The sequence below is a fragment of the Burkholderia pseudomultivorans genome, assembly GCF_902499075.1.
Taxonomy (GTDB): Bacteria; Pseudomonadota; Gammaproteobacteria; order Burkholderiales; family Burkholderiaceae; genus Burkholderia; species Burkholderia pseudomultivorans.
Window position 1 is genome coordinate 1 of record NZ_CABVPP010000011.1, and the last position, 56633, is coordinate 56633.

Below are 56633 nucleotides of genomic sequence, written 5' to 3' on the forward strand. Positions count from 1 at the left end.
TGGCGTCCCCTAGGGGATTCGAACCCCTGTACTCACCGTGAAAGGGTGATGTCCTAGGCCTCTAGACGAAGGGGACATAATCTTTTCAGATCTGTCTGACTTTCGCTATTCACTTCTCGTCAACAGCGAAGGCCGAAATTCTAACTGCTTTAAATCGTTTTGTGAAGCATTTATTACCACTCGCGCTTCGCAAACCAATCTAATTTGTTCTGTTGGTGGAGGTAAGCGGGATCGAACCGCTGACCTCTTGCATGCCATGCAAGCGCTCTCCCAGCTGAGCTATACCCCCTTGCAGAACAGAAATGAGATTATATGGACCTACTTTGAACTTGTAAATACCTTTTTGCGAACCGGACGAAATTTTTTGCGGAGCCGCCGTTGATTGCCGCGCGGCGGCCCCGCGCTCGTCCGATCCTCAGGCGAGCGCCGCCTCGATACGCGACACCACGACGTCGCGGTCGAACAGCGCGAGCACCGCGTCGATCGACGGCGTATGCGTCGTGCCCGCCACCAGCAGGCGCACCGGCATCGCGAGCTGCGGCATCTTCAGCTTGTGCGCGCCGAGCGTCGCCTTCAGCGCGGCGGAGATCGCTTCCTTCGTCCAGTCGGCCGCCTTCAGCGCGGCGACGAGCTCGGCCAGTGCCGGCCGCACCGCGTCGGTCACGTGCTGCGCGAGCGCCTCGGCGTCCGGCGCCGGCACGCGGTAGAACATCGCGGCGCCTTCCGCGATCTCCTTGACCGTCGTCGCGCGATCCTTCATCAGCGCGATCACGGCCTCGAGCGCCGGGCCGGCCGCGAGCGCCGCGTCGTCGATCGCGAGCGCGGCGAGGAACGGCTTCGCGAGCGCGGCCAGGCGCGCATTGTCCGCTTCCTTGATGTAGTGCGCGTTCAGCCAGTTCAGCTTGTTGTGGTCGTACTGCGCCGGCGACTTGCCGAGATGCTCGAGATCGAACCACTCGACGAACTGCTCGCGCGTGAAGATTTCCGCGTCGCCGTGCGACCAGCCGAGGCGCGCGAGATAGTTGACGACCGCCTCCGGCAGGTAGCCCGCGTCGCGGTACGCCATCACGCTCATCGCGCCGTGCCGCTTGCTCATCTTCTCGCCCTGCTCGTTCAGCACGGTCGGCAGGTGCGCATAGACGGGCGCCTCGCCGCCGAGCGCGCGCAGGATGTTGATCTGGCGCGGCGTATTGTTCACGTGGTCGTCGCCGCGGATCACGTGCGTGATGCCCATGTCCATGTCGTCCACCACCACGCAGAAGTTGTAGATCGGCGTGCCGTCCGGGCGCGCGATCACGAGATCGTCGAGTTCCTCGTTCGAAATCTCGACGCGCCCCTTCACCGCGTCGTCCCACACGACCGTGCCCGTCAGCGGGTTGCGGAAACGCAGCACGGGCTTCACGCCGGCCGGCGGCTCCGGCAGCACCTTGCCGGGCTCCGGACGCCACGTGCCGTCGTAGCGCGGCTTCAGGCCGGCCGCGCGCTGGCGTTCGCGCAGCGCGTCGAGTTCCTCGGCCGACATGTAGCACGGGTACGCGAGGCCCTTCTCCAGCATCTGCGCGAGCACCTCGCGATAACGGTCCATCCGCTGCATCTGGTAGATCGGACCTTCGTCGAAGTCCAGGCCGAGCCATTGCATGCCCTCGAGGATCGCGTCGACCGCTTCCTTCGACGAGCGCTCGACGTCGGTGTCCTCGATACGCAGCACGAAGGTGCCTTTCATCTTGCGCGCGAACGCCCACGGATAGAGCGCGGAGCGGATGTTGCCGAGGTGGATGAAGCCGGTGGGACTCGGCGCGAAGCGGGTACGGACAGGACGGGTCATAAACGGTAACTCGAACGCCTGGGGCGCATGAATGATTCGACGCGGGATCGACGGCGGCAGCGCGGACAGCAACGGGGCCGGCGACGCCCGGAACGGGAAAGAAGCCGGAATTATACTCGCGCCGGACATCGCGCCAAGCGCGCCGCTTGCTTTATGATGTGCGCGCCGCGGCCGCCTGCCGGCGCCGCGCCGGCCGCGCGCAACCTGTCGCGCCGTCGCTCGGAACCTATCGCCGCGTGCGGGCCGTGTGCCCCGCCGCCCAGCCGCCGGAGAACCATTCGATGTCGTCCCCTCGCCTGTCGCGCCGCCACTTCACGATCGCGTGCGCGTCCGCCAGCCTCGCCGCCTGTACGTCCTTCGGCGGCAAGCCCCGCCCCGACAACGCATCCGGCGCCGCGCAGCCGCATGAAAAGCCGGTGAAGATCGGCATCGCGCTCGGCGGCGGCGCCGCGCGCGGCTTCTCGCACATCGGCGTGCTGAAGGCGCTCGAGGCGCGCGGAATCCCGATCGAGATCGTCGCGGGCACCAGCGCGGGCTCGGTGGTCGGCGCGCTCTATGCGTCGGGGATGAACGCGCTGCAGATCAACAAGATCGCGCTGGACATGGACCAGGCGTCGATCAGCGACTGGGCGTTGCCGTTTCGCTCGCGCGGGCTGCTGCAGGGCGTCGCGCTGCAGAACTTCCTGAACAAGACGCTGAACAACCGGCCGATCGAGAAGATGGCCAAGCCGCTCGGCATCGTCGCGACGGATCTGCAAAACGGCCAGCCGATCCTGTTCCAGCAGGGCAATACGGGGCTCGCCGTGCGCGCATCGTGCAGCGTGCCGTCGGTGTTCGAGCCGGTGAAGATCGGCAACCGCGAATACGTCGACGGCGGCCTCGTCAGCCCGGTGCCCGCGTCGTTCGCGCGCAAGATGGGCGCGAGCTTCGTAATCGCGGTCGACATCTCGGCGCGCCCCGACGGCGCGGCGACCAACAACCCGATCGAGATGCTGCTGCAGACCTTCACGATCATGGGCCAGACGATCAAGACCTACGAACTCGACAAGTACGCGGACGTCGTGATCCGCCCGAACCTCAATGCGATGGGCGGCAGCGACTTCAACCAGCGCAACGCGGCGATCCTCGCGGGCGAGGAAGCGGTCGCGCGCATCATGCCGGAACTGCAGCGCAAGCTCGCGGCGGCGCGCGGCGTAGCCGCCGCATAAGCGCGCACGGCGGCGGCGCACCACGCGCGGCGCGCGCCGCGGCGTCGGCCCCAAAACAAAAACCCCTGCCGCCTTTCGGTGACAGGGGTTTTTTCGATCCAGCCCGCAGCGGACTGCGGCGAACGTCAGTTGTTGCCGTTGTCCGCGTCGTCGCCGATCGTCGCGCGCACGCGCTGACGCAGATCGTCGGCCTTCATCGGGAACTGCGTCTCGATGCGGCGCGCGCCGGTGAAACGCTTTTCCCAGTAGCCGTTGTCGAGATCGTCGACGCGGACCGTGCTGCCGGTCGACGGCGAATGCACGAACTTGTTGTCGCCGATGTAGATGCCGACGTGCGAGAACGTGCGGCGCATCGTGTTGAAGAACACGAGGTCGCCCGGCTTCAGGTTACTCATGCTTACCTTTTCGCCGACGCGGCTCATCTCTTCCGCGCGACGCGGCAGCGACATGCCGAGCGTGTCCTGGAACACGTAGCGCACGAAGCCGCTGCAGTCGAGGCCCGAATCCGGCGAGTTGCCGCCCCAGCGGTAGCGCACGCCGATCATGTTGAGCGCGCTGACGACGACGTCGCCGGCCTTGCCCGCCATGCCGGACAGGAACGACTTCGCGCCGCCGCTCGACGGTTGGGTGCTGGCCTGCTGGAGGGAGGAAGTCGACCCGATTTGAGTCGAATTCGTGACATTTTGGTTAAAACTGCTGACTTCGTCGGCGAACGCGCCGGGAGCTGCTGCGAACAGGGCGCCGATGAACAGCCCGGCGAGGGTGCGCGCGCATGCCTGGGTCAGGGATCGATGCTGCATTGGTCGATGGAATTTGCTTAAAAATCAGCTGATTGGCGGAAAATTTCGGTCGATACTAGCCAGCGCGTAATCGTTTGTCAAAACAAATTAAAAAATTCAATCGAGATAGTCAGACCATTGAGCCTTATCACGCTTTCCAGACCGCTTTCAACAGTTTTTGTGTGTAAGGATGTGACGGTCTCGTGAAGATGTCGGCAACGTCGCCCGACTCGACGATCGCGCCCTCCTGCATCACCGCGACGCGGTGCGCCATCGCGCCGATCACCTCGAGGTCGTGGCTGATGAATACATAGCCGAGGTTGTATTTCTGCTGCAGGTTCGCGAGCAGTTTCAGCACCTGCTGCTGGATCGACACGTCGAGCGCGGACGTCGGCTCGTCGAGGATCAGGATGCGCGGCTCCAGCACCAGCGCGCGCGCGATCGCGATCCGCTGACGCTGGCCGCCCGAGAACTCGTGCGGATAGCGATGCAGCACGGTGCGGTCGAGCCCGACTTCGCGCAGCACGGCGAGCGATTTCGCGCGGCGCGCGTCGGGCGTCAGTTCGGGGCGATGCAGTTCGAGCCCCTCGCCGACGATCCGCTCGATCGTATGCCGCGGCGACAGCGAACTGAATGGATCCTGAAAGACCACCTGCATGTTGGCGCGCAGCGCGGTCTGCTCGCGGCCGCGGTAGGTCGACAGCGCGCGCCCCTGGAACTCGATTTCGCCGTGCGCCGTCTTCTGCAGCCCGAGCAGCGCCATCGCAAGCGTCGACTTGCCGGACCCCGACTCGCCGACGATGCCGAGCGTCTCGCCCTGCCGCACCGACACCGATACGTCGGCCACCGCCGTCACCGGCTGCGTGCCGAACCAGCCCGCGAAGCCCGGCCGCTTGCGCGCGAACTGCACGCTCACGTGGCGCGCGTCGAGCAGCACCGGCGCGATCGGCATCACCGGCGCCACTGCGCGCTGCGGCCGGCTGGCCAGCAGCCGCTGCGTATACGAATGCGCCGGTTCCGCGAAGATCCGCTCGACCGGCCCGCTCTCGACGAGCCGGCCATGCTCCATCACCGCGACGCGCTCGGCGAAGTGCCGCACCAGGTTCAGGTCGTGCGTGATCAGCAGGATCGCCATCCCGCGCTTTTCCGCTTCCTCGCGCTGCAGTTCCAGCAGCAGGTCGACGATCTGCGCGCGGATCGTCACGTCGAGCGCGGTGGTCGGCTCGTCGGCGAGCAGCAGGCGCGGCCGGCACGCGAGCGCCATCGCGATCATCGCGCGCTGCCGCTGGCCGCCCGACAACTGGTGCGGGTAGCTGTCGATGCGCTTGTCCGGCTCCGCGATCCCCGTGCGCGCGAGCAGCGCGACCGCGCGGCTGCGCGCCTGCGCGGCCGTCACGCCGTCGTGCAGCATGATCGTCTCGCCGATCTGCGCGCCGACCGTATACAGCGGGTTGAGCGCTGTCATCGGCTCCTGGAAGATCATCGCGATGTCCGAGCCGCGCAGCCCGCGCATCTCGCGCTCGCTCTTCGCGGCGAGGTCCTGCCCGGCGAAGCGGATCGTGCCGCTCACGTCCGCGTCGCGCAGCAGCCGCAGGATCGACAGCGCGGTCACGCTCTTGCCCGAACCCGACTCGCCGACGAGCGCGATGCGCTCGCCGCGGCCGATCGCGAGCGTCACGTCGTCGACCGCGACCGTGTCGCCGAAGCGCACGTGCAGATGTTCGAGCGACAGCAGCGGCTCGTCCGGCTTCGTGACGATGGCGTCGCTCATCGCTGGCCTCCCGCCGCACGCATCGAGTCGCCGATCCGCGTATCGAGCGCATTGCGCAACGCGTCGCCCATGAAGGTCAGCAGCAGCAGCGTCGCGACCAGCACGCCGAACGTCGACAGCGAGATCCACCACGCGTCGAGGTTGCCCTTGCCCTGCGCGAGCAGCTCGCCGAGGCTCGGCGTCGGCGGCGGCACGCCGAGCCCGAGGAAGTCGAGGCTGGTGAGCGCGAGGATCGCGCCGCTCATCCGGAACGGCAGGAACGTGATCACCGGCGTCAGGCTGTTCGGCAGCACGTGGCGCCAGATGATCTGCCAGTTCGACAGCCCCATCGCGCGCGCCGCGCGCACGTAGTCCTGCGTGCGGTTGCGCAGGAATTCCGCGCGCACGTAGTCGGCGAGCCCGATCCAGCCGAACAGCGACAGCAGCACGATCAGCAGCAGGAAGCTCGGCTCGAAGATCGACGCGAAGATGATCAGCAGGTACAGCTCGGGCAGCGAGCTCCAGATTTCGATCAGGCGCTGCCCGACGATGTCGATGCGCCCGCCGAAGAAGCCCTGCACCGCGCCCGCGGCGATGCCGAGCAGCGTGCCGATCGCGGTCAGGATCAGCCCGAACTCGACCGACACGCGAAACCCGTACACGAGCCGCGCGAGCAGGTCGCGCCCCTGCGCGTCGGTGCCGAGCCAGTTCTCGCGCGACGGCGGTGCCGGGTTCGGCACGTTCGAGAAATAGTTCAGCGTGTCGTAGTAATAGCGGTTCGGCGGATAGACGACGAAGTTGCCGGGTGCGTCGAGCCGCTTGCGCACGTACGGATCGAGATAGTCGGCCGGCGTCGGGAAGTCGCCGCCGAAGGTCGTCTCCGGATACGCATGGAACAGCGGGAAATAGTACTGGCCGTCGTAGCGGACCACCAGCGGCTTGTCGTTCGACCACAGCGGCGCGGCAAGGCTCGCGGCGAACGCGACGACGAAGATCACGAAGCTCCAGTAGCCGAGACGCTGCTGCCGGAAGCGCTGCCAGACGCGGCGCGCGGGCGACGGCGACACGCGCGCGCGGGCCGCGTCGAGACGGGACGACACGAGGGCCCGGTTCATCGCGCACCTCGCCCGGCGGCGCCGGGCATGCGGGCGAACGTGCCGCGCAGCGGCAGGCGGACGGACGGTTTCATGTCAGCGCTCCAGGTTCTCGAATTGAATGCGCGGATCGACCCAGACGTAGCAGAGGTCCGAGACCAGCTTGGTCGCCAGCCCGATCAGCGTAAACAGGTACAGCGTGCCGAGCACGACCGGATAGTCGCGCCGCACGACCGACTCGTACGACAGCAGCCCGAGGCCGTCGAGCGAGAACAGCGTCTCGATCAGCAGGCTGCCGGTGAAGAACGCGCCGATGAACGCGGCCGGAAACCCGACGATCAGCGGCAGCATCGCGTTGCGGAACACGTGCCTCCACAGCACGCGGCGCTCGGTGAGCCCTTTCGCGCGCGCGGTCAGCACGTACTGCTTGCGGATCTCGTCGAGGAACGCGTTCTTCGTCAGCATCGTGACGACCGCGAAACTGCCGACGACCGACGCAGTGATCGGCAGCGCGATGTGCCACAGATAGTCGAGCACCTTGCCGGCGAGCGACAGCTGCGCGAAGTTGTCCGACGTGAGTCCGCGCAGCGGGAAGATCTGCCAGAACGAGCCGCCGCCGAACAGCACGAGCAGCAGCACGCCGAGCACGAAGCCGGGAATCGCGTAGCCGACCAGCACGATCAGGCTCGACGCGACGTCGAATGCCGAGCCGTTGCGCACGGCCTTCGCGATGCCGAGCGGCACCGAGATCAGATAGGTGAGGAAGAAGGTCCACAGGCCGATGCTGATCGACACCGGCAGCTTCTGCACGATCAGCGACCACACGCTCTGGTGGCGGAAGTAGCTTTCGCCGAGATCGAAGCGCGCGAAGCGCTTCAGCATCAGCCAGTAGCGTTCGAGCGGCGGCTTGTCGAAGCCGTACAGCGCCTTCAGCTGCGCGAGCTGCTGCGGGTCGACGCCGGTATGCGCGCGCATGCCGAACGGCACCGCGCCCTGCTCCGTCGCGCCCTTGCGCAATTCCTGCACCGCCTGCTCGACGGGGCCGCCCGGCACGAACTGGATCACGACGAAGGTGAGCGTCAGCACGCCGACGAGCGTCGGGATCATCAGCAGCAGGCGTTTGAGGATGTAGCTCCACATGGGCGTCGACTCGCGATCGATAGGCTGGGTTGGACGGGATGACGGGTCGGCGGGACTCAGCGCTCGGGCTTCGCCCACCAGGTCGACACGACCCAGCCCTCGGCCGAATAGTACAGCGGCAGCGTCTGCGGATAGGCGAGCGTGCGCTTGTACGCGATCCGGTGCGTGGTGCTGTACCACTGCGGTACCGCGTAGTAGCCGTGCATCAGCACGCGGTCGAGCGCATGCGTCGCGTCGAGCAGCTCGTCGCGCGTCTGCGCGACGGCGAGCGCGTGCAGCAGCGCGTCGACGGCCGGCGACTTCAGGCCGATGATGTTGTCGGAGCCCGGCTCGTCCGCGAACTTGCTGCCGAAGCGCGCCAGCTGCTCGGCGCCCGGCACCTGCACGCCCGGGTAGCGGACCGTCGTCATGTCGTAGTCGAACGCGTCGAGGCGCTTTTGCAGCAGCGCGTAATCGGCCGTGCGAAAGCGCGCGTCGATGCCGAGCTTCGCGAGATTGCGCTGGTAGGCCGTCACGACCGGCTCCATCGACGCGCCCGAGTCGTCGAGGATCTCGAACGCGAACGGCTGGCCCTGCGCGTTGCGCAGCGCGCCGTCGCGGTAGGTCCAGCCGGCCTGCGCGAGCAGCGCGCGCGCCTTCAGCAGGTTCGCGCGCAGCGAACCGGGCGGGTTCGTGTCGGGCTGCGCGACCATCGGGCCGAACACGGCCGGGTCGAGCTGCGCGCGCAGCGGCTCCAGCAGCTTCAGCTCGCCGGAGCTCGGCATGCCGGTCGCCTGCAGGTCGGTATCGGCGAAATAGCTGTCCAGGCGCGTGTACGCGTTGTAAAACAGCTGGCGGTTCAGCCATTCGAAGTCGAACGCGAGATCGAGCGCCTGCCGCACGCGGACGTCGCGAAACAGCGGACGACGCAGGTTCATGAAGAAACCCTGCATGCCCGCGCCGTTGTGCTGGCGAAACTCGCGCTTGACGAGCTCGCCGCTGTCGAAGCGCTTGCCGACGTCGCGCCGCGTCCAGTTGCGCGCGATGTATTCGACGAGCACGTCGTACTCGCCGGCCTTGAACGCCTCGAGGCGCGCAGTGCCGTCGCCGTACAGCTTGTAGACGATCCGCGCGAAGTTGTTGGTGCCGACCCGCACCGGCAGGTCGGCGCCCCAATACGCAGGGTTGCGCCGATAGGTAATCGTGCGGCCGTTGTCGTAGCGTTCGATCAGGTAAGGGCCGCTGCCGATCGGCTGCTCGAATGCAAGCTGGTCGAACGGAATGCGCGAGCCGTCCGCGCGCAGACCCCACTTGCGCGAGAACACCGGCACGCCGCCGGCGATCAGCGGCAATTCGCGGTTCGCGCTGCGGAATTCGAAACGCACGGTCGCCGGATCGACCACCACCGCCTTGTCGATCTCCGCGAAATACGCGCCGAACTGCGGCGCGGCGAGCTTGCTCTTCAGCGTGTCGAACGAAAACTTCACGTCGTCGGCCGTGACGGGGTCGCCGTTCGAGAAACGCGCGCGCGGATTCAGGTGGAACGTGACCGACCGGCGGTCCGGGGCGACCGCGATGTCGTCGGCGAGCAGCCCGTATGCGGAAGCCGGTTCGTCCGAGCTGCCGGTCGTGAGGCTCTCGAACAGCATGTCGATGCCCGGCGCCGGGTTGCCGCGCATCGTAAACGGGTTGAACTTGTCGAACGACGTCAGCCGGTTCGGGTTCGCAAGCACCAGCGTGCCGTCCTTCGGCGCATCGGGATTGACGTAGTCGAAATGCCTGAAGCCCGGCGGATACTTCGGCTCGCCGTACTGCGCGATCGCATGGGCGGCATGCGCAGCCGGCGCGGCAAGCGCCGCGTGCAGCACCAATATCGCTGCCGCGCGGCCGGCGGCACGTACGGCCCGCGTCGCGCCGAAACGCACGCGGGCGGCGGCCGGGGGCGAACCCATCGTCATAGAGGCCCTGTCGGTCGATTAAGGGTAGTAACGTTGAGCGATTCTACCCATTCAAATCGACTGCGAGCCATCCGGCCGCCATTCGGGTGTGGTTTCGGACCGCGAACCCGCGGCAGCCTGCGACGCCGGCCTCATGCGGCAAGGCCATCAGGCCTGCGACCAAGTCTCGTGCCGCAAGTCGTGGCGGCCGCCCGTCACCCGTTCCACACAAAGGAAAACCGCCTCGAGGGCGGCTTCGTCACGAACGTGCACGTGTCATGTCACCCGTGCACGAGCGGTCGATCAACGCCAGCCGTTGTGACGGCCGTGATCCCAATGACCGCCGCCCGGGCCGCGGCCGTGGCGCCGGTACCACTCGTCGCGCCCCCAGTAGCGATGGCCGTCCCAGTAGCGATCGCCATGCCAGCCGATCACGATTGCCGGTGCCGGCGCGTAGACGGGCGCCGGCTGATAGACGACCGGCGGCGGAGGCGGCGGCGCATACACGGGTGCGGGCGCGACGTAGACCGGAGCCGGCACGCCGAGATTGATCCCGACATTGACACCCGCCATTGCTGCGCCCGACACGAGCAAGGCCGTCATACCGGTCAAGAGCGAGGCAACACGCAAGGTCTTCATGGATTCCTCTTCTGGGGTTGTTTGATGTGTGATTCGACTATAACGGCAAGCGTCGCCGCCGCATATTTCAAGTTTGTAAGAACTGATGCGCAGAATCGCAACACGACGCATCCGCTAACGTCTTGTAACAATCGACGGCCGGCGAAGACGCGCGGGCGCTTTTCCGCATGCCGCAGCGCCCTTCCCGGCGCGGCATTCGCACGGGCCGCGCGCCGAATCATACCGCCCGCGCACGCCGACGCCGCTACGCGCGTGCCGCAACGGACGAAAAAAAAGCGGCACACGCGTGCCGCTTCCCGTTACGCGCGCAATGCGCGGCGATATCGCTCAGCGCGACATCATGTTCATGCTGACGTTGTGCATCACCCACAGTGTGCCGACGATCAGGATCGCCGCGGTCAGCACCGTATAGCTGAACGCCATCACGTTCCAGCGCTGCCCCGACGAGCCGTTCATGTGCAGGAAATACACGAGATGCACGACGATCTGCACGAACGCGAGCACCGCGAGCGCGACCAGCGACGCATGCGGCGACAGCACGCCGCCCATCACGAGGCCGAACGACGCGGCCGTGAGCAGGACCGACAGGATGAAGCCGGCGACATACCCGCCGACGCTGCCGTGCCCTTCTTCGAGTTGAGACGAATGCGAATGGGCCATTTAGATCACGCTCGCAAGATAGACAAAGGAAAACACGCAGATCCAGACGATGTCGAGGAAGTGCCAGAAAAGGCTCAGGCACGTCAGACGCCGCAGGTCGCGATCGGTCAGGTCGCCGCCGCGACACACGATCTGCGCGGCCAGCACGACCATCCACAGCAGGCCGGCCGTCACGTGCAGCCCGTGCGTGCCGACCAGCGTGAAGAACGCCGACAGGAACGCGCTGCGCTGCGGACCGGCGCCTTCGGCGATCAGGTGCGAGAACTCGCGCAGCTCCATCGCGAGAAACGCCGCGCCGAGCACGAAGGTCACCGCGAGCCAGCCGAGCAGCGCGCCGCGCCGCTGCTGATACGCGGACAGCATCGCGAAACCGTAGGTGATGCTCGACAGCAGCAGCGCCGCGGTTTCGACCGCCACGCCCGGGATGTCGAACAACTCCTTCGCGGTCTGGCCGCCCGCATACTGATGGCCGAGCACCGCGAAGGTCGCGAACAGCGCCGCGAAGATCACGCAGTCGGTCATCAGGTACAGCCAGAAACCGAACACCGAGTGCGACGGCGGATGGTCGTCGTGCTCGAGCAGGGTTGCGCTCAGGGTTTTCTGCAACATCAGTTGGCCTCCAGTTCCACGTCGTCGACACGCGCGGCCACGCGCTTCGTCGATTGCTTCTCTTCGATCTTCCACACCGTCGACGCGGGGATGTAATAGCCGTCGTTATCGCGCGAACTGTAGACCACGAGCGTCGCGACGATGCCGACGAGCCCGGCGATCGCCAGCCACCAGATGTGCCACACCATCGCAAAGCCGAGCACCAGGCTGAAGACGCCGATCACGAGGCCCGCGCAGGTATTCGACGGCATGTGGATGTCGCGGAACGTCGCCGGGTTCGGTCGGCCGTCGCCGCGCGCCTTCATGTCCGCATACGCGTCGAGCGTGCGCACCTGCGGAATCACCGCGAAGTTGTAGTCGGCCGGCGGCGACGTGGTCGCCCACTCGAGCGTGCGGCCGCCCCACGGATCGCCGGTCGTGTCGCGATAGGCCGGCAGGTTGCGGTTGCGGATGCTGACGACGAGCTGCAGCAGCTGGCAGCCGATGCCGATCGCGATCAGCACCGCGCCGAACGCGGCGACCAGCAGCCACGGATGCCATGCCGGGTTGTCGTAGTGGTTCAGGCGGCGCGTCATGCCCATGAAGCCGAGCACGTACAGCGGCACGAACGCGACGTAGAAGCCGACCTGCCAGAACCAGAACGCCGCCTTGCCGAGCTTCTCGTTCAGCTTGAAGCCGAACGCCTTCGGGAACCAGTAGTTGAAGCCCGCGAGATAGCCGAACAGCACGCCGCCGATGATCACGTTATGGAAATGCGCGATCAGGAACAGGCTGTTGTGCAGCACGAAGTCCGCGCCCGGAATCGCCATCATCACGCCGGTCATCCCGCCGATCGTGAACGTGACCATGAAGCCGATCGTCCACAGCACGGGCGTCGTGAATTCGATCCGGCCGCGGTACATCGTAAACAGCCAGTTGAACACCTTCACGCCGGTCGGGATCGCGATGATCATGGTCATGATGCCGAAGAACGCGTTCACGTTCGCGCCCGAACCCATCGTGAAGAAGTGATGCAGCCACACGAGGAACGACAGCACCATGATCGCGCAGGTCGCGTACACCATCGTCTTGTAGCCGAACAGCGGCTTCTTCGAGAACGTCGAGATGACTTCCGAGAAGATCCCGAACGCCGGCAGGATCAGGATGTACACCTCCGGATGGCCCCACGCCCAGATCAGGTTCAGGTACAGCATCGCGTTGCCGCCGGCTTCGTTCGTGAAGAAGTGCATGCCGAGATAGCGGTCGAGGCCGAGCAGCGCGAGCGTCGCGGTCAGGATCGGGAACGACGCCATGATCAGCACGTTGGTGCACAGCGCGGTCCACGTGAACACCGGCATCTTCATCAGCGTCATGCCGGGCGCACGCATCTTGATGATCGTCACGAAGAAATTCACGCCGGTCAGCAGCGTGCCGACGCCCGAGATCTGCAATGCCCACAGGTAATAGTCGACCCCTACCCCCGGGCTGAACTGAAGCTCCGACAGCGGCGGATAGGCGAGCCAGCCCGTCTGCGCGAATTCGCCGATCACGAGCGAGATGTTGATCAGGATCGCGCTGACGGCCGTCATCCAGAAGCTCAGCGAGTTGATGAACGGGAACGCGACGTCGCGCGCGCCGATCTGCAGCGGCACGATCAGGTTCATCAGGCCGACCATGAACACCATCGCCATGAAGAAGATCATGATCACGCCGTGCGCGGTGAAGACCTGGTCGTAGTGATGCGGCGGCAGATAGCCGGGGCCGTTGTACGCGAGCGCGAGCTGCATGCGCATCATGATCGCGTCCGCGAAGCCGCGCAGCAGCATGATCAGCGCGACGATGATGTACATCACGCCAAGCTTCTTGTGGTCGACCGTCGTCAGCCACTCGGTCCACAGCCATTTCCAGCGGCCGGTGATCGTCAGTGCGGCGAGAATGCCCAGCACGACCAGCCCCATGAAGGCGCCCGCCCCCATGATGATGGGCTGATCGAACGGGATCGCCGAGAGTGTGAGTTTGCCGAACATGCGTTACCCCTTCGTGCCGCAGGCGGCGTCCTTCAGGTCGAGGACGTGGCCATCGTTGTATTTCGCGATGATGTTGTGGAACAGCCGCGGATCGACCGTCGAGAAGTAGCGCACCGGCGCCTTCTCGCTCGGCTGCGCGACCGCGCCGTAGGCGGTCGCGTCGAGCCGGTCGGGCGACGCCTTCACTTTCTGCACCCATGCATCGAACTGCTCGCGCGGCTCGGCGAGCGTGCGGAACTTCATGTCGGAGAAGCCGCGGCCGCTGAAGTTCGCGGACGTGCCCGCGTAGTTGCCGGGCTCGTCGGCGATCAGGTGCAGACGCGTCTGCATGCCGGCCATCGCATAGACCTGGCCGCCGAGCTGCGGGATGAAGAACGAGTTCATCACCGAATCCGACGTGATGCGGAAATTCACCGGCGTGCCGACCGGAATCGCAAGCTGGTTCACCGACGCGATGCCGAGTTCCGGATAGATGAACAGCCATTTCCAGTCGAGCGCGACGACCTCGACGTCGATCGGCTTCACCGACGACTCGAGCGGCTTGTACGGATCGAGCTCGTGCGTGGTCTTCCACGTGAGCACGCCGAGGAACAGGATGATCAGCGTCGGCACCGTCCAGATCACGACCTCGATCGCGGTCGAGTGCGACCAGTTCGGCGCATAGGTCGCCTTGCGGTTCGACGCGCGATAACGCCACGCAAACCACAGCGTGAGCAGGATCACCGGCACGACGACGATCAGCATCGCCCATGTCGAGGTCGCGATCAGCGCTTTTTCCGCCGCGCCGACGCTTCCTTTCGGATTTAGTACATCTAAATTACAACCTGACAGACTTAAAGCCGCGCCGATTGCCATCAGCGCCGACCAGCCTGTTGAAGCTCTTCTTTTCATCACACTGCCCGAGAGTCATTGAATCCGTTGCGTACGCCCGATGCGCATTCGATCCACGAAAGTGGCCGAATCATACGTCGCGCGAGCGCAATGAAAAATCGATTGATGCGGCAAATCATCATTGCGGAATCTGCGGTGAGTCATAGTGTCGCGGGGGAATTTCGCGCAGCCGGAAGCCGGCTCGGCGCCCAGGGCGCCGGCCCACGATCGATGCGCGCGCAACGACCGCGCCGTCGTCCGGCGCAGCATTGCACACGCATGGTGCATCGCGCTCAGCCGTGAGCCGACGCCATGTACGAAGGTTGCGCGGGCGCGGTGTCGTCGCCCGCCGGGACCTTCGAATGACTTGCCTCGTCGAGCAGGCGCCCGACGGTCGGATCGATTGCGTCGGTGAACGGCTTCGGATAGACGCCGACCATCAGCACCACCAATGCAAGCGACGCGAACATCATGATCTCGCGACGGCTCAGGTCGGCGAGCTGCGCGATGCGCGGGCTCGACACCTTGCCGAACACGACGCGCTTGAGCATCCACAGCGTGTACGACGCGCTGAAGATCAGCGTCAGCGCCGCGAGCGCGCCGATCCAGAAGTTCAGGCGGATCGCGCCCATGATCACCATGAACTCGCCGACGAAGCCCGACGTGCCCGGCAGGCCGACGTTCGCCATCGAGAACAGCAGCACGAAGATCGCGAAGCGCGGCATCACGTTCGCGACGCCGCCATACGCGGCGATCTCGCGCTGCTTCGTGCGATCGACGAGCACGCTCACGCAGAGCAGCATCGCGCCCGCGACGAAGCCGTACGACACGAGTTGCACGATCGCGCCTTCGACGCCGATCCGATTGAACAGGAACAGCCCCAGCGTGACGATCCCCATGTGCGCGACCGTCGAATACGCGAGCAGCTTGCCGAGATCGGTCTGTGCGAGCGCGACCAGGCTCGCGTAGACGATCGCGAACAGCGACAGCGAGATCACGGCCGGCGCGAAGAAATGGCTCGCGTCGGGCGTGATCGGCAGCGCGAAGCGCAGGAAGCCGTAGCCGCCGAGCTTCAGCATCCCGAGCATCAGCGCGGCGCCCGTCGGGCCGTCCGTGTAGACGTCGCGCAGCCACGTATGCACGGGCCACATCGGCACCTTGACCGCGAATGCCGCGAAAAAGCCGAGGAACACCAGCAACTGCGGCGCGAAGCCGAGCTGCAGCGTGCGCCATACCGTCATGTCGAACGTATGCGACTTCGCGTACAGATACAGGATCGCCATCAGCAGCAGCAGCGAACCCGCGAACGAGATGAAGAAGAACTTCACGGCTGCATGGATGCGATGTTCGCGCCCCCACGTGCCGATCAGCAGGTACAGCGGGATCAGCGTCGCCTCGAAGAAGATGAAGAACAGCAGGCCGTCCTGCGCGACGAACACACCGACCATCAATCCCGACAGGATCAGGAACGACGCGTAGTACTGCGCGACGCGCACCGTGATCGCTTCCCACGACGCGATCACGACTACGAGCGTCGTGAAGGCCGTCAGCACGACGAGCCACAGCGACGCACCGTCGACACCGACACGCCACCCGGAGCCGAACGCCGCCAGCCAGTCGCGGCTTTCGACGAACTGCATCGAGGCCGAATGCGGAGCGAAGCCCGCGACGAGCGGGACGACCGTGGCCAGCCCCGCGATCGCGCCCGCCAGCGCGATCAGCCGCGTCCGTCGCGGATGCTGGTCGGAACCGGCACGCAGCAGGCACGCGCCGAACAGGATCGGAACCCAGATAGCCAGGCTCAGAAAGGGAAAATCATGCATGTCAACAGGGCCTAGAGTGGGTCGCGCACGGCATCGGGAACGCGCACGACGAAAGAAACGAAACCGAAACGACAGGTAGATTTCGCGAATCGCCGTTGTTGGCGAAATGTAAAGCGGCATCGAACGAAAACTTGACGCCGCTCAAACGCAATCGGGTTAACCAGCATAAATCGGTTGATTATTTTCTGCATCGCAGCAAAGCGTCGTTTTTTCGCGGCATCGCAGACTATTGATTTGAATGTGTAATTTTTTGTATTCTGCGGGGACGTGCTTCGGGGAAATCGGTGCGATGCGTCATTTTTGACGCGATCGCGGGGACGCAAGGGGTCGGAATGTTGCGAGCGCAACCATCATCACCAGCGGTTCCGGGGCGCCGGCTTCCTTACGACGACAATTACATTTTTATTTCGATTCGTGCCGATTTTTGCGCTGATCTGAAATGGTGTTTTGCACGCGATAGCGGATGTCGCGGGGCAATCGCGATCATCGGTCCATCGGCATGCCGCCTGACGCGCACAAAAGAAAAACCCCGCCTGCGCGGGGCTCACGATGCAAAACGGGAACACGGCCCGCCCGGGCCAGTCGCCGCCGCTACCGCTCATGACTCAAGCGGTCCCACACACGCATCGTCACTGCGCGATAGTGGTTGTGCTGCGCGGGGAAGTGAACGAAGCGGCTGTCGCGCGTGGCGTAAACCGGCGAAGCGGCCAACGTCATCGCATCGACGATGTAGCGCGCGTCGATCATCCCGGACTCCAGCAGTTCGACATAGATCGCCTGCTGGTCGCCGCCGCTCGCATAGACGGACGAACGGTCGTCGAAGCTCTCGATGCGCGCGCAGATCCGCTCGACCAGTGCCCGCATCGGCGCCACGTTGCGCACGCCGATCATGCACGAGTTGACCGCCCACGCCGTGTGATCGGTGCCGATCACGAAGTCGCGCGCCGCGATCACGCTGTCGACCGGCTGGCGCTGGTCGATCGCCAGAATATCCGCGTCGACCCAGAACACGAAATCGTGATGCGGCAGATGTTCGCGAATCAGATGCAGTTTCGCCCAGTTCGCATCGACGCCGTCGGGCAGGAACGCGGGCGGCGTGCGATACGCATGATATGCATAGCCGTGCCGCGTGCAGTAGCGGACGAAGTTCTCTTCATGAAGGTCGCCATAGCCGGCGATGGGCGAGGTATGCAGGCTCACGAACGCAATCCGTGCGCCGGGATTCACATGCCGCTCCAGCTCGCGCGGACGCTGCTGCGCGGCGCGCCACTCGCCCATCGCGTCCGGATGCTCGCCGCGCTGGAATCGCTCGGCATCGTCGACGAGCGCCTGCACGTAGCGGAAATCGTAATCGACGGCCGGCACCCACGCACCGTCGACCTGTCGCCACTCGGGTGCATGGTGCGCAACGAGCGGCTGGGCGCCGGCGATCGAATCGATCGCGAGCCCGTCGAACCATACCGTCTGCGCCGACGCGAAATGGCCGTTCTCGAGCCGCACGTCGAACGGCAGTGGCGGAAAGCATTGCGCGAGCAGCGTCGCCTCGCAGTCGTGCCGCTGCTCCGGCATGTGCATCGCCCATGCGCCCAGCGTCGCGATCAGCGCGCGCAAGCGTTCGCGCACTTCGGGCGTATTGCGAAAGATCATCCCGCTCGCCGCGGGCAGCGACGAGCGGGACGCCTGCGTCGTGACGATCGCATCGTAGCCGTGCGCGACATCGGGCAGCGGATGCGGACTGTACACGACCGAAAACGGGTCGAGCACGAGCAGCACGGCACCCTGCTCCATCGCGACCAGCTGCCGGGCGATCGCGTGGTACTTGTGCAGCACCTGTTGACGCTCGCCGTAGACATGCGTGCCGTCGACGATCGCATGCGCGTAGCCGTGGCGTCGCGCGTAGCGCTCGTGGTTCGCGACGAGGCCGTCGACGGGGCGATGGGAAAGGAGAGTCAGTACGGAATGCATCGGGGCGGCATGCGCGACGTTGAGTCGTGTCAAACGATACACGATATTGGGTGGGGTGCCGGCAAGCGGCCGAGCGGAATTGACGGGCGCTCCCTGTCGACAAACTCGACGCCGCGCTGAGGGCGAACACCACGACCCAAAAAGAAAAAGCCCCACAAGTCCGAAAACTTGCGGGGCTTTGTCACCGCTTTTGGCGGAGACGGAGGGATTCGAACCCTCGATCCAGGTTTTGGCCCAGATGCTCCCTTAGCAGGGGAGTGCCTTCGACCTCTCGGCCACGTCTCCCAAACTTTCGCTCGCACCAGGGAGGCAGTGCGACGAGAACGAAATAATATAGGGTTTCGAACCGCTCGTCAATTTCCGTGATGCATTTTCTTCGATGCATCACGAAAAATTCACGATGCCTGGTCGAGTTCGAATGCCTTGTGCAACGCGCGAACGGCCAGCTCCATGTACTTCTCGTCGATCAGCACCGAAATCTTGATTTCGGACGTCGAGATCATCTGGATGTTGATGCCCTCTTCCGACAGCGTGCGGAACATCTTGCTCGCGACACCGACGTGCGAACGCATGCCGACGCCGACCACCGACACCTTCGACACCTTCGGGTCGCCCTGCACCGTCTCGGCGTTCACATGGCCCTTCACCTGGTTCGTGAGGATGTCCATCGCCTTCTGATAGTCGCCGCGGCCGACCGTGAACGTGAAGTCCGTCTTGCCCTGCACGCTCTGGTTCTGGATGATCATGTCGACGTCGATGTTCGAGTCGGCGACCGGCCCGAGAATCTGATACGCGATGCCCGGCTTGTCGGGCACGCCCATCACCGCAATGCGGGCTTCGTCGCGCTGGAACGCGATGCCGGAAATGACTGCCTTTTCCATGGTCTCGTCTTCTTCAAAAGTAATCAGGGTGCCCGAGCGCATTTCTTCGTCGAGCGCAATCAGCGGATCGGTCAGGCTCGACAGCACGCGCGTCTTCACCTGGTATTTGCCGGCGAATTCGACCGAGCGGATCTGCAGGACCTTCGAGCCGAGGCTCGCCATTTCCAGCATCTCCTCGAACGTCACGCGGTCGAGGCGGCGCGCCTCTTCGACCACGCGCGGATCGGTCGTGTAGACGCCGTCGACGTCCGTGTAGATCAGGCACTCTTCGGCACCCAGCGCAGCCGCGACCGCCACCGCCGACGTGTCCGAGCCGCCGCGGCCCAGCGTCGTGATGTGACCGTCCGGATCGACGCCCTGGAAGCCCGTGATGATCACGACCTTGCCGGCGTTCAGATCGGCCTTCACGCGCTCGTCGTCGATCGAGTGGATGCGCGCTTTCGTGAACGCGCTGTCGGTCTTGATCGGCACTTGCCAGCCGGCGTAGCTCACCGCTTCGACGCCGATTTCCTGCAGCGCGATCGACAGCAGGCCGACGCTGACCTGCTCGCCCGTCGACGCGATCATGTCGAGCTCGCGCGGGCTCGGCTGGCTCGAAATCTCTTTCGCAAGACCGAGCAGACGGTTGGTTTCGCCGGACATCGCGGACGGCACGACCACCATCTGGTGCCCGGCCTGATGCCATTTTGCGACGCGTTTCGCGACGTTCTTGATGCGCTCGACCGAGCCCATCGAAGTGCCGCCGTATTTGTGTACGATGAGTGCCATTGTCGTTCTGAACTGGAGGAGAGACCGCACGGGCGCGCTGGGCAGACCGCGTTGCCGTTCGGTCACGCGGCTTGTGGCTGTGGACGGACGACGAGAGGAACGGCTGGGACGCAACACGCAAGCGTGACGGATTTTGCCCGGAAGGCCGATCAGGCCGCGCAAACCGGGTACGTCACGCGGAAAACCTGCACAAATCGCTCAAAAATCGAGCCGAGCAAACGACCGAGCGTACCCGATAGACGCCCGCTTGACAAGCCGCTCGCCGCGCCGGCATGCGTTCCGGCGCTGTTCCGACGCGCCATCGCTGCGCCAAGCGCCTGCGTCGATCGAGTCAGGTCATGCGATCAGCAGGTCGGGCCGCCACTCGATCCGGCGCCAGCCGTCGTCGGCCGACAACTGGCCGTCGAACAACCCGCCGTCGCGGTTTACGCCGAGCCGCGGCACATAGATCAGGCGCTCGCCCGCGAACAACAGCGGCACGTCGCGCTGCCACGCCGGCACGCCACGCTCCTGGAACAGATTCTTCAGCGTCCGACCCGGGCCGCCCGGCGACGTGCGCATCCGCTCGCCGCCCGCGCGGGCACGCGCCACCAGCGTCGCGCCGCGCAGCAGCGTCTCGGGCAGTGCATCCTCGCTGCCCGGAATGCCCGGATCGGCCGGCGCAAACACGAACGTGCCGCGCCACGCGGGCAGATGCCAGACCTCCTGCCCGGCCCAGACGAGCGACGCGTCCGCGTGCGGCGTGCCGGTGCCGTCGTCGGCCGGGTCCGCGCTGTCGCCCGCCTCCCAGTAGACCATGTCGCGGTAGAGCCGCAGGCACTGCCCCGCATGATCGACGCGCAGCGCATGCGCGTCGTGCGCGTCGCGCAACTGCCGCATCATGCTGGCGAGCCGCGCGGCCGAGGCGCCCGGCAGGCCGAGCGTGCGCATCCAGTAGCGCAGCAGATTCGCGCCGCGCTCGTCGTCGAACGCCATCAGCGCATCGCGCGACAGCGCGCGGCCGTCGTCGCGCGCAACGCCGGCGAAATCCAGTTCGGCGAGATCGTCGAGCAGCCGCTGCGCGGCGGCCGCATGCTGGGCCGCGCGGCCCAGCGCGTCGCGAAAGCCCGGGAAGTGCACGGCCAGCGCGGGCAGCACGTCGATGCGCAACGCATTGCGCGCGTAACGCGTATCGCCGTTCGATTCGTCATCGATCCACGCGAGTTCGCGCCCGGCCGCGTAGCGCTCCAGTTGTGCGCGCAACAGTCTCAGCAGCGGCCGCACGCGCTCGACGCACGCGCCGTCGGGACGATAGCGCGGCGCCATCGCGGCCAGCCCGGCGATTCCCGCACCGCGCAGCAGCTGCAGCAGCACCGTTTCCGCCTGGTCGTCCGCATGCTGGGCGATCCACAGCGCGGCCGCACCGTGGCACTCGCACATCGCGTCGAGTGCCGCATAGCGGCGCTCGCGCGCGCTCGCCTCGATGCCGAGGCCGCTGTCGCGCGGCACCTCGACATGCATCGCGTCGAACGCGACGCCGAGCCGTGCGGCGGTCGCTTCGGCATGCGCGACCCACGCATCGGCGTTCGCGCTCAGTCCGTGATGCACGTGCAGCGCGACGCAGCGCGACGCGCCCGCGACGCGCACGGCCGCGTCGAGCAACACCGTCGAGTCGAGGCCGCCGCTGTAGGCAATCGCGATGCGCGCATCGGACGGGACGCCGGAAAGCGCAGCGCCGACCGCATCGAGGACGACGCGGTCGGCGGAGAATTCGGTCGGGGGAATCACGGAGCGGGCGTGCGCACGACGGCGCACGGTGCGAGGGTGGAGCCGGTCATGCGCCCGGCGTGGTTTCCTTGAACTTGCCGTAGGCCATCAGGCGTTCGAAGCGGCGCTCGCGCAGCGCATCGATGCTCATGCCCTGGAACTGGCGCAGCGAATCGGCCAGCGCACGACGCAACAGCGCGGCCATGCCCTTCGGATCGCGATGCGCGCCGCCGAGCGGCTCGTTGATGATCTTGTCGATCAGGCCCAGCGCCTTCAGCCGATGCGCGGTCAGGCCCAGCGCTTCCGCAGCCTCGGGCGCCTTCGCCGCGCTCTTCCACAGAATCGATGCGCAGCCTTCCGGCGAGATCACCGAATAGGTCGAGAACTGCAGCATCATCACGGTATCGGCCACCGCGATCGCGAGCGCACCGCCCGAACCGCCCTCGCCGATCACGGTCGTGATGATCGGCGTCTTCAGTTCGGCCATCACGTACAGGTTGCGGCCGATCGCTTCCGACTGGCCGCGCTCTTCCGCGCCGATGCCCGGATACGCGCCCGGCGTGTCGACGAACGTGAAGATCGGCAGCCCGAACTTCTCCGCCAGACGCATCAGGCGCTCGGCCTTGCGATAGCCTTCCGGACGCGGCATCCCGAAGTTGCGCGCGGCGCGCTCCTTCGTGTCGCGACCCTTCTGGTGGCCGATCACCATGCACGGATGGCCGCCGAAGCGCGCGAGGCCGCCGACGATCGACAGGTCGTCCGCGAACGCGCGGTCGCCGTGCAGTTCGTGAAAATCGGTAAACAGTTCCAGTTCCGCAACGTAATCGAGCGTGTACGGACGCTGCGGGTGCCGCGCAATCTGCGAAACCTGCCACGGCGTCAGGTTCGCGTACAGGTCTTTCGTCAGTTGCTGGCTTTTCTTCGACAACCGATCGATTTCTTCCGAAATATCGACAGCCGAGTCGTCCTGCACGAATCGCAGTTCTTCGATCTTGGCCTCGAGTTCGGCGATCGGCTGTTCGAAATCCAGAAACGTGGTCTTCATGTGTTCGAATCCTTGGGTCTTGCGGCAGCGCGTATTCTACCCGCGCGCACGACGCGCAAGACCGGCTCTCAACTATTGATGTTTAAAACCCGATAGCCGCCACTCCGGCGCCGTTCAGGCGTCGGCGTCGGGCGCATCGAGACTGCGCCACATGTACCAGGTCGCGACGGTGCGCCACGGCTCCCAGTTGGCCGCGACTTCCCGCGCCTCGCTGCGCGTGACGGGTTCTCCGCTGAAGTAATTGACGCTGATCGCACGGATCAGGCCCGGATCGTCGAGCGGCAGCACGTCCGGCCGCGACAGGTTGAAGATCAGGAACATCTCGGCCGTCCAGCGACTGATGCCGCGGATCTGCGTGAGTTCCGCGATCACGTCCTCGTCGTCCATCGACGTCCATTTGTCGACGTGCAGCGCACCCGACACGAAGTGCTGCGCGAGATCAAGGATGTATTCCGTCTTGCGCTTCGACAGTCCGCACGCGATCAGCTTGTCCGCGCCGAGCCGGATCACCGGCTGCGGCGCGAGCTTCGGACATGCGGCCTCGATGCGCGCCCACAGCGACTGCGCGGACGGCACCGAGATCTGCTGGCCGACGACCGAGCGCGCGAGCGTGACAAACGGATCGCCGCGCTTGACGAGATGCGCGGGCCCGAACTTCGGGATCAGCTTCTTCAGGATGCGGTCGCGCTTGACGAGATCGGCGCATGCCTTGTCCCAGTATGCGGGACGCACACCGACATCCGCGCCATCGACCGCCGCCTCGGACGCGCGCGTCTTGCGGGCCGCGTCGGCGGCCGGCATCGCGTGCTCCGGCTGCGCCGCATCGGCGCCCTTCGCGCGCGCGGGCTTCGCCGCCGGCTGCGCATGACCGTTGAGCGCGCCGTTCGGCACCGCGCGCGTCGCGTCCGCCTTCGCCGCCGGCGCGCGCTTCGCTGCCGGACGCGCGGCGACCGGAGTCGCGCGCCTGACCGGCGCTTTTCTGGCCGTTGCCATCTTGCCTCCTACCCGACGGATCGGTCAGTGGAACGCGCCACGCTCATACGCGACGCCATTCGGTCGATCCGCCCGGTTTGTCTTCAAGCGCGACGCCGGCCTCGAGCAGTTCCGCCCGGATCCGGTCCGCTTCGGCATAGTCCTTCGCTTGTTTCGCCGCGACGCGCGCGGCGATCCTCGCTTCGATCTCGTCGGCCGCCAGCGCGCCTGCCTGCGCGGCGCCGGACGCCTGCTGCAGGAACGCGCGCGGCTCGCGGCCGAGCAGGCCCAGCAGGCCCGCCAGTTGCTTCAACTGCCGCGCGAGCGACGCATCGCGCGTGCGGTTGACTTCCCCCGCCAGCTCGAACAGCGTCGCGACCGCGACGGGCGTGTTGAAGTCGTCGTTCATCGCGGCCGCGAAACGCTGCGCGTGCGGCTCGTTCCAGTCGAGCGCGAGCGTGTCGGGCTCGACGTCCTTCAGCGCCGTGTAGAGGCGCGTGAGCGACGCGCGTGCATCGTCGAGGTGCACGTCGCTGTAATTGAGCGGCGAGCGATAGTGGGTGCGCACGATGAAGAAGCGCATCACCTCGGCGTCGTACCGTTCCAGCACCTCGCGGATCGTGAAGAAGTTGCCGAGCGATTTCGACATCTTCTCGTTGTCGACCTGCACGAAGCCGTTGTGCATCCAGTAATTGACGAAGGTCTGCCCGGTCGCTCCCTCGCTCTGCGCGATCTCGTTCTCGTGGTGCGGGAACTGCAGGTCCTGCCCGCCGCCATGGATGTCGAAATGCTCGCCGAGCAGCGTACAGCCCATCGCCGAGCACTCGATGTGCCAGCCCGGGCGACCCATTCCGTACTTCGACGCCCACGACGTGCCTTCCGGATCCTCCGGCTTTGCGCGCTTCCACAGCACGAAATCGAGCGGATCTTCCTTCGCGTCGTTCGACGCGACGCGTTCGCCCGCACGAAGATCGTCGAGCGACTTGCCCGACAGCTTCCCGTAGTTCCGGAACTTGCGCACCGAGTAATTGACGTCGCCGTCGCTCGCCTGGTACGCGTAGCCGTTCGCCTCGAGCTTCTCGATCATTCCGAGCATCTGAGGAATGAACAGCGTCGCGCGCGGCTCGATGTCGGGCCGCTGGATGCCGAGCGCGTCTTCGTCCGCGTGCATCGCGTCGATGAAGCGGTCGGTGAGCGACTTGATCGTCTCGCCGTTCTCGACCGCGCGGCGGATGATCTTGTCGTCGATGTCGGTGATGTTGCGCACGTACGTGACCCGGTAACCGATCGCACGCAACCAGCGCTGGACGAGGTCGAACACGACCAGCATGCGCGCATGGCCCACGTGACAATAGTCGTAGACGGTAATCCCGCATACGTACATCCGCACTTCGCCGGACTGGCGCGGCACGAAAACTTGCTTGTCACGCGCGAGCGTGTTGTAGATGCGCAGTGATTCCATAGAGATGAACCGTGAGCCGAAGGAAACCGCCCTGGCGAAGCTCGCCCAGCATGCGAAACGGACGGACCACCTGCTGCGGCGCGACGCCGCGCGTCCTCGATATCACATGGGGCGGTCAGGCTGCAAGCACAGCGGTGACGGCCACGAGAGGCAAAGAAAGACTGTCTGCCGCTCGCCGGAACGCGCAGACGTTTTGTTAGAATGGCTCGGAGTATAACATTCCGATTTACGCCTATGAAATCTCATCGCGGCCGCGCGCCGAGCGCTGCGACCCTCGTTGCGACCGCCGTCATGGGCGTCGCGCTGGCCCTGTTCGCGGCCCCCGCCGCGCATGCGCAGAAGGCCCCCGCCACCGCCGACGGCACGCCCGAAATCGATGCGTCGATCGCCGGCAAGCAGTGGAAACAGGCGCTCGCGCAGCTCGACGCGCGCATCGCGTCGAACCCGCACGACGTGCAGGCGCAGTTCAAGCGCGGCACCGTGCTCGCGCGCCTGAACCGCGACGACGACGCGATCCAGCAGTTCGTCGCGATCACGCAGGCGTACCCCGAACTGCCCGAACCGTACAACAACCTCGCGGCGCTGTACGCGAAGCACGGCCGCTACGACGAAGCGCGCGCCGCGCTCGTCACCGCGACGCAATCGAACCCGAGCTACTCGCTCGCCTACGAAAACCTCGGCGACCTGTACCTGCGCCTTGCGGCCGAATCGTACAAGCGCGCGCAGTCGCTCGGCCGCACCAGCGGCGCGACCGCGCAGCGCCTCGCCGACATCCAGAAGATCGTGTCGCCGCCGAAGTCCGCGTCGAACGCGCACGCTGCGGCACCGGCCACGCGCGAGTACACCGATCGCGCCGCGGCCAACGTCAGCACCACCACCTTGCCGATGTCGCCGACGTTCCAGTTCAGCGGCCCGTCGGGCGCGCTGGCCGCGCCGTATGTCGCGCCGTCGCAGTAAGCGGCGCGACGTTTCACTTCCCTTTTCATCCCCAACCTGAGGATCGCAATGAAACGTCTGTTGCTGGCGCTTGGCGGCGCCGCCCTTCTCGCGACCGCGCCCGCGTTCGCGCAAACGGCCACCGCGCACCCGGTCGTGCAGCTCAAGACCTCGCAGGGCGACATCCGTGTCGAGCTCTACCCGGAGAAGGCGCCGAAGACGGTCGCCAACTTCCTCGAGTACGTGAAGGCCGGCCAGTACAACGGCACGATCTTCCATCGCGTGATCAAGGGCTTCATGATCCAGGGCGGCGGCTACAAGGCGAACTTCGACGAGAAGCCGACCCGCGCGCCGATTCCGCTGGAGAGCAAGAACGGCCTGAAGAACCTGACCGGGACGATCGCGATGGCGCGCACGAGCGATCCGAATTCGGCCACCGCGCAGTTCTTCATCAATACGGTCGACAACGCGGGCCTCGACTACCCGAACCCGGACGGCAACGGCTATGCGGTGTTCGGCAAGGTCGTGTCGGGCCTCGACGTCGTGAAGAAGATCGAGGCGGTGCCGACCACGTCGCGCGGCCCGATGCAGGACGTGCCGGCGCAACCGGTCACGATCGAATCGGCGAGCATCGTCTCGAAGTAAGACCCTGCCGGCCTGTCCGGCGCCTCACGCGGCCGCGTCGCACGACCGGCCGCGTGCCATTTAAACCGCCTCACCGAAGGAATTCATCATGGTTGAACTGCATACGAACCACGGCGTGATCAAGCTCGAACTCGACGCCGCGAAGGCACCGAAGACGGTCGAGAACTTCCTGAACTACGTGAAGAAGGGCCACTACGACGGCACCGTGTTCCACCGCGTGATCAACGGCTTTATGATCCAGGGCGGCGGCTTCGAGCCGGGCCTGAAGCAGAAGCCGACCGACGCGCCGATCGACAACGAGGCCAACAACGGCCTGAAGAACGACGCCTACACGATCGCGATGGCGCGCACCAACGACCCGCACTCGGCCACCGCCCAGTTCTTCATCAACGTGAACGACAACGACTTCCTGAACCACTCGTCGCCGACGCCGCAGGGCTGGGGCTACGCGGTGTTCGGCAAGGTCGTCGAAGGCCAGGACGTGGTCGACAAGATCAAGGGCGTGAAGACCGGCAACGCAGGCTTCCACCAGGACGTGCCGACCGACGACGTCGTGATCGAGAAGGCCGTCGTCGTCTGACGCGCGGCCAGGGAGGCACTTCGATGTTGCAGGAGAGTCCGCCGCGAAGCGTCTCCGCGGGCGTGCCGGGCGAGCGCGAATACGCGCAAGCCGCACGCCCGTTCCTGTTCCTGTCCGATCTGCATCTGAGCGACGCGATTCCGAACACGGTCGCCGCGTTCGAGCATTTCGTGAAATACACCGCCGACAGCGCCGACTCGGTGTTCATCCTCGGCGACCTGTTCGAATACTGGATCGGCGACGACGTCCTCGACGACGATCCGTTCGCCGCGCGCATGGCTGCGCTGATGCATACGTTCTCGGAGCGCGGAATCGCGCTGTACGTGATGCACGGCAATCGCGATTTCCTGCTCGGCCGACGCTTCATGAAGGCGGCCGGCGCGATGCTGCTGCCCGATCCTTCGCTGATCATGGCATTCGGCCAGCGCATCGTGCTCGCGCACGGCGATGCGCAGTGCACGGCCGACCGCGGCTATCAGCTGTTCCGCCGTTTCGCGCGCAATCGCGTCGCGCAATGGCTGTTCCTCGCGTGGCCGCTTCGCTGGCGCCGCGCGCTCGCGCAGCGGATGCGCACGAACAGCGAAGCGGGCCGGATGCGCCCCGTGTCGGCGATCTACGACGTCACGCGCGACGGCGTCGCCGCACTGTTCCGGAAAAGCCGCGCGAAAGTAATGATTCACGGTCACACGCACCGCCCCGCGCGCCACGTCGAAGCGGACGGCGTGCGCTGGGTGCTGCCCGACTGGGATCTCGACCACGGCATGCCGCGCGGCGGCTACCTGCGCGTCGACGCGGAAGGCATCCACGCGATGCCGCTCGACTGATACCTGCGGGCGCTCGCCGGCAGGCACCGCTCACCATCAAGCCTGGCGCTCGACCGCCTTCCCCTCCAGCACCGCCGACAGGCGGCGCAGGTCGAGGCGCGCGGCATCCGCGCCCTGCAGCGTTTCCAGATGCGTGCCAAGCTGCTCCAGCGCCGCGACGATCTCGTCGACGCGGCGGCTTTCCTTCGCCGCATGATCGATCAGCCCGTGGATCGCGAGCGACATCGGATCGTCGGCGTTCGGCGTGATCCCGTATGCGCTGAACGCCGCGCGCTCGGACTGCGGCTTCGGCTGTGCAGGCATCACGACGCGCGCCGGATTGCCGACCGCCGTACCGCCGGCCGGCACCGGCTTCACGACCACCGCATTTGATCCGACCTTCGCGCCCGCGCCGACCGTGAAACCGCCGAGCACCTTCGCGCCCGCGCCGACGATCACGCCGGCCTCGAGCGTCGGATGGCGCTTCGCGCCGCGCGTGAGCGACGTGCCGCCGAGCGTCACGCCCTGATAGATCGTGCAGTCGTCACCGACGATCGCCGTCTCGCCGATCACGACACCCATCCCGTGATCGATGAACACGCGCCGGCCGATCGTCGCGCCGGGGTGAATTTCGATGCCGGTCAGGAACCGCCCGGCCTGCGACACGAAGCGCGCGAGCCAGTAGCGCTTCGCGCGCCAGCACGCATGCGCGAACCGGTGCAGCACGAGCGCATGCAGCCCCGGGTAACAGGTCAGCACTTCCCAGGCACTGCGAGCGGCGGGATCTCGCTCGCGAATCGTCGCAACGTCTTCGCGCAGTCTCGTGAACATGGTCGGATAGGGAAAAAGGCCGGCGGACGCCGCCGGCGATCGCCGGCCGTTATCGCACCGGGTAATTAACATATGACGTCCGGCGATTGTAGGGCCTGTCGCGCGCGGCCGCTCGAGGCCGCGCGTTCACCCCGCCGCCGGCGCGGGTATTCGGCGGGAACGTACGGCCGGCGGGCGTTCCGGGACCGCCTGATCGACCGCGAACGATGCAGTCCGGCGACGACCAGCGCGCCGAGCCGGCGGAATATCCGTGAAAAACCGGCAAGCCCGAAACCGGCGCGACCGGACATGCGTCCCGCCGGTTCGGCCGGGACGGCCCGCGCATCCGCACAACGGTCGTCCCGCGCCCGCTTGCCGCCCCGCCCGCGCGTTACGCGTCGCCGTCCGGCGTATGCGTCTTCAGCAGAATGTGCTTCGCGATGCCGCGCAGGATGTTGACCTCCTCGCGCTCGAGCCCCGTGCGCGCGAACAGGCGCCGCAGACGCGGCATCAGCTTCTTCGGATTGCGCGGGTCGAGAAAATCGAGCGCGATCAGCGCGTTCTCGAGATGCACGTACATCCGCTCGATCTCGTCGCTCTGCGCAAGCGTGCCGGCCTCGCCCGACGGCGGCTGCGCGTCGCTCGCCTGCTGCTCGAGAAACGCGACGCGCAGCTCGTACGCGAGCACCTGCACGGCCTGAGCAAGGTTCAGCGAACTGTAGGCCGGGTTCGCCGGAATGTGGGCGAGCGCGCTGCACTGCTCGACATGCTCGTTCGCGAGACCCGTGCGCTCGTTGCCGAACACGAGCGCGATGTCGCCCGTGCCGACCTGTGCACTGGCCTGCCCGGCGGCCGCGCGCGGCGCGAGACGCGGCGGGCCGTATTCGCGCGTGCGGGCGGTCAGCGCGATCGACCAGTGGACGCCGGACAATGCTTCGCCGAGCGTCGCCACGACGTGCGCGGACGCGAGGACGTCGTCTGCGCCGCTTGCCATCGCGATCGCCTCGGGGTCGCTCTGCACGTGCGGCACGCGCGGCGCGACCAGCACCAGCCGCGAAAAGCCCATCGTCTTCAGCGCGCGCGCGGCCGCGCCGACGTTGCCGGGATGGCTCGGCTCGACGAGCACGAAGCGGGTTGACGTAAAGCCGCCCGAAGGCGACCGGGACGGCGCCGCGTCCGATGCGGACGGCGCGGCGATGTTCTGCGGGGTTTCCACTACCATGCGACTCGATTCATCAGAATGGCCGTATGGTATCGCCATCGACGCGGCAAACCCACCCGGCCGGACGGCCAGTGGGGGTTTCCCCGCATTCCGGTTTCCTGAAACCACCGAAAATCGGGTAAAATCATGCGTTTACGCGTCACACTCGGATGTGGCGCGGGTCGTACCCCGCTCTTTGTCAATTCGCGTCTCATCTCGCCCGGCAAGCTTGCGCCGTCCAGGGCGGGTTGTTCCACTTCGTGGCGGCCCATGCCGCCGGCTACAGGATCCAGGCTCATGCATCCCATGCTCAACATCGCTGTCAAGGCTGCGCGCCGCGCCGGACAGATCATCAATCGCGCGTCCCTCGATCTCGACCTGATCGAGATCCGCAGGAAGCAGCAGAACGACTTCGTCACCGAAGTGGACAAGGCCGCCGAAGACGCGATCATCGAGACGCTGAAGACCGCCTACCCCGACCACGCGATCCTCGCGGAAGAATCGGGCGAGTCGGAGAACGAATCCGAATTCCGCTGGATCATCGATCCGCTCGATGGCACGACCAACTTCATTCACGGCTTCCCGTACTACTGCGTGTCGATCGCGCTCGAGCACAAGGGCGTGATCACGCAGGCCGTCGTCTACGATCCGAACAAGAACGACCTGTTCACGGCCACCCGCGGCCGCGGCGCGTACCTGAACGACCGCCGCATCCGCGTCGGCCGCCGCGATCGCCTGTCCGACGCGCTGGTCGGCACCGGCTTCCCGTTCCGCGAAAAGGACGGCCTCGACGCCTATGCGCGCCTGTTCACCGAAATGACGCAGGCGTGCACGGGCCTGCGCCGCCCGGGCGCCGCGGCGCTCGACCTCGCAAACGTCGCGGCCGGTCGCCTCGATGCGTTCTTCGAGCAGGGCATCAACGTGTGGGACATGGCCGCGGGCAGCCTGCTGATCACCGAGGCGGGCGGCCTCGTCGGCAACTACACGGGCGACGCCGACTTCCTGCATCGTCATGAGATCGTCGCCGCGAACCCGAAGATCTATGCGCAGATGATCCCGATCCTGAACCGCTACAGCCGCATGCATCCGGCTGCGGAATAAGTTCCGGCCCGCAGTCGCGGGGAATGCGACGGCCCGTGCTCCGCTTCGTGCGGCACGGGCCGTCGGCGTTTTGGAACGACGAACGACGAAATCCCCGTATCGAGAGATAGATACGCGCCGACCGATGCCCGGTTATCACGCATCGCGAGCGCCGAAACCCGGCCGAAAAGCCAACTTCGCGCTTGTCGATCGAAGCCGCTGGTAAACTCGGGCATCCCAAGCAACATACCCGATGCCTGACCTATGACCACGTTGTCGCCCGAGGCCTTTGCAGCCCACACGCCCATGATGCAGCAGTACCTGCGCCATACCCGATAACGCTCAAATAAAAAAGCTACGCCAAAACCTACGCGAACAAATTTCGGAGCCGGCCGTTCGCGTCCCGTTGCAGGCGATGGATATATCCGTGCTCAGTGGCTGGTGGTCGTCAGTCCCCTCTTGTTGATTTAAGAGTAGGTGACTTCAAAGTCGGCATCTGATGTGAAAATTTCGGGGCCAGTTCAGGTTATGATGCCGGCACATCCTCGGAACGTGAATAAAACGAAATGAACGTCAGCGTAATCGAAATTATTGCAGCGGCTACCATACCTGTAGCTTTTGTGCTGGTCATAATCGACCGGATCGTCAACAAGCGCGGCATAGGTGCCAGAGCCATACAATTGACCGCGGTCGGGATGCTGGTTCCACTCATACTGATTTTAGCTCTGGAGAAAATTCTTGACGGTGCCACGGTCGGTACGCTGATCGGCGGAATCGTCGGCTATCTTCTCTCCGGCATATCCGAGTTTGACAAAGGAAGGGACGCAAACTCTTCAACGAAAAAGGGTAAAAATGGAGAATTACCAGCCCAAAGCAAAGGCACCGCGTAGTCTTCGGACACGAGTCTAGTAAATGTCAATCCTCCCGAAAATGGTCGAGCGTCCGTGACGGAAGGCGTTGAGCGATGACAGCACGAAGAAGGCCACATGCATCTACTTGCCTCACACTATCAATCTGAGTTCCTGGCTACCCCGCAACTCATACGACTCGACTATGCCAAGGGAAAGGATGGCTTTGAGCCAACGCTGCTGGTGAAGGGCAGCACGCTCTTGCTGAAGTTCATGGTATTGGGTTCGCGGCTACGGTTTCATCTGGCGCGCGTAAAAGGTCGTCTCCTATATGCATTAACGGCGTACGACGATCCATCTAAGCCTGCATCGCTATGGTCGGTCGTGGAAAACGAGGCAGAGGTCACAGCGCTGCGGGGGCTGGCATCTGGCGAACCGTCCCCCATATTCCTGTTTAACGAGCTTGCCCTGAATGTTGCATGGTCCACCGTAAAAGCTAGCTTCCCTTCAGAGGTGAACGACTGGATCAGCAACGCGAAACTTGGGAAAGGAGACTGCCCTGCCATTGCTAAAGAGGCTGGCGACCTGCTGGAACGGGCGTTCGACGGCACTACGACCCCCGACGAGTTGCTGTCTGCAGAAATTGTCCGTATCGACGAGTGGCATGCAGTTTTCAATCACTTCATTACGAGCCACGGCAGTAACAGCCCGGTCGACTTGTTTAGCCGAGACGAGGGCGGACAGCAGGAACAACTTGCGGTCTGGTTAACCGACAGCCTCCACCCGCGTGGAGTACACCACAGTCCCCAAATCCCAAAGGGGAACGGAACACGCGAACTCACCGATATTCTCCTCAGCCACGAGGCCGGTGCACTGCTGATCGAGTCGAAGGCTCTCACTGTCTTCAATCGCGATAAGTTGCCTGATCGAACGAAGCTAGCAAAGGATGTATCGCAGCACGTCGAAAAAGCAGTTCGCCAGCTGCGCGGTAGCATTCGGCGGCTCAAAGATGGCGCACCGGTTACCACTCGGGGTGGATCCGCTATAGACGTTGAGCGATCACAGCCGGCACACGCCGTCGTTCTCATTCCAGAGTTCGACTTGATAGAAAATCAAGAGAACTACGGTCTGGCGTTTATTGCAGACTTCATGGAGGCGACGGGAGGTTTTATCCATCTGCTGGATCTCGCCGAGTTGCTGCGTGTTGTCCAAGCCGCCGAAATGATCTCCAGAGTCAGCGAGAACGTAACGCCGCTGATGGCTTTGGACTATTGCTTGGTGAAGCGAGCCGAGCAAACGCGCGTTGCGGGGACATTGTGCATCCAAGTTCTACTGCGAATGCAGGAATGAGCGCACGCGTGAGCCGTGCGGTCTAACTTCTCGGTCGGTACGGATGCCTTGCAGCATCCGCGCCTTGGGCCGCTCCTGCAAGTCGCCGCCATCTCTCCGTTGAGCGTCTAGTTTCTCTAATTGCCACCGACTGCTCTCGGCCGGTAGCTGCCTGTCGCCGTCGCCGCTCACAACTGGCCATATGGCGGACTTCGACCGATCCCGCGCGGGCCGCTGGTAAACTCGGGCAGCCAAAGCAACTTTTCCCGGTCACATGAGCACGCAACCGCCAGCACACCTGCAACCGTCACTCCAATGATGGAGCAGTACCTGAGCGTTATCTGACAAGACGGGGGGGGCACAAAGCTACGCCGGGACCTCCACTCACAGTCTCTGGCCTACCCCGACTGAGCGCCTGCTGACGTTCGATTCCGCAACCAAGCGGCGCGTTACACCTCTTTCGACTAGCCGCTCATCGTTAATGCTTGTCTACGATGGGGACGGACGACCAGAAACCGGTCGATTGAGCGATGGGTTAGATCCCATAGGGGAAAGCACAACAAGCCGTCCATCGATTCCACTGACGTTCGCATCGAGTCTTTCCATCTCGCCCGGCACATCCGGAAGGAACAACAGGATGCCGTTTTTGATACCGCTAATGAGCAAATAGTGTTCAACTTGAGCGACCGCATTGGCATAGTTTTTTGGCATCATATGTCGCTTGATTTCTATGACGACGCGTTCGTCTTCGTGAGTAACTATAAGGTCAGCCCGAAACGGCCTTTCGGCGTCCAATCGCACCTCGGTTTGTACGTTGACCTCCGGTGCTGCGGAAGCAAGAAAGCCGTGCAGAGCTCCAATTGCCTGAGATTCGGTCGCCCTACCCGGGAACGTTGGGGATGACAAATGAGTCGCGCAAAACTGGTTCAGAAGTTCTATAGAACGTACTAATAGGCCCGCATTCGCTGTTTGGGCCAAGTTTGTTTCCAGTTCTGCCTTTTTCGCTTCAGCTTCTGCCTGTGCGCTCGCAAAAGCGAGGCGTTCTGCAATCTGATCGAGAAGCAAGCATGCGAAAGCGGAAACGGAAACGATAGCGAGGAAGGCCTCACTCTCATCGAAATCTAGCTTGTAATCGTGTGCCGACGGGTTCCTCCATTCGGTACGGTACGTGGTCAACTGGCTCAGAACTCGATTACGAAAAACGTTGTTCTGCTCAAGATAGTTCTCGATATCGTACGGACGCTTTTTCGAAGGATCTTGTCGGGCAAACACCCTGTACGCTTCCTTAATACTGCCTTCAAAGGCCTGATTCGTTCGGTATATGGCGTCAGTGAAGGCCGTCTCATCATCGGTCTCTTGGCCACGAGACAAGTGCCGAAAAGCAGTCTCTATGTGCAAAAGAACGGCACGTAGTCCCGGGACATACTCTCCTTCGTCCAATACGTCGATCTTCTTTCTTAAGGTGTCAACGAGGTCCACGATTTGTTAGTTCCTAACACAGTCGGTTGCCATGAGTATGTACACGTGTCACAAAACGCTTCCGCTGCCTCGTGCATCGGGCCAAGAGAATTCATCTCGTATCTCAACCACTTTCGCTCCCTTCGCCAGATTGCAGTCGCCACACGAGAGCTGGAGGTTTGTCGGGTCGTTGCCCCCCCCAATCGCGAGCGCGACCATGTGATCGATATGGGACGACTCCTCGCTGCCAAAAACCGCCAAAGCCGGTCGGCCGCAGTGTTGGCACAGGCCCCTGTCGCGGTGTTGGATGCGATTCACCAGCCATGAGGGAAAATAAGCGCGCGGAAGCCGCCCATCGGATTCAAGAACCGGGTAGTCCGACTTTTTCAGCGGCCGGATTCGCTCGGCCAGCTTTGTATTGAAGTCGAACATCAGCGTTCTGCGCTGCCAGGCGATGGCGTACGCTGAGACAACAATATTGTGCAACCCATCGGAAAAGGCGCTTCGGTGCTCGTCCCGGGCGCACCGCAGTACCTCGGGATCGGACGACGAAAACGCGGCCGGAGCGATCATGCCCATCTCACCGAACATCCATCGGACATAGTCGGCGAATTCGCTCGCCAGATCCGGTGCGAATTCGGCGTCGTCATATGCGTACAGATAGAAATAGACGTCAGCCAGATCAGCGAGCACCTTGTGCAACGCCGTCCGTGGTTCAATGGTGGCTGTCTGCAAGGCATAGTCCGTCAGCGGTACGTCCGCGAAATGCAAGCCTTCATTCACATCAATCGGCCGGTCATACACAAATCTTTCGAAACACGTCAGCAACTCATGCGCGGCTGACGTCCTGATCTGGGTCTGCTCGAACTTCCGTTTCATTGATTGTTTGCCCCCCGTATCGCGCAAGCGGAATATTAGCCCACTGCCAGTATTGTACGATTACGCAGGCGCTGGTTTGCTTGGCGTCGCAGTCACCGGATCTCGAAGCGCATAGCCATCTGTGATCCGACGTTCGAACGTCGAGTTCTCCGGCAAGACGAACGGCTCTGCTGCGCATATACTTTCCCGAGTGGGCGCTCTCGGACCGAAGTAGACTAGAAACTGTCTCGCGGCTCGCGTCTGTACCGCTGACATCATTATCGACGGATCTCACATGACCGACGACACAGCAAACGCTACCGAAGTTCTCCTTTGCTCGAATTGCTTTTTCGATGAGGGATTGAGGATCGACTCGTGGAAGCATGGCATCGAGCAAGACGGCGAGTGCCCAAACTGCAAGAGCCCCGACGGAAGAAAGTTGACGAAGGATCACGTATTGTGGATTGCACATCGCTTCTTTGTTGATGGCTCTACTATCCGTTTTGACTACGGCGCGGCACCGCGTGTCCAGTACAACGAGCACCACTACGGCACAAGCGACATCTCACCGTCGCCGTGGCTAAAAAACGATGTAAAACTGATCGAGGAAGCAGGAAAGATTGGATTCTTTCACTATGGCCCTCGATATTGGATGTTTGGAGAAATCGAGCCATTAAAGGCGCTACAAGATCCAGCGAAGCGCGCCCCAATCATCAAGCGCGTCTTGACAGAATATCCTACGCGAACGCTCGCGAAGGACGAGTCGTTTTATCGAGTCCGCGTGAACCCTCAGCACCCTGCCGAGCCGGATGAATATGACAGTCCCCCGTTACATATCGCGGGAAGGGGGCGACTCGATTCCGCTGGTTTCGCAGTCATGTACGGCTCACAGGATATAGATATCTGCATCCACGAATGTCGCGCCACCGTAGAGGACGACATGTACGTCGCCACGCTACAGGCCACCCGAGACTTACGGCTTTTAGATCTCACATCGGTCCTAAAAGAGAGAGTCACCGAATTCGAGAGCCTAGACATGGCTATCCACATGCTCTTTCTTGCGAAATCCCATTCATACGACATTTCTCGTGATATCGCGATTGCTGCGAGAAATGCAAGTTTCGACGGCGTCATATACCCCTCCTACTTTAGCTTGCTTCGCACCGGAGGACGCCCCTTTGAGACAGTCTATGGCCTGTCGCTCCGCCGCTTCCATCCACAAGCAGAGGAGTACGCCAAGGCGTATACGATTCCCAATTTCGCTCTCTTTGGCCGACCGATCGAACAAAGCCGCGTCGGCGTGAAATGCATCGATAGAATAGTCTTAACTCAGATTGGCTACTTGGGCCACTTCGGGCCCGTCGCCTATTGAATTCAAAATTACCATTAAAACAAGCCCCACAAAAATCAAGAGACTTAATTATCTAAATAGGCATCATGAGCCCATACGAACAAGCGATGTCGGAAATCCGACCACTTCTCGCAATATTACTTGCCAAGAAAAAAAGCGACCTAAGCAAACTCTGCAAAGAGACCGTCATCACGGAGAATGCGTTTTGCGCCTTAATTTCGGCATGCACGGCCGCCCAATTACCGTGGCAACATCAGATGTCATATCGCGACATTATGCCAAACAACCTTCAATACACCGATCAAGACAGCGAATCACTTGGACGCTCTATTGTTGGACCACTCAAAAAATCGGCAATGAAGGCGTGGAGGAAATGGCATCAAATTCTAAAGGATCGACGCTACCTCGTCGGTCATATTTTCTATACACGAGACCATTCTAACTGGCACTTGTTTTATTTCGACAATCGAGATCTTACGCCTTACGAAAATCATTTCAAACATGGCGGACCTCATATCCATTTGATAAACCACCTTTGGCCAGATCACACGTGCGAATCTCTATGGACCTTCTTCCAAGATGACAATCCGAAGATGACCGGCGCTGAGCATATCCGATTTCATAGAGAGCATCTGGAGCCGCCAAACTGGTAGCCCCCAACATCTGCCTTATAGACATCTACCCCGTAGTTCACGGGATGGAATGATAAGCACAAGGCTTATCCAGCAAGGCTTCCGCCCCTTGCTGTAGCAAATTTGTAGAGTTCAAAAAACCCGCTCGTAGCGGGCTTTCGCGCATACGGAGCCTGTCAAAGCTACTTCGGCTCGACCGTCATTTCCTCCGCTGCGTACAGTTGAAGCATCGCGCGCGCTGCTTCGATGTTAGACGTCGTCAACCATTCCTCCCAGTCGTCGGGCCGCAAGATGACTACCGATCGTTTCTCGTCGGCCGGCCGGTGCATGCGCGACATGACCGGATGCCCGTCAGCATTGACCGTGATCATCGACATCACATGGTGGTCGTTTCCATCCGGATTCTTGAGCGTCCGCCAGATACCCGCGACACACATCGTCGGCCGGTCGGCGACTCCGATCCGCTGCCACACGCATGGTCCGAGCAACCAGTCGCCATTCGCGTCTTGCCGCGCGTCCGGGTATGACGGCTCGACTATCGATGTCGCCGGGATCAGGCATCGGCTACCCGCTCGCCATGCCGGCCCATACAGCGGCGATTCTCCGAGGTTATCGTCGCGCACGTTCATCGTACGACGCATGGGCGGCGGCTTGCGCCCCTGCGCCTTCGCTTTCTCAATGTTGGCCTTCTGTAGCGCGCGCGGCCAGAAACCGAAGCCGGCGATCAACGGTTTGAACTGCCCGTCAATGCTGCCGACAATCGGCGCGTCATAGTCCTGGTAGATCTCCGGCTTCCACGGCGTCCAGCGGTACAGGTCGCGGAAATTGTTGATCTTAAGTTCGTTCAGGCCCGGATCCTCGCCCGGCGCGTAGTAGTTCGTACACACTCGGTGGCCCCTCCAAAAACTGAATCACTGGTTCGAAGGGAGCGGATCGAAATCGTCCGGCGGCTCCCCTTCCGGAGGAAACGAAACCTGCTCGATCGGCATGACCGGACCGCTCAGCCACTCGTCCAGCGCGGTGCACACGATGTCATACGCCTCGTCAAACGCCGAACCGTCCGGTTGGCCAGGGGCATCAGGAAACCGGCTTCGGCCAATTTCCACCATCCCCGAGTCCAGATACCCATACTTGCCGAGCTGGCCGTCTTTGCAAAGCGCGTCGTAACTGCTTGCGTCGTAGTCCACCAGCATGATCGACATGTCGTCAACGATCCGGAATTTGCAGTACGCGATACACCAGTCGATAAACGCTCGTTGCACCACCGTCATCGGTCTTGGCATGGCACCTCCCGGGCCGAAAAAAGGCGCTGCCGATCGGTATCGACAGCATCCCTATTTTCGAGACTTGACGAGGTCATCATACAGCGCGATAAACTGTATATCCATACAGTGTTTCACGCGCATCATGATCTTGCCCCCATTTGACCCGCCGAAGTTCGACGAGATGTCGACATGGTGGCGCACCTGCACTTACGCCGAGGTTCACCGTCTGATCCTCGAAGTGCTACACCTACGCATCACGTTGCGGGAAATGAGCGAACTTACCGGGCACGCCACTCGAATGATCGCGTACCTGGAACGAGCCGACGAACTGAAATACGCCGCACCGCTGCGCCGGCTGACGATCAAGCTCGACAAAGAGATCATGCGATCGGGTCGGCTCGGGAACCCACGCGCGCAACTTGCGCCGTTCTCCGACGAATGGCGCGCGCGCGAAGCGATGAAAAATCGGCTCCGTGACACCCCCGGTGAGCCCGATCCCGGCTCCGATAAAGCGACGAAGCTGCCCGAGTTTCAACGACTGACATGGGCCCACCTGCGCGAGGCTTGGAGCGCCACAAGCTACAAGAAAAATCGCCCGTTATCGCTCGAGCAGCGTTTCGTGCTGGAAGTCGTCCATGTACGCCGGACGATGCGGCTTATGGATAAGATGGTCTGCGCCGCCGAGCTGGAACTGAAGAAGAACGGCTATCCCGACTCGTTCGCACTCGACCAGCTCCGTCGCATGATTGAATGCGTTCGCGAGGGTTGACATCGCGCTCACCGTGCAATGCCGGCGCGAAAGTCCGCGCCGGCATCGTGGGTCAGAACAGTCCTGCGGGCTGCGCTGAGTCATCCCAACTGAAAATAATCAGCTCGTTTCGAGCGACGCCCTTCCCGCCTCCAACCGTGTACTGGATCGGCACAGTCTCGATGTGAAATCCGTCGAACACGCGTCGAATATCCGGATGGTCGTTGAGACTCACGATCGCGCGCCCCTTGATCGACCGCAGCCGCTGCGCCATCTTCTCGTACTCGGCGAACGGGAACGACACGCCATAGCCCTCCGTCTCGTAGTACGGCGGGTCCAGGTAGAACAGCGTATGCGGCCGGTCGTAGCGATCGATGCAAGCAGCCCAATCCAGACGCTCCACGAACGTGTTCGCCAGACGCAGGTGCGCCGCAGACAGTTCTTCCTCGATGCGCAGCAGGTTCAGGCCCGGCAGCGTTGTCGTCGCTGTCCCGAACGTCTGCCCCTCCAGCTTTCCGCCAAAGCAACTTTTCTGCAGGTAGTAGAACCGGGCCGCACGCTGGATATCGGTCAGCGTTTCCGGGATCGTCTGTTTCAGCCATTCGAATACCTGCCGGCTGGTCAGTGCCCATTTGAACTGCCGCACGAATTCCTCGAGGTGATGCTGCACGACGCGGTATAGGTTGATCAGCTCACCGTTCACGTCGTTGATCACCTCGACCTTTGCAGGCGGCCGCAGGAAATACAACGCCGCCCCGCCCGCGAACACTTCGACATAGCAGTCGTGCGCCGGGAAACGCGGGATAAGGTGATCTGCCAGACGGCGCTTGCCGCCGATCCAAGGAATGATGGGATTTGCCATTGTGAAAGCCGTTTTTAAACTTGGTGTAGAATCCGGCCCGCCTACGTAGGTAAACAGGGCTTTGGCTGATTCACTGGCTCGCTCAGTGGAAAGGCGACCGGGAGAATGCGCGAACACTCCCCCGGTCGCCCTGTTTCTTTCGAGACCGCCCCGGCCTCGATCGCCGCGCTACTGCGGCAAATTGGATTGCGCGTCGCCGATCAACGCGTCGTAACTACGCTCGCACTGCTGGCCGGCGATGCCCCGTTCGTCAGCGATCTTCGCCAGCTCTCCCGCGCGCTCGTCAGCCCGGCCGAACAGGTCGGCAAGCAGATCGAGGGAGTCGCCGGTTGCCGCGCCTCCGGCCGCAGCGCCGGCACGTCGAGCGTCGGCAACGAGCGCGGCGACTTGCTTGCGCAGCCCGTCAGCAACACCGTCGGCAACAGCAGCATCAGCGCGTGCCTGATCACGTTCTTTCGCAGCATCGGTTGCGATCTCCTGTTGTGCCACCAATCGGCGGCCATATTCATCACGTTCAGCGCGGAGATGGTCGATCTGCCGCGCCTGATCGGCGACCGTCGCGGACTGATCCGCATCACGGTGCCCCTTCGAATAGCCGGCAGCAGCGCCGACGAAGACGGCCGCGATGAGCGCGAGCCAGAGTCGAGGATCGAACCACGTCATGCGCCGCTCCGCATCGTCGACGCGAGGCGCTTCGCCCGATCGCCGACCTGTCGCGCCCACAGGCTGTCGAGCATCTCGACTGCCGCTGCGTTCCAGTCGCCTCTTTGCGTCGCCGCGAGAAACTTGCGGAACCCGAGCAACCGGCCCTGCATGTTGAACGCCATATTCATCATCACGCGCTGACGCACCGGATCGAGCGACCGCCACCACGGCAGGTTGCGATCGAGCCACGCCTCAGTTTCCTCGACGTCGTTTTCGTACATCAAATCGATCTCGTTATCGCGGAACCCCTTGTCGGTCAGATTGCGGCCAATTCCGCCCGACACCTTGCCGACCGTGTCGGTATAGATCCGATACCGCCGGCCCTCATCGCGCGCCAGTTCGGCCTTCAGCTTGACCCCGTCGTACTTACCCATTCTTGCTTCCTCCGAAAAGTTGCTTTGCCTTCCTGCGCAGCAGGATCTCCAGGTACTGCGATCCGACGATGCCGAACGCGCTCCCGATCCCGAGCAACGCGATCGGCGGCAGGTCGGGGATCTGCAGCAGCGCGATGCCCGCGACCATCGACGTCGCCGACCCCAACACGGCCCGGCCAGCGACGAGCCGGAACGTCAACTGCTCGCTACCCACCAACACCTTCGCGATCCCGATCAATCCGCCCATAACGATCAGCTCCAGAATCGTTTTTTCATGCTCTTGCATCGGTTCCCCTTGTCCCGATAAAAAGAAAGACCGCTCCGGTTTCCCGTGAGCGGCCTGCAACTACAGTGCGCGACGCGTAACCTGCGCTACTTCGGCGCCGGCACCACCAGATCGATCTTCTTGCCCTTCTTCTTCCCGTGCCCGACTTTCGCTTTCCCCTTATTCCCTCCGTTCAGTGTGACCACCGTGATCCACCCGCGTGACGCGAACGAGTGCTCCACCGACTCGATCAGGAACTCGCCATCCACGCCGGTCTTGAAGCCCTTGAGCGCGATCGTCTTTTCAGCCGACAGATCTGCCCGGCCGCGCATCGTCAGCCGGCTCGTCGACGTGTGCCGATTGAGTGTCGCCAAGCGCGACTTCGCACCGGCTTTCGCCGCCTCCGGACTCGCGAACGCATGCCGTTCCGTATGCACCGCGGACGCACCTGGCGGAGCGTCTGGATTCGGGATCGTCAGATCGATCTTCTTCCCCGTCTTGCGGTCGTGCACCTTCGTACGAACGGCCGCGAAGCTCGCGCGATCCGGGAAATTGATGTCGTAGTCGAGCAAATCGCCGGGGGTGAGTGTCACGATCGGCAGCGGCTTGCCGCTCGCGCTCTTGCCGCCCCCACGCGGCAACACGATAAGCTTGCCAGCCTTGACCGTCGCCGTCGCACCGTACTGGCGAGCCACCCGCGTGATGAAATGCAGATCGCTCTCGCCGAACTGGTCGATACGCGGCACGACGACGTCGACGTCGCACGCGGCCGACCATTTGTTGCGACGCGCGACGTCGCCGACGATGTCGGCCAGCTTCGCATTCGACCAGCTGCCGTAGCGCTGCGTCTTCGACGTCGCACGCATATTCGCGGGCTTCCCACGAATCACGACGCTCGCCGGCGGCCCGCGCACACCGATCTCGTCGACCGCATACTCGCCGAGCATCGACAGTCCCTGCTCGTCCCATCCGATCGACACCTTCAACGTTGCGCCCTTCGGCGGAAACTCGATGCGGCCGTCGCGATCGTCGAGCGTGATCGTGCATTCATCTGCGTCTAGACCGGGTTTGTCGACCGCGCGGATCTCCAGCACGCGGTCCTGTATCACCTTGGTCACGTCCGAGCCGTTAGCGATCACCTGAAATATCGCTTCCATCACACCTCGCTATGTCCAGAGCTGGACCGATTCAACACGCGGCGCATCGAGATCCGGCAGCAGGATCTCGACGCCGGCCGGGAACGGCTGCGGCAGAGCCGCAAGTCCCGGATTCGCGTCGTACACGGCCTCGACCGTGCCCTGTAACGTCCCGTAGTACCGGAAGCAGAGCGTATCGAGCACGTCGCCGTCAGACGTTCTTAAAGTCTTCGCCATAGCGGCCGAACTCCACCGAGAAAGTTTGCTTGCGCGGCATGCCGTCGACGAGCAGTGCGTCCTGCTCCTCCTCGATCGACTGCAAGAGCCACCGTCCGAGCACATCGCCGTCGCCCGTCGTGAGCTGCACGGGCTTCATGCGCCCGCCGATTTCCCGCAGCCGGTTGATCTGCTTCGTACCGGCCCCGAGCGCCGGAAATACGACACCCGACAGGGTGATCGTCTCGCCCCCTTCACTGACCGCCTGCAGCGCCTCCTGACGGTTCAGACGCTCCTGCGGCGCCACGCGATACCGCGTCGCCCGTCGCAGCTTGTCGTACGCAGCCGTCGACAGATTGAAGTGGAATGCGTCGCCGGCATCGGTCGTCATCGACATGAGGTGCGGCGTGCTCGACGTCGCACCATCGAATATCCCGGACACCATTGAACCGATCCCTGTCGACGTGATCACGTTCATCACCGCCGAATCCTTCAGACCGACCGACGCGTTGAACTGATTCCATGCCCCGCCGAGCGCCGACTTCACGCTGTCGGCGGCAGCCCGCACAAGGGGGAAATTCGATCCGTCGATAGCTGTCAGGATCGCGCCGACCGACGCTTGTGCCGCGTTGAAGCTGCGCAGCACCGTGCCGACCTGCGGAAACAGATCGCCGGCCAGCGGGATCGCACCGCTCGCGCCAGTCAACAGCTCGGCCGCGCTGCTCAGATTGCCCGTCGCGAGCCGCTGCAGCATGTCGACCGTCGACATGCTCGCCGCACGATTCCGGTCGAAGATGCGGACCATCTGGCGCACGCGCTCGGTCGCAATCCCTGCCTGCGTCGCCGCGCCCGTGATCTGTCGAACCACATCCATTGCACCTCCCTTACATGTGTGGCGAATCGAACATGGCCGTTCGCGCGTTCGCCTTGCGTTGATGCTCGTCCATCATCCGGCTTAGCGCCGGACTGACCTGCGCGAGGAACTTGTTCGCCATGTCGGCGTCGCTCGCCTCGATCTTCACGTGGAAGACCGGTGCGAAGGTGTTTTGCTGCTCGATACGCGGCCCCGGTCGAGCGCCGACGCCGGCTGCCTCCGGCACGAGCGCCTTCGCTTTGGCAATTGCCGCAGCGTCTGCTGGCGTCTCGTCTCGCTTCCTGTCCAGCACCTTGCGCGAGATGGCGCTGAACAGCTTGTCGCCCGCGAACGTGCCGACCGCACCGCCGATCACGCCCAACACCGCCGAGCCAATCGGGCCGCCGAGCGCACCGATCATCGCGCCGACCTTCGCGCCCATCACGCCACCGGCGAGGCTGCCTGCGATGCCCGCGAACCGGTTCGCCTTCTGCGTGCTGCTATCGGTGCTCGACGCGACGGCGTATGCTTCACGCGCGGCGAGGCCGAGCTTCAGCACGGTGCCGGCGACGGCGAGCTTGCCGGCGTACGGTGCCACGCGGCCGAACAGCGCCCGGCCGGCATTGAAGATGCGCCCGATGCGCCCTGCCCGAGCCGCACCACGTGCTGCGCGACCAGCCCCACCACCGCCGACGAGATCGCCCAGCCCGCCACCGCCGAGACCACCGCCGGGCAGGTTGACGACGAACACGCGCTGCACGCCACCGGCAGCACCCGCAGCCCCGCCGAGCGCATCGAGCGCCCGGCCCACGACACCGGCGGCCCTGCCACCACGTTCAGCGGCCGCACGACCGCCTCGCGCGAGCACCGTGCCGCGCGCTATGTCGACCGCGCCCCGGCCGATACTCCAAAGTGCCTTTGCACCACGGAACGCGAGCGCTGCGCCTGCGATACCGACGACGGCTGCCGTCGCCTTCGGTGCGGCGTCTGCGACGGACTGGATACCACTTCCGAGTCCCTTCGCGCCCTCGCCAATGCGATCCGTGACCGGACGAAGCGCGTCGCCGATACTCCGCATCGCGTCATCCCACCGCTGCCCGACCTCGCTCCAGATCTGCTTGGACGTCTCGCGACGCGCCTCCAGATCCTTTTGGATCTCGCCACTCGCCTGCTGCGCGTTGCGCTTCAGGTTCGCGTACAGGTCCGCGTTCTGCATGTACGCTGTCAGCGCCGCCTTGACCTGCATGTCGTTGAACAGGTCGCCGGTCTTCATCGTCTCGGCAAACGCGGCCATCTGCGCCTGACGCTTGGCCGGATCCATCTCCGAATTGAACTGCTTCGCTGCCGTCGCGAGCTGCTTCGCCTTGGCCGGATCGACGCGCTCGATGTATGCGCGTGCGAGGACGAACGATGCTTCGAGCGTTGACCAGCCCTTGCCGATCGCTTCGCGCATCTTCGCCTGATAGTCGACGCCGGCCTTCGCATAGTTCCGCTCGGTCTCGCCCGAACCGATCTTCGAAAACCAGTTCTTCAGGTTGTTCGCCGCTTCGTCGGAGCTGCCCGCAGTCTTCATCTGCACCTGGAGCATCGCCCCGAGCTGCGTCACCGAGTCCTGCCCCGTGATGCCGATCTTCTTCATCTCCGCGAGCAGCACCGGGAACCATCGCGCCATGTCGACCGATTCGAACGAGCCTTCTTTGCCGAGGTACGCGATCGCCTCCAACGCCTTCGCCATCTGGCGCGGGTCCACGATCTCCGCGTTCTGCTGCAGCGCCTGAATCATCTTCGCGGTTTCGACCGTCGTCGCCCCTTGGCCGATCGAAAACTTCGCAACCAGCGGCGCGAAGTTCAGCGCCCGGTCCAGATCCATGCCGCCCGCAACCATCTGGTTCACCGCATCGGCCAGCTCGTTGCGACCGATGCCGTTCGCAGCGGCATCACGCCGGATACGCACACCCATCGCAGCCTCTTCCTGCGTACGCGCAATACCGGCCTTGATCGCGATGTCGCGAATGATCGCCTGATAGTTCGCCGCAATCGTCGCCGGCACCGCGACCGCCGCAGTCAGCTTCACCGCGTCGCCGATCACGCCCCGCCCGGCCTCCTTGCCGGCCGCCAGCCGCCCGTATCCGGACGCTTTCAGCTCCAGCCCCCGCGTCGTGCGGCCGAGCCGCACATACGCGCGATCGAGCCGGTCGACCTCGATCCCGGCATCCCGCAGCGACTTCAGATTGCTATCAAGCTTGCGGCGGATGCCGTCCGCCGCGCTGTCGCCCGCCAGGTGCAGCCGGCGGAACTCATCCTGCAGGCGCATCGTCTCGCCGATCTGGCGCTGCCAGAGCCGCGAGTCGTTCGCCCGCTTCTTCATCGCGTCGATCTTCGACGACGTGTCGGTAATCGCCTTGCCGAACGTCGCCGACACGGCTCCGCCGATCACGATGCCAAGTGCTAGGTCTTTCGCCATATCGGCCCCTTCAGTCCGTCAGCCACCAGAGCATGTCGTCGACCGTCATCTCGTCAATCGAGGTCGGCGACATGCCGTACTCACACGCGAGGCGCTTCGCCAGCGCCTTGAGCGTCTTTCGGTCCAGCTTTGCGTACGGATCGAAAGGAGTGGTAGGCGTCCTGTACGCGCTCGTAATCGGCCATGTCCATTGCGTCGAGATCGCTCGGCGCAATGTCGGCTAGCGTCGCGAACAGGATCAGTTCCTGCTCTTCTGCATCGTTCGGTGCGAGCTTCTGCGCGGCACGCATGTCGCGCACCTTCGGCCGGCGCATCGTGAAGGTGTCGCACTCCACACCATTGAGCTTGATCGGAAAGTCGAGCTTGACCGTGACCTTGTCCATTGCGGTTCCTGAAACGAAAAATGGCGAGCCATCGGCTCGCCATTGATTGAATAAAGTAACTTTGCTGCGTGTCCGTCGGATGACGGTTACGCCATGCCGAGCTTCTTGCGAACGTCGGCGAGCTGATCCACGCCGTTGATCACGCGCTTGCACGCAAAGATGTCGATCTCGTGCACGATAGCGCCGTCGATCTCCAGCTTGTAGTAATCGCACGACACGTTGAACTTCGCGTCTACCTTGTCGCCCGGCTTCCATTCACCCGGATCGACTTCGTAGAGCATCCCGCGCAGATACACGACGACGCTCTTCGAGTTGCCGCTGCGATCCTTGAACACCGCGCGAAACACGCCGTTGAACGCCCCCTGATCGACCAGCCCGAAGAACTTCAACACGTCGTACTCCATCGTCGCCATCGCGAACGACGCTTCGAGCGCTTCCATGCCTTGATCAACCTTGACGGTCGCATCCATACCGCCCGCGCGGAAGTCGTCCGTCTTGAGCTTCAGTTTCGGCGGCGTCATGCTCGTTGCACGCCCCGCGTAGCTACGGCCGTCGACGAACGTGTTGCAGTTGTACAGAGTTTCCGGAATCATCGTCCCTCCCTTAGATCTGGTTATCCAGCACTTCGGTCAGCCACTGATTCGTGACCTCGAAGCGGAAAATCGGGTTTTCGGCCGGCGGTACATCCGTGAATCGGATGTTCCAGTACACCTTGCCGTCTTCGAGCTGGCTCGCCGTGTTCAGCTCCGGATCCGGGTACACCTCGAAATTGATCAGTGCGCCCTGACGCTTCAGGTCGCGCATGAAGGCTCGCAGCCCTTCGGTCACGTCGCTGACGTAGGTCGCCGTGATGCCCCGGTCGACCGCCCATTTGTGGCCGGCCTGCACGGCGTCCATCACGATGTCGAGCGTGCGCACACGCGTGACAAACTTCCACTTCGGATCGGACGACAGCGTACGGTTCCCCCACAGCCGATAACCGCCGTCGCGAATGATCGTCGTGATGTTCGCGTTGTTGAGCAGGTTCGCGCGGCACGTCTCGTCGCCGTCGAGATATTCGATCGGTCGGCCCGTTCCCGTGATCTCCACGATCTCCTTGTTCGAGGGCGATGCCCAGAAACCGATCTTCGCGTCGGTCTGACAGAACAGACCCGCCGCATATGCCGACGCCGGCAGCGCGATCTCGCCATTCGTCGCGTTGTCCCATGCCTTCGCTCCGGGATCGACCATGTACAGGCGCTTGCTGCCGAAGTTCTTCGCGTACGCGATCGCCGCCTCGTCGCCCGTGTTCGGCCCGTCGATAACGGCAACGGCCCGCAGTTTGCCGGCGAGCGAATCGGCCGCCGTTGCGACCGGTTGCTTCGACGTATGGCCGGGCGCGATCAGCAAGCGCGGCTGCGCATTGAAACGCGACTTCGCGTCGAGCAGCGCCTGCATGCCGGTACGCGCACCGCCGGCCGTCTCACCGCCGATGATCGCCGAGGTGAGCTGCGCCGCATCGGCCGACGTCGGCACACCCACCGCGATGACCACCGCACTGCTCTGCGCGTAGATTGCGCGGGCCGCGCGTGCGATCGCGCTCTTCTCACCGAATGCCTGCACGGCCTCGCGATAGCTTGTCAGCTGCACGGGCACATTCGGTTGAGCCAGATCGAGGCCGGGCGTGTAGGTATCAGCCATGCCGATGACCGACGACGACGGCACCGCGATCGTTCGCGGGCCGCTGTCGACGATCGTCGTCGTGATGCCGTGGAAAAAGGAAGTCGCTGCCATGCGGATCTCCAGAAATTAAAAAAGCCGCTCGATGAGCGGCTTGCGATACAGGCCTGCGCACGAATGCGCCGGGAAAGTTACTTTGCGTCGACGTCGGCAGGTGCCTCGGTATCTCTCGCGGTTTCGTCACCGGCGAGCAGCGCGGATTCGACATCCGAAGCCGTCTTGGCCGCCTCATTGCGGCGAGCTTCTTCCTCGCGCCGAGCGGCTTCCTCCGCTTCGCGAGCGGCTTTCTCCGCCCGTTCGGCCTCCACCTTGGCGAGCACCGCCTGCGGGTCGGGTTCGTCCGGCCATACGATGTCATCCGGGAATGTCGGCGAATCCACGACACGCACCAGTGCGACCTGATACGCTGCCCACGCGTCGAACATCGCCGCTTCGATGTCCGACAGCTTTCCAGTGACGCGCGCATCCGACTTCCCGAGATTCCGCTGACGGGCGCCCTCCATGCGCGCGTAGAAATCCTCCATCGCCGCTGCGCGCACCCGCTCCGCGACGGCGGCCTCATCGAGCACCCATGCGCCGTCGCTCCAGACATATTCGTCGGACGGACGCGGAAATTCGGTCAATCCCGCTTCGTCGGGGCTGACGCCCGCGACCGTGATCTCTCCCGGCTCGCCCGTATCGGTGCGATACAAACGGACACCGCGATAGTCCGGCTGCATCATCCACTTGCCGTCCTGCCAGAACGGCCAGGAACGTGCCGGCACTTCCGGCAGAGGTGTGAGCGTGCAGAAGGCCGGCACGAGATAGCGATTCGCGTCCATCGGATCGCGCTCCGCAAGAAAGCTCGCGACGTAGCGGCCGGTCAGGTTGTCGTACTGATTGCAAAGCATGTTCTACCTCGATTTAGTAAGCGCGGATCATGGCGAGCAGCGCAACGTTGCGTGGACGGCTCTCGTTGCCACCGTCCGCACCGATACTGACCGTGTGCGAGTGCGCGCCGGCCCCGCCAATCCCGACGTTGTGACCGTGGTTGCCGGCCGCCGCGATCGAAATCCCTGTGCCGGAGACGGACGATCCGAAGTTGTCGCCCCGATCCCCGTTATACGGACCACTGCCCTGACCGAAGCTCGTACCGACGACTCCGACGCGACCAATGCGCGTGGTGTGCGCGTGTCCCGGATCATTGACCCCGTGAGCGTGAATACCTTGAGCGTCCGTCCATGCACCGTGCGTGTGGTCACCGACAGCAGCGGCAGACGCGCTGTGCGCGTGCGAGCGGTTCTGACTGTCCTGCCAGCTACCAATCTGGCGCTGTCCATCAACGCCGCGAGCATCGTCCCAACAGCGCACGAACTCGCCGCGCAAATCGGGCAGCCGGAACGTCTTATTGCCGTCGCCGGTCGAAAAGCAACCGTGACGCCCCCTGCTCCAGTCCGCATCCGCCACGATTGCACCGCTCGCCTGCGCATACGCCCACAGCAACGGATAGTCCGCCCGCTTCAGCTCAGTGCCGTTCAGCTTCAAGAAGCCCGCACGTGCCGCAGTTCGGGCTTCCCACACGATCTGCCCGATCTGGACATTCGCGACAGCCGCAGCAAACCACGCCGACGTAATCAGCTTGTCTGAACGGTCGCCCGCAGGCGGCGCAGTCGCCGTGACCGTGCCACCGACCCGAAGCAACGACGAGCCGTCGTCAGCGACCCCGCCGATCAATACCCGACCGGCCGAATTGATCGTTACTTTTTCCGTTGCCCCGATCAGAAACGAATGCCGCCCAGCGAGATACTGGAGATTTGCCGTACCATCAGCCGTCGCATCACCGCCCTTAGCGATGATTCGGGCATCGAAATCACGCGGCGCCCCCGAACTATGAAAATCGATATAGGGCGTTCCGGCCTCGGTGGTGCTCCCCATTTCGATGTTTGCCTGCTTCGAAGTCAGCGTGACTCGCGAAGCGAAAGACACGCCACCACCGACCTGTAACAGATTCGATCCGTCGTCCGCAATACCGCCGATCAGCAACCGCCCGGCCTGATTCAACATCATCTTCGTTTTACCGAGGATGTTGAATCCGATCCCGAGTCGACCTCCGGTCGGAACCGAATTGCTCTCGTCCGTTGTCGAATTCAGGAAAAGAATTTTCCCTGCAGCGACCTGCGAGTATCCATCAATGCAGTTGTCAAACACACCGCCACCGGCGTTCGGCGCTGCGCCGATACCAATGTATTGGGCCGTGTTTGCGTGCCGTCGAGCCACCACACCGTAGCCCGTTGCATCTGCGGTTGACTGGAACCGCCCTATGCCACCATCCGATACGCCCACGCCAAGAATAAAGTTACCTTCCTGCGTGATATGTGCTCGCGTGACATCCTGAATCGTGAATCGGATATTCAGGATTCCATTACCGCTTGGCGGGGTATTCGCCTCGTCGGTCCTTGCACCGAGAATCAGCGATTTCGGTGCGCCGGGATCGCTGTAGCTGACTACGACGTTATCGAAACCGCTGTTACCCAACCCCGGAGCTGAACCGATGCCGATAAACTGCTTAGTGTTGCGGCGCCGCGCCGCGACGGCATAGCCGGACGCAGGATTGTTGACATGCACCATGGTTGAGCCGTCATCGGACGCGCCACCGAGCAACCATCGTCCTTCTGGCGTGATGCGACCGCGCTCGGTTTTGCCAGCGATAAACGACAGCCAACCAGCGGCACCCAGCGTCAGATTATTGGATAGCAAGACGACGTACGGCACCCCCTGCGCACCGATCTGGAGGTGTCCATCGGTCGGCGAAAACATCCCAGTATCCGGATCGCGCTCGAAACCAAAGCCGACGTTGTTCGTGTTGTTCGGCGTGATCGCGCCGGCTTTCCCAAGCAGACAGCCCTTCATCGTGTCGCCGGACTTCGAGAGCTTGTCGCTACCAAGGTCTCCGATTTTCTTGTCGGACGCGTCTGCGCGTGTCGCGAGATCCGAGACCTTCTTGTCCGTCGCGTCCGCGCGGGTGCCGAGCCCGACGACAGCCTTGTCGGCCGCGTCGACACGATCCTTCAGGTAGCGTGTCCGGTTGCCAAGTTGCTTGAGTGCGATGTTGTCGACCCCGTCCGGCCCACCCTGCACGGGATCCGACGTCTCAAACTGCCGAATTCCCGGCTCCCACTTACTCTCTTCCTTCAAATTGGCCATGTTCCGATTACCCCTCGCGTATATCGACCGTTTCGCGTCGCGACGCCGTTGTGCCGGATCGCGACCTCAGAAAAATCGAGCCACGCCAGCAAGCTGCGCGCTGGCGCATAGCGCGCTATTGCGCGCTTCAGGCTTTCGCCCTGATCTCGCGTCACTGGCTGCTTCAGCGTCACGATGTATTCGGCCCAAGCTGACGACCCGCCATACAGATATCGACCGTTGCGCTTCACTGCCCCGTCTCGACGCTTGACCTGCCGCCCCTCCTGAATATCGATCTCGCCGAAACCGAGTCGCCGCACGATCTCGCGGATCGCCCACGGCGTGCCCTTCTTCTGGTAAATCGCCAGCGACGACTTGATCAGCGCCCGGCGTGCGCCTTCGGACTCCGCCAGTTCCCACCCGTCGACCGCGAGCGACCACGCGAGCCACGGCAGGAACGCAGCCGGACAGCGATCCGCATCCCAAAGCGTACGGATCACGTCCGGATCGACGCTCGGGCGCATCACCTGCGCGAGTGCGGCTTCCAGACCCGTCTGGTTCGCTGGCAGCAGTGCTTCAATCGTCATCGGCCACCCTCGGATTGAGCACGATCGACGTGCAGCGTGCGAACTGGTCGATCGCGCACACGACGTCGCCGACCGGCGACTTCAGGTCGACGCGCACGACACCCGATGCTTTCGGATGAAGTGCCCCGGTCACGGCAGAACGCGGCATGCCAACGCGCAGCGCTTCGCCTGCCGCGACTGCGATATCCAGATCCTGCCGCCGCGCGGCGATCACAACGTCGGGATCAGGGCCGCGCCCGACGTACACGTCGGCGACGATCGTGTAATTGACGGGTCGAGCCGCAACGACCAGCAGCGTGTCGCTCAACGGCCGACGGTCTTCCGGCGACAGTGCACGACGCACCGTATCGAGCAACGCCGCGCTCGCCACGCCCCCGTTCGAATACGACTTCACGACGACACGCACCACACCGGCTTCCGGCCGATCGACGCGCACATCGGCAACATCGGGCGACGCGTCCATCGCGAGCGACCGGTACGCGCCGAACGGGCCGGCGGTCGACGCGCGCTCGATGCCCATCTGGGTACGCAATCGCAATCGCTCGTCTCGCTCGCGCGTCGCTGGAACCGGTGGATGCGCCTCCGGGTCGCCGGGATCGATGACTTCGCGCTGCAAATTCCAAAGCACCGCAAGGTGTTCGAGGTCCGCACCAGTCGCGTACGCGAGCAACACTGCCCGACCGGCATCGTTCACGCGGGCCTGAAACCGCATTTCTTCGTACGCCGCCAATTCGAGCAGTTTCACGACCGGATCGGATTCGAGCGCAGCCGTCCAATCCGGATAGATGCGCTTGAAGTGCGCGAGCTTGCGCTGATAGGCTTCCTCGAAGTCCAGCGTTTCGACGAGATCAGGCGGATCAAGCGCCGACAAATCGATCACTGTCATGTCGTCACCTCAAATACGACGTCATCGCCGTCGTACTGCCCGGCAATGCGAAAAGTTACTTTGCCGTCTACAACCGACAGCACGTTCACACGGTCCAGTGCAATGCGCGGTTCCCATCGGGCGATCGCGCGTGCCGATTCGGCCTGTGCGGCCGAAATCCAGCCGCGCGTGATCGGCAGGTCGACCATCACCGGAAGGTCCGAGCCATACTCGGGCCGCTCGCGACGCGTGCCCTTGCGCGTGCTCAGGATGTCCGCGACGCTCTGCACCAGGTGCTCGACACCACCGATCAGCCGGCCCGTGCGACGACACATACCGACCAGCGCGACCATCACTGCACCTTGGTCGGCAGGCGCTTAAAGCACCCGCGCGATTCGAGATACGCGATGTGCTCGGGGTGCGTGACTTGCGTCTTGCCCGCCAGCACCGCGACGTGCGATCCGTCAGGAAACACGATCACGCGACTACGAAACTCGGTATCGATGAATGTGACGGGTGCCGCCGCCCCGCCCTGCTGCGTGTCTTTCGCCATAACTACCCCCACAAACGAAAAACCCCGCAACGCGCGGGGTCCAAAGTCACTTTGATATGCTCATACCGGCGGACTAACCAGCTCGTCATCGCCTTGTTCGCGGTGCCTGTGCTTACTGACCGATTTGCCGGCTGCGACGACGTCGTCGGTGAACTCAGCCCTGCCCGCGACCTTCACTGCAACGCCGCCGCCCTTGCCCGCCTTGCCCTGCATGCCACCGTTGAACGTCAGCAGTTTCTCGGTCGTCTGGTTGCCTGTGAAAGTCGAGTCCGGCACATCGGCGAGCAGCTTCGTCGTGCGCAGCGTTGCGCCGTCTGCCTTCAGTTCGAACTCCGTCGCGCCGATACGAAACACGATCCGCCCACCTGCCGGCACCGACAGCACGTATTCATGGCTCGCATGGTTGTACTGCTCGAACGCACCGTCCGGATAATCCGTCGCCGTCTCGTCGGGACTCGACCGCCCCGAACCACCGTGCTGGTCCGTGTAGTAGCCGGGCGCGACGAACGCGCCTGCGAGATCGCCGGACGGTGCCCACAGCGCGACCTCTTCGTCGACGGACGGCGGTCGCCACTGCCGAACCTTGCCAGCGGCACCCGCCTGCCATTTGAGCCAGTCACTCACCCAATCGCCTATCCGGACCTTCACGCGCGGCGGGTCATACGTGACCGCCTCGACGATAGCCGACTGCGTTAGGCATGCCATTCGGCGATCCATCTCGCCAAGCTCGAAGTCGCTCACACGTTCCTCCAAGGCAGATTCGTCGGACTCCAGTAACGGTCCACGTGCGCCGGCCCGGTCTCTGGATCCACGCCCCACAGCACCGACCGCCCCTTGGTCGGTGGCTCGAACGCCTCGCCCAGGTCGAATTCGTGTTCCCATTCGACGAGCCAGACGAGGTACGTGTCGAGGTCCGGGCGGAACGGATCCTCGCCGGCCGAGCCGACCTGCTTGCCGGGTGTCACGGGTAGATTCCACGTCGCACCGTGCACCGCCTGCAGCACGCGCGCAGACAGTTCACGGACCAGCAGTTCCGCACCGGGCACAATCGGATCCACGATCACGCGCGCCTGCAACCGTCCGACGAGCGGCACCCGGCCGGTGCCGTCGTCGTGCCCGGGCTCCAGCTCAGACAGCTCAATCGCAACAAACGGAGTTTCGATCGACTTGCCGATCTTCGGATACGCATGAATGCGCCCGAGATCCGGTAGCCGGGCACGCAGGCCGGCCTCGATGCCGTCGTGCAGTTGCTTCAGGTTATCGAGCACGATTCATAGCCTTCTGCAGTTCATGGTTGACCTCCTGCCGCAACACTGTCATCAGCCGCGCCTCGCACGCCTGCGCCGCCCGACGAAACGCCGGATCGCCCGCCTGCGACCATTCGACCTTCACGACCTCGTACGGCGTCCGCTGTTTTCCGATACGGCGGTAGATCGCGCCGTCCGGCTGCATCTTGGTCTTGCGCCACGCACCTTCGAATAGCGATTTGCCGGCACGCATCCCCTTCTTCGTGCGCCGCACCGCACCGAGCCGATGCGCTTCGAGCGGGTTCAGCCCGAGCCATACCTTGCCCGTATCGAGCGAGCGCATGAAGAAGTACATCCGCTGCCGCAGCAGCTTCTGCTGAATGCCCGTCGCGCCGCTGACCTCTTTCGCCGTCTGACTCCGGATCCACGCGCCGGTCTTGCGCAGCGTCCGACGCCATGCCGCCTGCATTGCGGCAGGCGGCAGGCCCGCGAGCGCTTCGAGCGCCCGCTTCACGTCAATCTCGATCTTCAGTAGATCCATCGTCACCTCAGAATGAGGACCGTCCAGCCGGTGCCGGTCGGGTGAATCTCGAAGACACGGAACCGCTCGCCCCCGGCCTCGACGATGCTGCCCTCGCGCACGCGAGCCGCATCGTCGTCAGTGATGTCGAGGATCGGCGCAACGAGCTGCGTGCGCTGCGTTCCGAGATCCGGGCCGAGCCACGGCGCCTTGAACATGCCCTGCAGCGGTTTGCCGTCGATCTTCACGTGGTCCGACAGGTCTCGCTTCACGGCCGTGTCGACGTCGGCCATCAGATCCCGGAACGCCATGTCATGCCTTCAGCTTGATCAGCGCCTTCGGGCGCGTGCACAGGTGGATCGGGTTGGACTGCGCCTCGATCTCGACACCCTTGCCGAAGTCCATCAGTTCCTGTTTCGCGTAGTACGGAATCCCGGTGGTGTTCACCGCCTCGACGTAGTCGGCCGGTGCGAAGCGCGAGATGAACAATTCGGACACGCCCTCCGGCACCGCATGCGCTTCGTCGTCCGCGACATACCCAACGTCGCCGACACGACCGCGATAACGCTCGAACGTGCAACCGCCGAAGTCGAACGCGTCGCGCGCGTCTCCGCGCAACTGCGCGGCCATCACGGACGCGAGATACGTTTCCTTCACCGACTTTGCGACGATCAGCTTGTTCCAGAACTCGCGCCCGCAGAACACACGCACACCCGTGTACGTCATCGCGCCGAGTGCGTCTTCGATCGCGTCCTGCACCTCGACGCATTTCTGACGCATCTCGGTGGTAGCGGTCGACAGCTCGAACCGAATAACCGTCTGCTCGATACCGAAATATTTCAGCAGGTCGATCAGGACCGTCTTGCCGTCCGCGTCGAGCACCGCGCCCTTGATTGCGCCGATGCGGTGGAATTCGTGCGTCGCATCGAGCTGGCGGCGCATCTTCGCGAGCCGGCGATTCACGACGGTCTGCAGCGCCTCCAGCTCCGTTTCGGAGCCGAACGCACGCAGGTTTGCGAT

At 63.7% G+C, this 56633-nt stretch carries 57 protein-coding genes, 3 tRNA genes and 1 pseudogene (1 of these 61 running past the window's edge); 12 read left to right on the plus strand and 49 right to left on the minus strand.

The features are described from left to right. From BST28156_RS10360 to gltX, 3 genes are all read right to left on the minus strand, one after another. A tRNA-Glu gene (locus tag BST28156_RS10360) sits at positions 1–76 on the minus strand. 137 nt (positions 77–213) lie between these two features. Then, positions 214–289 (minus strand) — tRNA-Ala (locus tag BST28156_RS10365). Between the two features lie 126 nt (positions 290–415). Further along, the gene (gene gltX, locus BST28156_RS10370; protein ID WP_060245234.1) at positions 416–1825 is read right to left on the minus strand and encodes a glutamate--tRNA ligase; all 1410 of its coding nucleotides are present in this window, start codon (positions 1823–1825) and stop codon (positions 416–418) included. Between the two features lie 281 nt (positions 1826–2106). Here gltX and BST28156_RS10375 point away from each other — a divergent pair, with 281 nt between their 5' ends. Continuing rightward, a complete protein-coding gene (locus BST28156_RS10375; RefSeq protein ID WP_060245317.1) occupies positions 2107–3033 on the plus strand; it encodes a patatin-like phospholipase family protein in 927 nt (308 codons plus the stop codon). A 125-nt stretch (positions 3034–3158) separates the two neighbouring features. On the opposite strand, the gene BST28156_RS10380 is transcribed toward BST28156_RS10375, so the two are convergent. The 14 genes from BST28156_RS10380 to BST28156_RS10445 all read right to left on the minus strand — a co-directional run bounded on the left by BST28156_RS10380 (position 3159) and on the right by BST28156_RS10445 (position 19933). After that, positions 3159–3833, minus strand: coding sequence for a C40 family peptidase (locus tag BST28156_RS10380; RefSeq protein ID WP_060245235.1), 675 nt, complete (start codon positions 3831–3833; stop codon positions 3159–3161). Positions 3834–3960: 127 nt separating this feature from the next. After that, positions 3961–5583, minus strand: coding sequence for an ABC transporter ATP-binding protein (locus tag BST28156_RS10385; RefSeq protein ID WP_174902139.1), 1623 nt, complete (start codon positions 5581–5583; stop codon positions 3961–3963). Then, positions 5580–6677, minus strand: a complete 1098-nt coding sequence (locus BST28156_RS10390; RefSeq protein ID WP_060245237.1) for an ABC transporter permease — start codon at positions 6675–6677, stop codon at positions 5580–5582. Before BST28156_RS10390 ends, BST28156_RS10385 begins: the two co-directional genes overlap by 4 nt. 75 nt (positions 6678–6752) lie before the next feature. After that, the gene (locus tag BST28156_RS10395) at positions 6753–7796 is read right to left on the minus strand and encodes a microcin C ABC transporter permease YejB (RefSeq protein ID WP_174902140.1); all 1044 of its coding nucleotides are present in this window, start codon (positions 7794–7796) and stop codon (positions 6753–6755) included. A 56-nt stretch (positions 7797–7852) separates the two neighbouring features. Continuing rightward, positions 7853–9733 (minus strand): extracellular solute-binding protein, encoded by a 1881-nt coding sequence (locus tag BST28156_RS10400; protein WP_174902141.1) that lies wholly within the window; start codon positions 9731–9733, stop codon positions 7853–7855. A gap of 282 nt (positions 9734–10015) precedes the next feature. Next, positions 10016–10351 (minus strand): hypothetical protein, encoded by a 336-nt coding sequence (locus tag BST28156_RS10405; RefSeq protein WP_060245240.1) that lies wholly within the window; start codon positions 10349–10351, stop codon positions 10016–10018. 327 nt (positions 10352–10678) lie between these two features. Continuing rightward, positions 10679–11011, minus strand: a complete 333-nt coding sequence (cyoD, locus tag BST28156_RS10410) for a cytochrome o ubiquinol oxidase subunit IV (RefSeq protein WP_009692722.1) — start codon at positions 11009–11011, stop codon at positions 10679–10681. Next, a complete protein-coding gene (cyoC, locus tag BST28156_RS10415) occupies positions 11012–11620 on the minus strand; it encodes a cytochrome o ubiquinol oxidase subunit III (protein ID WP_060245241.1) in 609 nt (202 codons plus the stop codon). Then, positions 11620–13626 carry a cytochrome o ubiquinol oxidase subunit I gene (gene cyoB, locus BST28156_RS10420; protein ID WP_174902142.1) on the minus strand — a complete coding sequence of 669 codons (2007 nt, stop codon included), beginning with the start codon at positions 13624–13626 and terminating at the stop codon, positions 11620–11622. The genes cyoC and cyoB overlap by 1 nt, the downstream gene beginning before the upstream one ends. Before the next feature lie 3 nt (positions 13627–13629). Next, positions 13630–14517, minus strand: coding sequence for a ubiquinol oxidase subunit II (cyoA, locus tag BST28156_RS10425; protein ID WP_174902143.1), 888 nt, complete (start codon positions 14515–14517; stop codon positions 13630–13632). A gap of 272 nt (positions 14518–14789) precedes the next feature. Continuing rightward, positions 14790–16319, minus strand: coding sequence for a complex I subunit 4 family protein (locus BST28156_RS10430; protein ID WP_174902144.1), 1530 nt, complete (start codon positions 16317–16319; stop codon positions 14790–14792). A gap of 591 nt (positions 16320–16910) precedes the next feature. Continuing rightward, on the minus strand, positions 16911–18284 hold the full coding sequence (locus BST28156_RS10435; RefSeq protein ID WP_174902145.1) for a glycosyltransferase family protein: 1374 nt from the start codon (positions 18282–18284) through the stop codon (positions 16911–16913). Between the two features lie 191 nt (positions 18285–18475). Beyond that, positions 18476–18569: transfer RNA gene (locus tag BST28156_RS10440), tRNA-Ser, on the minus strand. A gap of 110 nt (positions 18570–18679) precedes the next feature. Continuing rightward, complete coding sequence (locus BST28156_RS10445) at positions 18680–19933, minus strand: aspartate kinase (protein WP_009692732.1); 1254 nt, start codon at positions 19931–19933, stop codon at positions 18680–18682. On the opposite strand from BST28156_RS10445, the pseudogene BST28156_RS35170 reads away from it, so the two are divergent. Next, positions 19916–20153, plus strand: a pseudogene (locus BST28156_RS35170) (hypothetical protein); the annotation flags it as partial. The gene BST28156_RS10445 and the pseudogene BST28156_RS35170 overlap by 18 nt on opposite strands. A gap of 116 nt (positions 20154–20269) precedes the next feature. On the opposite strand, the gene tilS reads toward BST28156_RS35170, so the two are convergent. The 4 genes from tilS to cysS form a co-directional block, all read right to left on the minus strand. After that, complete coding sequence (tilS, locus tag BST28156_RS10450) at positions 20270–21700, minus strand: tRNA lysidine(34) synthetase TilS (RefSeq protein ID WP_174902146.1); 1431 nt, start codon at positions 21698–21700, stop codon at positions 20270–20272. Between the two features lie 46 nt (positions 21701–21746). Next, a complete protein-coding gene (locus BST28156_RS10455) occupies positions 21747–22724 on the minus strand; it encodes an acetyl-CoA carboxylase carboxyltransferase subunit alpha (RefSeq protein WP_174902147.1) in 978 nt (325 codons plus the stop codon). Between the two features lie 114 nt (positions 22725–22838). Then, on the minus strand, positions 22839–23717 hold the full coding sequence (locus BST28156_RS10460) for a DNA-3-methyladenine glycosylase family protein (protein WP_060245252.1): 879 nt from the start codon (positions 23715–23717) through the stop codon (positions 22839–22841). Between the two features lie 43 nt (positions 23718–23760). Continuing rightward, positions 23761–25158, minus strand: a complete 1398-nt coding sequence (cysS, locus tag BST28156_RS10465; RefSeq protein ID WP_060245253.1) for a cysteine--tRNA ligase — start codon at positions 25156–25158, stop codon at positions 23761–23763. 234 nt (positions 25159–25392) lie between these two features. Between cysS and BST28156_RS10470 the strand changes: the two genes are divergently transcribed. The 4 genes from BST28156_RS10470 to BST28156_RS10485 all read left to right on the plus strand — a co-directional run bounded on the left by BST28156_RS10470 (position 25393) and on the right by BST28156_RS10485 (position 28143). After that, a complete protein-coding gene (locus tag BST28156_RS10470; RefSeq protein WP_060245254.1) occupies positions 25393–26115 on the plus strand; it encodes a tetratricopeptide repeat protein in 723 nt (240 codons plus the stop codon). Between the two features lie 48 nt (positions 26116–26163). Then, positions 26164–26739, plus strand: coding sequence for a peptidylprolyl isomerase (locus BST28156_RS10475; protein WP_009689445.1), 576 nt, complete (start codon positions 26164–26166; stop codon positions 26737–26739). Positions 26740–26827: 88 nt separating this feature from the next. Then, positions 26828–27319 (plus strand): peptidylprolyl isomerase, encoded by a 492-nt coding sequence (locus BST28156_RS10480; RefSeq protein ID WP_009689446.1) that lies wholly within the window; start codon positions 26828–26830, stop codon positions 27317–27319. A gap of 23 nt (positions 27320–27342) precedes the next feature. Then, positions 27343–28143, plus strand: coding sequence for a UDP-2,3-diacylglucosamine diphosphatase (locus BST28156_RS10485; protein WP_174902148.1), 801 nt, complete (start codon positions 27343–27345; stop codon positions 28141–28143). 36 nt (positions 28144–28179) lie between these two features. Here BST28156_RS10485 and cysE read toward each other — a convergent pair whose 3' ends face one another. Further along, positions 28180–28953, minus strand: coding sequence for a serine O-acetyltransferase (gene cysE / locus BST28156_RS10490; protein ID WP_174902149.1), 774 nt, complete (start codon positions 28951–28953; stop codon positions 28180–28182). A gap of 370 nt (positions 28954–29323) precedes the next feature. After that, positions 29324–30193, minus strand: a complete 870-nt coding sequence (locus tag BST28156_RS10495) for an RNA methyltransferase (RefSeq protein WP_174902150.1) — start codon at positions 30191–30193, stop codon at positions 29324–29326. A 237-nt stretch (positions 30194–30430) separates the two neighbouring features. Between BST28156_RS10495 and BST28156_RS10500 the strand changes: the two genes are divergently transcribed. The 3 genes from BST28156_RS10500 to BST28156_RS10510 all read left to right on the plus strand — a co-directional run bounded on the left by BST28156_RS10500 (position 30431) and on the right by BST28156_RS10510 (position 33411). After that, on the plus strand, positions 30431–31234 hold the full coding sequence (locus tag BST28156_RS10500; RefSeq protein ID WP_060245258.1) for an inositol monophosphatase family protein: 804 nt from the start codon (positions 30431–30433) through the stop codon (positions 31232–31234). 545 nt (positions 31235–31779) lie between these two features. Then, complete coding sequence (locus BST28156_RS10505) at positions 31780–32103, plus strand: hypothetical protein (protein ID WP_174902151.1); 324 nt, start codon at positions 31780–31782, stop codon at positions 32101–32103. 96 nt (positions 32104–32199) lie between these two features. Beyond that, positions 32200–33411, plus strand: coding sequence for a hypothetical protein (locus BST28156_RS10510; RefSeq protein ID WP_174902152.1), 1212 nt, complete (start codon positions 32200–32202; stop codon positions 33409–33411). 468 nt (positions 33412–33879) lie between these two features. Here the strand turns inward: BST28156_RS10510 and BST28156_RS10515 are convergent, their stop codons facing one another. Both BST28156_RS10515 and BST28156_RS10520 read right to left on the minus strand, forming a co-directional pair. Next, positions 33880–34869, minus strand: coding sequence for a GxxExxY protein (locus BST28156_RS10515; RefSeq protein ID WP_174902153.1), 990 nt, complete (start codon positions 34867–34869; stop codon positions 33880–33882). A gap of 48 nt (positions 34870–34917) precedes the next feature. After that, complete coding sequence (locus BST28156_RS10520) at positions 34918–35727, minus strand: HNH endonuclease (RefSeq protein ID WP_174902154.1); 810 nt, start codon at positions 35725–35727, stop codon at positions 34918–34920. 274 nt (positions 35728–36001) lie between these two features. On the opposite strand from BST28156_RS10520, the gene BST28156_RS10525 reads away from it, so the two are divergent. Further along, positions 36002–37078, plus strand: a complete 1077-nt coding sequence (locus tag BST28156_RS10525) for an RES family NAD+ phosphorylase (RefSeq protein ID WP_174902155.1) — start codon at positions 36002–36004, stop codon at positions 37076–37078. A 65-nt stretch (positions 37079–37143) separates the two neighbouring features. Beyond that, complete coding sequence (locus tag BST28156_RS10530) at positions 37144–37710, plus strand: hypothetical protein (protein WP_174902156.1); 567 nt, start codon at positions 37144–37146, stop codon at positions 37708–37710. A 161-nt stretch (positions 37711–37871) separates the two neighbouring features. Here the strand turns inward: BST28156_RS10530 and BST28156_RS10535 are convergent, their stop codons facing one another. Next, complete coding sequence (locus tag BST28156_RS10535) at positions 37872–38576, minus strand: SOS response-associated peptidase family protein (protein WP_174902157.1); 705 nt, start codon at positions 38574–38576, stop codon at positions 37872–37874. Positions 38577–38600: 24 nt separating this feature from the next. After that, complete coding sequence (locus tag BST28156_RS10540; protein WP_254596366.1) at positions 38601–38972, minus strand: hypothetical protein; 372 nt, start codon at positions 38970–38972, stop codon at positions 38601–38603. A gap of 124 nt (positions 38973–39096) precedes the next feature. On the opposite strand from BST28156_RS10540, the gene BST28156_RS10545 reads away from it, so the two are divergent. After that, positions 39097–39723 (plus strand): hypothetical protein, encoded by a 627-nt coding sequence (locus BST28156_RS10545; protein ID WP_174902158.1) that lies wholly within the window; start codon positions 39097–39099, stop codon positions 39721–39723. A gap of 52 nt (positions 39724–39775) precedes the next feature. Here BST28156_RS10545 and BST28156_RS10550 read toward each other — a convergent pair whose 3' ends face one another. From BST28156_RS10550 to BST28156_RS10655, 22 genes are all read right to left on the minus strand, one after another. Next, positions 39776–40564, minus strand: coding sequence for a DNA adenine methylase (locus BST28156_RS10550; protein ID WP_174902159.1), 789 nt, complete (start codon positions 40562–40564; stop codon positions 39776–39778). Positions 40565–40732: 168 nt separating this feature from the next. Continuing rightward, entirely contained in the window at positions 40733–41227 is a 495-nt protein-coding gene (locus BST28156_RS10555; protein WP_174902160.1) for a DUF2514 family protein, read from the minus strand. Beyond that, positions 41224–41643 carry a lysozyme family protein gene (locus tag BST28156_RS10560; protein WP_174902161.1) on the minus strand — a complete coding sequence of 140 codons (420 nt, stop codon included), beginning with the start codon at positions 41641–41643 and terminating at the stop codon, positions 41224–41226. The genes BST28156_RS10555 and BST28156_RS10560 overlap by 4 nt, the downstream gene beginning before the upstream one ends. Next, positions 41636–41929, minus strand: coding sequence for a phage holin family protein (locus BST28156_RS10565; protein WP_174902162.1), 294 nt, complete (start codon positions 41927–41929; stop codon positions 41636–41638). The genes BST28156_RS10560 and BST28156_RS10565 overlap by 8 nt, the downstream gene beginning before the upstream one ends. 86 nt (positions 41930–42015) lie before the next feature. Beyond that, complete coding sequence (locus BST28156_RS10570; protein ID WP_060298857.1) at positions 42016–43065, minus strand: phage late control D family protein; 1050 nt, start codon at positions 43063–43065, stop codon at positions 42016–42018. A gap of 9 nt (positions 43066–43074) precedes the next feature. Continuing rightward, positions 43075–43281 carry a tail protein X gene (locus BST28156_RS10575; RefSeq protein ID WP_060298860.1) on the minus strand — a complete coding sequence of 69 codons (207 nt, stop codon included), beginning with the start codon at positions 43279–43281 and terminating at the stop codon, positions 43075–43077. Beyond that, on the minus strand, positions 43256–44134 hold the full coding sequence (locus BST28156_RS10580) for a phage tail protein (protein WP_174902163.1): 879 nt from the start codon (positions 44132–44134) through the stop codon (positions 43256–43258). Before BST28156_RS10580 ends, BST28156_RS10575 begins: the two co-directional genes overlap by 26 nt. Before the next feature lie 10 nt (positions 44135–44144). Further along, positions 44145–46577, minus strand: a complete 2433-nt coding sequence (locus BST28156_RS10585; protein ID WP_174902164.1) for a phage tail tape measure protein — start codon at positions 46575–46577, stop codon at positions 44145–44147. 80 nt (positions 46578–46657) lie between these two features. Beyond that, positions 46658–46960, minus strand: coding sequence for a phage tail assembly protein (locus BST28156_RS10590; RefSeq protein WP_174902165.1), 303 nt, complete (start codon positions 46958–46960; stop codon positions 46658–46660). 86 nt (positions 46961–47046) lie between these two features. Next, the gene (locus BST28156_RS10595; protein WP_060298867.1) at positions 47047–47553 is read right to left on the minus strand and encodes a phage major tail tube protein; all 507 of its coding nucleotides are present in this window, start codon (positions 47551–47553) and stop codon (positions 47047–47049) included. A gap of 10 nt (positions 47554–47563) precedes the next feature. Next, on the minus strand, positions 47564–48733 hold the full coding sequence (locus tag BST28156_RS10600) for a phage tail sheath subtilisin-like domain-containing protein (protein WP_174902166.1): 1170 nt from the start codon (positions 48731–48733) through the stop codon (positions 47564–47566). 77 nt (positions 48734–48810) lie between these two features. Beyond that, positions 48811–49500 (minus strand): tail fiber assembly protein, encoded by a 690-nt coding sequence (locus tag BST28156_RS10605; protein WP_254596367.1) that lies wholly within the window; start codon positions 49498–49500, stop codon positions 48811–48813. 82 nt (positions 49501–49582) lie between these two features. Then, the gene (locus BST28156_RS10610; protein ID WP_174902168.1) at positions 49583–51862 is read right to left on the minus strand and encodes a phage tail protein; all 2280 of its coding nucleotides are present in this window, start codon (positions 51860–51862) and stop codon (positions 49583–49585) included. Further along, a complete protein-coding gene (locus tag BST28156_RS10615) occupies positions 51850–52428 on the minus strand; it encodes a phage tail protein I (RefSeq protein ID WP_174902169.1) in 579 nt (192 codons plus the stop codon). The genes BST28156_RS10610 and BST28156_RS10615 overlap by 13 nt, the downstream gene beginning before the upstream one ends. Further along, on the minus strand, positions 52418–53314 hold the full coding sequence (locus BST28156_RS10620) for a baseplate assembly protein (protein WP_174902170.1): 897 nt from the start codon (positions 53312–53314) through the stop codon (positions 52418–52420). The genes BST28156_RS10615 and BST28156_RS10620 overlap by 11 nt, the downstream gene beginning before the upstream one ends. After that, a complete protein-coding gene (locus tag BST28156_RS10625; RefSeq protein WP_174902171.1) occupies positions 53311–53646 on the minus strand; it encodes a GPW/gp25 family protein in 336 nt (111 codons plus the stop codon). The genes BST28156_RS10620 and BST28156_RS10625 overlap by 4 nt, the downstream gene beginning before the upstream one ends. Beyond that, a complete protein-coding gene (locus tag BST28156_RS10630; RefSeq protein WP_174902172.1) occupies positions 53646–53846 on the minus strand; it encodes a hypothetical protein in 201 nt (66 codons plus the stop codon). Before BST28156_RS10630 ends, BST28156_RS10625 begins: the two co-directional genes overlap by 1 nt. Before the next feature lie 60 nt (positions 53847–53906). Continuing rightward, on the minus strand, positions 53907–54587 hold the full coding sequence (locus BST28156_RS10635; protein ID WP_174902173.1) for a phage baseplate assembly protein V: 681 nt from the start codon (positions 54585–54587) through the stop codon (positions 53907–53909). Then, the gene (locus BST28156_RS10640; protein WP_174902174.1) at positions 54584–55114 is read right to left on the minus strand and encodes a hypothetical protein; all 531 of its coding nucleotides are present in this window, start codon (positions 55112–55114) and stop codon (positions 54584–54586) included. The genes BST28156_RS10635 and BST28156_RS10640 overlap by 4 nt, the downstream gene beginning before the upstream one ends. Continuing rightward, on the minus strand, positions 55104–55634 hold the full coding sequence (locus BST28156_RS10645; protein ID WP_174902175.1) for a phage tail protein: 531 nt from the start codon (positions 55632–55634) through the stop codon (positions 55104–55106). Before BST28156_RS10645 ends, BST28156_RS10640 begins: the two co-directional genes overlap by 11 nt. Before the next feature lie 2 nt (positions 55635–55636). After that, a complete protein-coding gene (locus BST28156_RS10650) occupies positions 55637–55924 on the minus strand; it encodes a head-tail joining protein (protein WP_174902176.1) in 288 nt (95 codons plus the stop codon). A gap of 1 nt (position 55925) precedes the next feature. Next, positions 55926–56633: the 3' portion of a major capsid protein gene (locus tag BST28156_RS10655; RefSeq protein ID WP_174902177.1), read on the minus strand. The gene runs 288 nt beyond the window's last position; 708 of the gene's 996 nt are visible here — the last part of the coding sequence; its start codon lies beyond the right edge, outside the window — the gene reads right to left on this strand; its stop codon occupies positions 55926–55928.

Coding starts and splice junctions, on each gene's coding strand:
- gltX (WP_060245234.1), bottom strand. CDS start 1,825: ATGACCCGTCCTGTCCGTACCCGCTTCGCGCCGAGTCCCACCGGCTTC.
- BST28156_RS10375 (WP_060245317.1), top strand. CDS start 2,107: ATGTCGTCCCCTCGCCTGTCGCGCCGCCACTTCACGATCGCGTGCGCG.
- BST28156_RS10380 (WP_060245235.1), bottom strand. CDS start 3,833: ATGCAGCATCGATCCCTGACCCAGGCATGCGCGCGCACCCTCGCCGGG.
- BST28156_RS10385 (WP_174902139.1), bottom strand. CDS start 5,583: ATGAGCGACGCCATCGTCACGAAGCCGGACGAGCCGCTGCTGTCGCTC.
- BST28156_RS10390 (WP_060245237.1), bottom strand. CDS start 6,677: ATGAACCGGGCCCTCGTGTCGTCCCGTCTCGACGCGGCCCGCGCGCGC.
- BST28156_RS10395 (WP_174902140.1), bottom strand. CDS start 7,796: ATGTGGAGCTACATCCTCAAACGCCTGCTGCTGATGATCCCGACGCTC.
- BST28156_RS10400 (WP_174902141.1), bottom strand. CDS start 9,733: ATGACGATGGGTTCGCCCCCGGCCGCCGCCCGCGTGCGTTTCGGCGCG.
- BST28156_RS10405 (WP_060245240.1), bottom strand. CDS start 10,351: ATGAAGACCTTGCGTGTTGCCTCGCTCTTGACCGGTATGACGGCCTTG.
- cyoD (WP_009692722.1), bottom strand. CDS start 11,011: ATGGCCCATTCGCATTCGTCTCAACTCGAAGAAGGGCACGGCAGCGTC.
- cyoC (WP_060245241.1), bottom strand. CDS start 11,620: ATGTTGCAGAAAACCCTGAGCGCAACCCTGCTCGAGCACGACGACCAT.
- cyoB (WP_174902142.1), bottom strand. CDS start 13,626: ATGTTCGGCAAACTCACACTCTCGGCGATCCCGTTCGATCAGCCCATC.
- cyoA (WP_174902143.1), bottom strand. CDS start 14,517: ATGAAAAGAAGAGCTTCAACAGGCTGGTCGGCGCTGATGGCAATCGGC.
- BST28156_RS10430 (WP_174902144.1), bottom strand. CDS start 16,319: ATGCATGATTTTCCCTTTCTGAGCCTGGCTATCTGGGTTCCGATCCTG.
- BST28156_RS10435 (WP_174902145.1), bottom strand. CDS start 18,284: ATGCATTCCGTACTGACTCTCCTTTCCCATCGCCCCGTCGACGGCCTC.
- BST28156_RS10445 (WP_009692732.1), bottom strand. CDS start 19,933: ATGGCACTCATCGTACACAAATACGGCGGCACTTCGATGGGCTCGGTC.
- BST28156_RS10455 (WP_174902147.1), bottom strand. CDS start 22,724: ATGAAGACCACGTTTCTGGATTTCGAACAGCCGATCGCCGAACTCGAG.
- BST28156_RS10460 (WP_060245252.1), bottom strand. CDS start 23,717: ATGGCAACGGCCAGAAAAGCGCCGGTCAGGCGCGCGACTCCGGTCGCC.
- cysS (WP_060245253.1), bottom strand. CDS start 25,158: ATGGAATCACTGCGCATCTACAACACGCTCGCGCGTGACAAGCAAGTT.
- BST28156_RS10470 (WP_060245254.1), top strand. CDS start 25,393: ATGAAATCTCATCGCGGCCGCGCGCCGAGCGCTGCGACCCTCGTTGCG.
- BST28156_RS10475 (WP_009689445.1), top strand. CDS start 26,164: ATGAAACGTCTGTTGCTGGCGCTTGGCGGCGCCGCCCTTCTCGCGACC.
- BST28156_RS10480 (WP_009689446.1), top strand. CDS start 26,828: ATGGTTGAACTGCATACGAACCACGGCGTGATCAAGCTCGAACTCGAC.
- BST28156_RS10485 (WP_174902148.1), top strand. CDS start 27,343: ATGTTGCAGGAGAGTCCGCCGCGAAGCGTCTCCGCGGGCGTGCCGGGC.
- cysE (WP_174902149.1), bottom strand. CDS start 28,953: ATGTTCACGAGACTGCGCGAAGACGTTGCGACGATTCGCGAGCGAGAT.
- BST28156_RS10495 (WP_174902150.1), bottom strand. CDS start 30,193: ATGGCGATACCATACGGCCATTCTGATGAATCGAGTCGCATGGTAGTG.
- BST28156_RS10500 (WP_060245258.1), top strand. CDS start 30,431: ATGCATCCCATGCTCAACATCGCTGTCAAGGCTGCGCGCCGCGCCGGA.
- BST28156_RS10505 (WP_174902151.1), top strand. CDS start 31,780: ATGAACGTCAGCGTAATCGAAATTATTGCAGCGGCTACCATACCTGTA.
- BST28156_RS10510 (WP_174902152.1), top strand. CDS start 32,200: ATGCATCTACTTGCCTCACACTATCAATCTGAGTTCCTGGCTACCCCG.
- BST28156_RS10520 (WP_174902154.1), bottom strand. CDS start 35,727: ATGAAACGGAAGTTCGAGCAGACCCAGATCAGGACGTCAGCCGCGCAT.
- BST28156_RS10525 (WP_174902155.1), top strand. CDS start 36,002: ATGACCGACGACACAGCAAACGCTACCGAAGTTCTCCTTTGCTCGAAT.
- BST28156_RS10530 (WP_174902156.1), top strand. CDS start 37,144: ATGAGCCCATACGAACAAGCGATGTCGGAAATCCGACCACTTCTCGCA.
- BST28156_RS10540 (WP_254596366.1), bottom strand. CDS start 38,972: ATGCCAAGACCGATGACGGTGGTGCAACGAGCGTTTATCGACTGGTGT.
- BST28156_RS10545 (WP_174902158.1), top strand. CDS start 39,097: ATGATCTTGCCCCCATTTGACCCGCCGAAGTTCGACGAGATGTCGACA.
- BST28156_RS10550 (WP_174902159.1), bottom strand. CDS start 40,564: ATGGCAAATCCCATCATTCCTTGGATCGGCGGCAAGCGCCGTCTGGCA.
- BST28156_RS10555 (WP_174902160.1), bottom strand. CDS start 41,227: ATGACGTGGTTCGATCCTCGACTCTGGCTCGCGCTCATCGCGGCCGTC.
- BST28156_RS10560 (WP_174902161.1), bottom strand. CDS start 41,643: ATGGGTAAGTACGACGGGGTCAAGCTGAAGGCCGAACTGGCGCGCGAT.
- BST28156_RS10565 (WP_174902162.1), bottom strand. CDS start 41,929: ATGCAAGAGCATGAAAAAACGATTCTGGAGCTGATCGTTATGGGCGGA.
- BST28156_RS10570 (WP_060298857.1), bottom strand. CDS start 43,065: ATGGAAGCGATATTTCAGGTGATCGCTAACGGCTCGGACGTGACCAAG.
- BST28156_RS10575 (WP_060298860.1), bottom strand. CDS start 43,281: ATGGCGAAGACTTTAAGAACGTCTGACGGCGACGTGCTCGATACGCTC.
- BST28156_RS10580 (WP_174902163.1), bottom strand. CDS start 44,134: ATGGATGTGGTTCGACAGATCACGGGCGCGGCGACGCAGGCAGGGATT.
- BST28156_RS10585 (WP_174902164.1), bottom strand. CDS start 46,577: ATGGCGAAAGACCTAGCACTTGGCATCGTGATCGGCGGAGCCGTGTCG.
- BST28156_RS10590 (WP_174902165.1), bottom strand. CDS start 46,960: ATGGACAAGGTCACGGTCAAGCTCGACTTTCCGATCAAGCTCAATGGT.
- BST28156_RS10595 (WP_060298867.1), bottom strand. CDS start 47,553: ATGATTCCGGAAACTCTGTACAACTGCAACACGTTCGTCGACGGCCGT.
- BST28156_RS10600 (WP_174902166.1), bottom strand. CDS start 48,733: ATGGCAGCGACTTCCTTTTTCCACGGCATCACGACGACGATCGTCGAC.
- BST28156_RS10605 (WP_254596367.1), bottom strand. CDS start 49,500: ATGGACGCGAATCGCTATCTCGTGCCGGCCTTCTGCACGCTCACACCT.
- BST28156_RS10610 (WP_174902168.1), bottom strand. CDS start 51,862: ATGGCCAATTTGAAGGAAGAGAGTAAGTGGGAGCCGGGAATTCGGCAG.
- BST28156_RS10615 (WP_174902169.1), bottom strand. CDS start 52,428: ATGACGATTGAAGCACTGCTGCCAGCGAACCAGACGGGTCTGGAAGCC.
- BST28156_RS10620 (WP_174902170.1), bottom strand. CDS start 53,314: ATGACAGTGATCGATTTGTCGGCGCTTGATCCGCCTGATCTCGTCGAA.
- BST28156_RS10625 (WP_174902171.1), bottom strand. CDS start 53,646: ATGGTCGCGCTGGTCGGTATGTGTCGTCGCACGGGCCGGCTGATCGGT.
- BST28156_RS10630 (WP_174902172.1), bottom strand. CDS start 53,846: ATGGCGAAAGACACGCAGCAGGGCGGGGCGGCGGCACCCGTCACATTC.
- BST28156_RS10645 (WP_174902175.1), bottom strand. CDS start 55,634: ATGGATCTACTGAAGATCGAGATTGACGTGAAGCGGGCGCTCGAAGCG.
- BST28156_RS10650 (WP_174902176.1), bottom strand. CDS start 55,924: ATGGCGTTCCGGGATCTGATGGCCGACGTCGACACGGCCGTGAAGCGA.